A 55,849-nucleotide genomic window follows, 5' to 3' on the forward strand; every position below is an offset into this window, starting at 1 on the left:
GTGTGTGCCCGCATCGCGGACACCACCACCCACACCAACAATGGGTCCGCACCCAGGGAGTGCAAAACTCGACAACACCACCACCAGCCCCACACACCGACCAGCACAAACACACCCCGGTCCGACGACTTCTACACAACACACCCGCACATACGGAGGAAACAACGGGACTCGGACGCACACCAACTCCGCATTGCGGACAACCAGGCCTGCACCAACAATGGGTCCGCACCCACGAATTGTACGAATCAACACAACATTCCCACCGATGCAAGACCCACCTGGGGAAACGCGAACACGCCGTCGATTCGTGCACAATCGGCACCGAAACAGGGTGGTTGATCGCAGTTCTTCACGCAGTGAGCTCGGGCAGATCGGAGGAAGCTGCAGGTGGCGGGAGCCAGATGTGCCCGAGTGCTTGGCTTTCCTATAATGGTCGAGATTAGAAACGGAGGTCCCCAATGGCAGATGTGGACGAAGGAAAAGCGCAGGAGCGCTCTTCCGGCAATAACGGTCGCAAGGACAACCCGCGCGGGGAGCGCGGTGGCCGTGATGCCCGCAACCGTGATGGTCAGGGCGGGTCTCGCAGAAATGGCGGGGGTCGTGGTGAAGGTCGCGGTTGGGATGGGGGCCGTCGTCGGGGCGAAGGCCGCGGACGAGGTGAGGGCCGGGGCGAGCGCCGAGGAGACGGTCGTCGTGGCGAGGGACGGGCCGGAGGAGACGGTGATCGTCGCCGGGGCCGTGGGGGCGTCCGCCACGACCGGTCTAACCCGCGTCGTGAGGGCTTCCGCGAGGACCGCATGGCGCAAAAGGAGCTGGAGCCAGATCTGCCCCAGGGCCTCGAAATCTCTGACCTGGATCCTTCAGTTCTGCAGGATTTGAAGGTGCTGTCGAAGGATAATGCGGAGCGCGTCGCAAAGCATATGCTCATGGCGACCGACCTGCTGTACGACGACCCGCAGCTGGCACTGCAGCACGCGCGTGCGGCGAAGAACCGCGCTGGCCGTGTGGGTGTCGTGCGCGAGACCAATGGTGTGGTTGCGTACCACGCCGGGGAATGGAAGGAAGCGCTGTCTGAGCTGCGCGCCGCCCGCCGTATCTCCGGCGGGCCGGGCCTGCTGGCTGTGATGGCCGATGCCGAGCGCGGCCTTGGGCGCCCGGAGAAGGCACTGGAGCTTGGCCGTAGTCCAGAGGCGCGTGAGCTTGACGAGGACGGCCAGATTGAGCTGGCGATCGTGCTGGCTGGTGCTCGTCATGATCTTGGCCAGCACGACTCTGCGGTCGCCCAGTTGCAGCGGTTGAACCCGTCGCTGGATTCCCAGGGTCTTGAGCAGGCCCGCCTGAGCTACGCCTACGCGGACGCCCTTTTGGCTACCGGTGAGAAAGCTGAGGCGAAGCGGTGGTTCGAGCACGTGGCCAAGATTGACGTGGACGGCATGACCGACGCGTCCGAGCGTGTGTCGGAGCTGAGCTAGAGCGATGACGCTTGCGGCGAACCATGACGGCTTGCTGCTGGACCTCGACGGCACTGTCTGGTCTGGCGGTGTGGCGATTGAGCACGCTGTCGAGGCAATTCGCGCCTCCGGGCTGCCGGCGATGTACGTGACCAACAACGCCTCGCGTAGCGCCACGGATGTCGCGGAGATGCTTCGCGCCATTGACCTTGATGCGGCGGAGGAGGACGTGCTCACGTCCGCGATGGCGGCGGTGACTATGGCGGAGCGTTACTTGGAGAAGGGGGATGCGGTCTACGTCGTGGGGGCTCCGTCGTTGCGACAGCTCGTCCAGGAGGCCGGCTACTGGGTCGTGGACAGTGCCGACGATGCGCCCAAGGTGGTGCTGCACGGCCACAACCCAGACACCGGGTGGCACGAGCTGTCGGAGGCTGCGCTGAGCTTGCAACGCGGGGCGAAGTACCTGGCCACAAACTTGGACACGTCGTTGCCGATGGAGCGCGGCTTCATGGTGGGCAACGGGTCCATGGTCGCGGCTGTCATCTCGGCGACCGGGGTTGTGCCGGAGGCGGCGGGCAAGCCGGAGCCGGCGATGTTCATCCAGGCGGCGGATTCGCGTGGCATGCACAAGCCGCTCGCCGTGGGCGACAGGCTGGACACGGACATCGCTGGCGGTGTCGCCGCTGGCATGCCCGCGCTGCATGTGCTCACTGGCGTTTCCGGCCCGCGCGCGCTGTTGCAGGCACCGCCGGAGCACCGCCCGACGTATATCGCCGCGGACATGCGCGGGCTCAGCGAGCGGCCAGAAGCACTCGCCCCGGGGGCTCAGGAGGGCTTTGCGGCGCGTATCGACGGCTCCGCCATGGTCCTTTCCGGCGGCAACACTGGCGCCTCGAGCCTGGCCGCCCTTCGCACCGCGCTGGATGTGGCGTGGCAACAGCCAGAGCCGCCGGCCGAGGTGCGCGCTGAGTCCGACGCTGCTGAGGCGGCGCTCGCCGAGTGGTGGTGACCAAGATGAGCCCCGCTCCGATTCCCCGCGACCCACGGGCACCGAAGGTCAGCGCCGACGAGGTCACCGAGCGTGTTGAGACGATTCTCGCGGAGCCGACGGACGGACTCGCGGATGAGGTGGACGCGCTGACTCGAGCGCACGCGGTGCTGCACGAGGCGCTGTCCGACAATTAAGCCCGACAGGTAAGCAACGAAAGGGGGCCGCTACCGTGGCACCGAAACGCACCCGGCTCGACGCGGAGCTGGTCCGCCGCAAGATTGCGCGATCGCGCGAGCAGGCGCAGACCTGGATCAAGGAAGGCCGCGTCCAGGTCGGCGGCTTCACCGCCACCAAGCCGGCGACGGTGGTGGAGCCGGAGGCGTCGATCAAAGTCAACACCGAGGACGTGGACGATTGGGCGTCGCGCGGTGCGCACAAGCTGCTTGGCGCGCTTGAGGTGTTTGGCGGGGGCGGGCTTGTCGTCGAGAAGCGAAAGGCGTTGGACGCTGGTGCCTCCACCGGCGGGTTTACCGATGTGCTGCTCGCGCGCGGCGCGAGCGAGGTCGTCGCAGTGGACGTGGGTTACGGGCAGTTGGTGTGGCGGCTGCAGAACGACGAGCGCGTGCGCGTGCTGGACCGCACCAACATCCGCAACCTCACCCCAGAGATGATGGGCGGGCCGGCGGATCTGATGGTCGGAGACCTGTCGTTTATCTCGCTGAAACTGGTGCTGCCAGCGCTGGTGGAGTGCATGGTCGACGGCGCGGATATGCTCCCCATGGTCAAGCCGCAATTCGAGGTGGGCAAGGACCGCCTCGGCAGCGGCGGCGTGGTGCGCTCCTCAGAGCTGCGCGCGGAGGTCACCCTGGACGTCGCGCGTTTTGCGCAGTCGCTGGGCCTGTCCGTGCGCGGGGCGACGGCGTCCCCGCTGCCGGGGCCGAGCGGCAACGTGGAATACTTCCTGTGGCTGGTCAAAGACGGGGGCGAGCAACAGCTTGACGACGACGCACTGGCCGAGCTGGTCAACCGCGCGATCAAGGAAGGACCGAAGTAGATGGGTGATGCAACACGCCGCGAGATCCTGCTGGTGCCGCACTTGTTCAGGGCCTCCAACATTGATTCGGCAGCCCGGGCGGCGCAGCTTCTGCAGCAGGCGGGCATTGAGGTCCGCTTGCTCGAGCAGGAGCAGATGGACGTTATCGAGACCAACCCGGTGCTGTGTGGACTGACCCGCGCGAAAGCGGACGACACCGCGGCCGCGGGGTGCGAGCTGGTGCTAGTGCTCGGCGGCGACGGGACGTTTCTGCGGGCGGCGAGCTACGCGCGTGCGCAGGACATCCCGGTGCTGGGCATCAATTTGGGCCACGTGGGCTTCCTCGCGGAAGGGGAAGCATCGAGCCTGGAAAAAGTCATCGGCCAGGTGATTGACCGTTCCTACCGCGTGGTTGAGCGCATGACGCTGGACGTGTCCGTCATCGGCGAGGGCGGGGAAGTGCTTGGCCGCAGCTGGGCGCTCAACGAGTGCAGCATTGAAAACTCCGACCGCACCCGCGTGCTGGACGCGACGCTGGAGGTGGACTTCCGCCCTGTGTCCTCTTTCGGCTGCGACGGCGTGCTCATCTCCACCCCGACGGGCTCGACCGCGTACGCGTTTTCGGCCGGCGGGCCAGTGATGTGGCCGCAGCTGGAGGCAATCCTGGTGGTGCCGAACAACGCGCACGCGCTGTTTGCCAAGCCGCTGGTGGTGGCACCGACGTCGACTGTGGCTGTGGAATCGGAGCGGCAGACTACGCAGGCCACTGCGGTGATGGACGGCCAGCGCCGTCTCACGGTGCCGGCTGGCTCGCGCGTGGAAGTGGCGCGAGGCGAGCGCGGGGTGCGCTGGGTACGCTTGGACGGCAGACCGTTCACGGACAGGCTCGTGGATAAGTTCCAGCTCCCGGTTTCCGGGTGGCGCGGCCCGCGCGGGGCGTAAATCTAACAGGCCTTAAAGGCACCGATAGGGAGGCACGTTTTTGCTCGCTGAGATCGCTATCTCCAACCTTGGTGTGATTAGCTACGCCTCGTCTGAGCTGTCGCCGGGGTTGAACGTGCTCACGGGCGAGACGGGCGCGGGTAAGACGATGGTGGTCACGGGCCTGCGCCTGCTCACCGGCGGGCGTGCGGACGCCTCCCGCGTGCGCACCGGCGCTGATGGTGCGGTGGTGGAGGGCGCCTTTGGCACGCAAGGGCTGCCAGAGGAGGTGCGTCAGGCTGTCGACGCCATCGCGTCCGGTGCCGGAGCCGAACCGGACGAAAACGGCGAGTACCTGGTGTCGCGCTCGGTGAAGGCCTCCGGCCGCTCCAGTGCGCACCTCGGTGGCCGTAAGGTGCCTGCGGCGACGCTGAGTGAGCTGGCGGGCCACCTGCTGACCATCCACGGCCAGAACGACCAGCTGCGGCTGATGGCGCCGGAACAGCAGTTGGCCGCGCTCGACCGCTTCGACCCGGCTATCCAGGCCAAGCTGGAGGCGTACCGTGAGGCGTACACCGCTTGGCGTACGGCTGCGAAGGATTTGAAGGAGCGCACCGAAAAGCGCCTGGAGCTGGCGCAAGAGGTGGACCGCCTGCAGTTCGCCATCGACGAGATCGACGCGGTGGCCCCGCAGGCAGGTGAGGACGAGGAGCTGGTGGCCACCATCAACCGTCTCCAGGATGTGGACGCGTTGCGCGAGGCCGCCGAGACCGCGCTTGTGGCTATCGACGGCGCGGACGCCGTCGGCGGTGTCGGCGGGGAAGAAGAGCCCGCCTCCGACCTGATCGGGCGCGCGCAGGCGGCGCTCGACGGCGCCAGCGACCAGGAGCTGCGCGACATGGGAGCCCGGTTGGCCGAGGTCGCCGGCGTGCTTTCAGATGTCTCCGCGGAGCTGGGCAGCTACACCGGCAGCCTGCCGTCCGACCCGGAGGAGCTGGAGCGGCTCCTGCAGCGCCAGCAAGAGATCAAAGGACTGACCCGCAAGTACGCCCCGGACGCGGCCGGTGTGGTGGCGTGGCGGGACAAGGCTGGGGCACGGCTGGCCAAGATTGATACGTCGGAGGGCGCCGTTGAGAAGCTCAAGGCGAAGGTGGCCGAGCTCGAGCAGGCGATGATAAAACGCGCTGCCGCGCTGACGAAGGCGCGCACTAAGGCGGCGGGCAAGCTGGGCGAGGCGGTGACCGAGGAGCTGCACGGACTGGCGATGCCGAAGGCGCAGCTCACCGTTAACGTGACGCAAGCGCAGTTTGGCCGCGACGGGGCTGATGCGGTGGAGATCCTGCTCGCGCCGAATAGCGCGCTCGAGCCGAAGCCGCTGGCCACGAGTGCGTCCGGTGGCGAGCTGTCACGTGTGATGCTCGCGCTCGAGGTGATCCTGTCCGAATCCTCCAGCGGCGCGACGCTGGTGTTCGATGAGGTAGACGCGGGCGTGGGCGGGCGCGCGGCGGTGGAGATCGGCCGGCGCCTCGCACGACTGGCGCGCGGCAACCAGGTCATTGTGGTCACGCACCTCCCGCAGGTCGCGGCCTATGCCGATACGCATCTGCACGTGTCCAAGGACATCGGTGACGTGGCCGTGACCTCCGGTGTTGCGGCGCTGCAACCGGAGGAGCGCATCGAGGAGCTGGCCCGCATGATGGCGGGCATGGACGATTCGGACACCGGCCGCGCCCACGCGGCGGAGCTGTTCGAGCGCGCACAAGGAGAGGTGGCGCAGTTGCGCGGTTAGTTCCCCGCGCGCCTCCCCGGTTCAGGCAGGTCACCGTTGCACAATGGTGCGCATGACTGTTGCACCCTCCACCCAAGACCCCACCAAGGAACCGCCCGCAGCCGAGCTGCGCGGCACCTTGCGCGACTGCACCCCGCAGGGCAAGGGACTGGGCAAGCTCAACGAGGGCGACATCGTGTTCGTGGACGCCCCCGACATGCAGCGCCGTTTAGCGGAGCAGATCATCGCGCGCCGCCCTGCGGCGGTGGTCAACCTCGCGCCGTACTCCACAGGCACGCTGCCCACGTTCGGCCCGCATCTGCTTCTCGACGCTGGCGTTCCGTTGTTCGAGGCAGCAGGCTCAGACCTGCGCAGCAAGATTCGCGACGGCAAGAAGGCCGTGGTCTCGCCGACCGGCCAGATCACCGTGGGGCGCAAGGCCGCGGGCCAGGCGCAGCCGGTGACCCGCACAGAGGTGGACGCCACGTTCGCCCAGGCCCAGCGCGGCCTGGTGGAAAACATGGAGGCCTACTTCGGCAACACCATCGAGTTCATCCACTCGGAGGCGGCGCTGCTTATCGACGGCGTGGGCGCCCCGGAGCTCGGCGACATCATGGCCGACCGCAAGGTGCTGGTGGTTTCGCCGGCTCCCGACACCCGCCAGCGCATGGAAGAGCTGAAGAACTTCATGCAGGAGTACACGCCGGTGGTCATCGGTGTCGGCTCTGCTGCGGACACGCTCGCGTCCATGGGCTACGCGCCGGACGTCATCGTGGGCGACCCGAAGGATGTGGCGTCGGAGAATCTGCGCTCGGACGCGAAGGTCATTTTGCCCGCGGAGCCGGACGGCTACGCGCCCGGTTTAGAGCGCATCCAGGATCTTGGCGTGGGGGCGATGACGTTCCCAGCCGCGACGGATTCGCCGACGGACCTGGCAATTTTGCTTGCTACGTTCCACGACGCCGAGATGATCGTCACCGTCGGCCAGCCCGTGGAGCTGGACCGTATCTTCGCGGATTCGGCGACCACTGCGGGCACTCCCGGCACTGAGCCGGCGGCGTTGCTGGCGCGGCTGAAGGCGGGGCGCAAAATTGTGGATTCCACTGTGATTACCAACCTGTACGCCGTCGAGTCCGGCGCGGGTGTGGCATGGGCGTGGGCGATCCTTGGCGTGCTCGTTGCCGCCGCAGTGGTGATCCTCATCGCCGGTTTGGGCGGCGACGGAAGCTTCGCCGACAACCTCGTAGACACCTGGAACACCATCGCGCTGACCGTGCGCGGCTGGTTCGAAGGCCTGACCAACTAGGAGGGCAGTGGCAGATGGCGAAGACTAAAGGCAGGGTAGGCCTCATTACGGCTGGCCTGGGTTGGGGCGCAGCCCTCGGCATCGCTCTGGGCGCTCTCGTGTTGGCGCCGGCGATGCCCGGCAAGGTGGACCTCGGCTTCTCCCAGTACAAGGCGGACGCTCCCGCGAAGCCGTCTGTGGACGACGCGGACTTTGAAGCCGCAGAGGCCCGCGCGGAGGAAGCGAACGACCTGTTGGCGCAGGAGTCCGGCTCAATCGTCTCGGGCGCGCTGAAAGACGTTCCGGTGACCATCGTGCGCACGGCTGCGGCGAATTCAGAGGATGTGGAGTCCGTGCGGTGGTTGCTCAACGCCGCCGGAGCATCCGATTCCGGCGAGTTGACGTTGACGGAGCGTTTCACCGATCAGGCGGGTGCGGACGAGCTGTCCAGCATCGTCGCTAACACGCTGCCATCGGGGGCGCAGTTGTCGGTGGAGGACCGCTCCCCGGGCCTTCACGCAGGTCAATCGCTTGCGGCGGTGCTTTTCGACGACGGCACGTCCGGCGAATCCAAAACTCTCCCGGAAGACCGAACCCTGGTGCTGGAAACGCTGCAGCAGGCCGGGTTTATCGAGTTCAGCGGTTCCATCGTGCCGGCCGGCGCGGTGGTCATCGTGGACGGGCCGTCGCGCGGCAGCGACTTCGGTGCGAAAGTCGTCGGCGATTTTGCCAAGGCGCTCGGGGCCGAAGGCAAAACAGCGTTGGCGTCCCAGGGCGCTGAGCCCGACGCAATTAGCGGGGTGAAGACTGTCGGCGGCGTGGACTACGAGGCCGGGCGTATCAAGTCCGTGCTCGCGGTGTCCAGTGGTGGCGGCGAGGCCTAAGGCTCGTAGGCTTGGGCCCATGAGCCACGAATTCACTGTCACTGGATCCGAAGTCGTCCTTGACGCGCCGATCATCGCGGTGCGACGCGACCAGGTGGTCATGCCGGGAGGCACCGAGGCCGCCCGCGAGATCGTCGAGCACTTCGGCGCTGTCGCCGTGGTTGCGCTGGACGATCAGGGACGAGTGGCGCTGGTGGAGCAGTACCGTCACAGCGTGGGCGAGCGCCTGCTCGAGCTTCCCGCCGGGCTGTTGGACATGCACGCCGAGGACGAGCTGACCTGCGCAAAGCGTGAGCTGCAGGAAGAGGCAGGCCTGGCTGCCGACGAGTGGGGCGTGTTGGTGGATCTGGTCACCTCCCCGGGGTTCGCGGAGGAGGCGGTGCGGGTGTTTATCGCCCGCGACCTGCACGAAGTGGAACGTCCTGAGGCGGAGAACGAAGAGGCCGACATGGGCTTTTTGTGGGTGGACCTGGAGGAGGCCGCGGATATGGCGCTGCGTGGGAAGGTGGTCAACTCGATTGCGGTGTCCGGCATCCTCGCGGCCGCGCGCCTGGTGGCGCGGGGTGATGCGCCCCGGCCTAGCGACGAGCCGTTCCGCCTGCGCCCGACATCCTTGGCCAACCGCCGCGCGGAGCAGGGCGTCGTGCCCGACATGAAGCGGATCTAACAGGTGGAGGCGGAGGCGCTGGCGCAGCGTTGGCTGACCCATCTTGCCGTCGAGAGGGGAGTCTCACCCCACACGCTGAGCAACTACACCCGGGACGTGAACCGCTACACCGCGTGGCTGGCAGCGGCGGGCAAGACGGATTTGAAGCAGGTCACCGCCACCGACATCGAGGCGTACGTGGCGGACCTGCGCCGCGGCGTGGACGGGGCGAAGCCCCTGGCCGCGTCCTCAGCTGGGCGCGCGCTCACCGTCGCGCGCGGCCTGCACAAGTTCGGGGTGGAAGAAGGCGAGCTGCCTGCGGATGCGGCCGCGGAGGTCTCGCCGCCGCAGACCGGCGAGCGGCTGCCGGACACCTTGAGCATCGAGGAGGTGGCCAAGCTTCTCGACGCCTGCCCGACCGAGACCCCCTCCGGCCTGCGCGACAAAGCGCTGCTGGAAACGCTCTACGCCACCGGCGCCCGCGTCTCCGAGGTGCTGGGTTTGAGTGTCGACGACGCGAACGCCGCCCTGGACGGCGAGTACGGCGGAGTGCTGGCGGTAACTGGCAAGGGCAACAAACAACGTCTGGTGCCGCTGGGGTCCAAGGCACAAGAGGCGCTGGAGGCGTACTTGGTGCGCGGCCGCCCGGCGTTCGCCAACGGGACGTCTCACGCGCTGCTGCTGAACAAGCGCGGCGGGGCGCTGTCCCGCCAAAGCGCGTGGAACGCGATCAAGGCTGCAGCGGCCCGGGCGGGGATTGACAAGGACATCTCGCCGCACACCCTGCGGCACTCGTTTGCCACGCACCTGCTGGAAGGCGGGGCGGACGTGCGAAGCGTCCAGGAACTCCTCGGGCACGCCTCAGTGACCACAACGCAGATTTACACCCACATCACAGCCGATAACCTGCGCGAAGTTTGGCGCAGTACGCACCCGCGTGCGTAAACTCGGCTGCTTGATTGACGTACGCAATTAACGGGAGAACTATCCATGCGACCCGCATCCTCTACACCCCACAGCACGCGCCGCGCTGCGCTGCTCGCCGTGCCCGCCGCGCTGCTTCTCGCAATTCCGACCGTTCCGGTGGCTGACGCACAGCTTCCGGAAGGTATGAGCCCGGAGGAGGTGCAGTCCATGATCCCCGGCGAGATCTCCGTGCCCGCCGGTGAGAGCACGACAGTGGACGTGGGTGTTCCGGTGGACGTGAATTATTCCTCGGGCGGATGGACGGTGACCTCGTCGGGTACATCGGTGACCGTCAGCGCACCGGATCAGCCGGGGGCCACCGCAGCAGTGTCGGCCAGCGCCGGCGGTTACTCGGCGACGGTGAACCTCGTCGCCGTCGGTGATGGCTCCGCGGATGTCGGCGGGGACTCCGGCGAGTCCGCGCAATCCGGCAACTCTGGCAGGGGAGCAGGTGGTGCCGCTGTCGGCGGCGGGGATGCGAATGGTGCAACGGACGGTGGCTCGGACGCCCCCGGAGGTGCAGGTGCAGCCGGCAGCTCTGGTGGCGCCGGCGGGGAAGGCTCCAACAACCAGAGCGGCGAGGCTGGCAGCGCCCCGGCCGCGTCGCACCCGTCGCGCTCAAAGGCAGAGCCGGCTGACGATGCAGCTGCGACGAAGCTCTACTTCGACGGTGAGATCCAGGACAACACAATCGTGGTGAAGGTGCCGCTGAGCCGCGTCAAGGACCTGATGAAATACGCCAGCTACGACACCGAAGGTGCCACGCTGCGCTACCTGGATGTCAATGGTCAGGTCATCGAGGGCGTGGAGCGCCAGATCGATAAAGCCAGCCGCACGATCACTCTGACCTACCCGGAGGGTGAGACTCCGGATAACCCGTTCATCATGGAAATGGTCCGTGACGGCAAGGCGGATTTCGTCGCGGTGATCACCTCAACCAACGCGCCGGTGGAGCAGGCCGGCGACAGCAACGCAGACAACCAGTACGGCAACTACGCGAACCAGGATGGTCAAGGTCGTGGGGTTGACGGGAGTTCGTCGATAAGCGATGTGCTGCCGCTTGCAATCGCAGGAGCTGCATTGCTGGCTGCGATCGCGCTGCTGATCGTGTTCCTGCGCCGGAGGCGCGCGCAGGCGTAATGACAACGTTGTAAGATGGCGGAAGTCAAGGGTTTGGACGTGATTGAGGGAAGGACCGGCCATGGCGGACGAGGCGCTGTTTGACGCTGCGGACCAGAAGACGTTTCTGACCGGGCGGCCGTGGCGCGAGTTCGCCCAGCCGAAGGAGCTGGACAAGCACGGGCCCGCCACGGTGATCTCCATGGTCAACCAGAAAGGTGGCGTGGGCAAGACCACCTCCACCATCAACCTTGGCGCCTGCCTGGCAGAACAGGGGCGCAAGGTGCTGCTGGTGGATCTGGACCCGCAGGGCGCGCTTTCCGCAGGCCTGGGTGTGTCCTACGAGGAGGACCAGGTCACCGTCTACGACCTGCTGTTCGACAACACGGCCAGCATCCACGCCGCGATCAACACGACAAACGTCTCGGGGCTGGACGTGGTTCCCGCCAACATCGACCTATCGGCGGCGGAGATCCAGCTTGTCAACGAGGTCGGTCGCGAACACACCCTTGCCCGCGCGCTGCGTCCGGTGCGCAACGAGTACGACTTCATCATCCTGGACTGCGGGCCTTCCCTCGGACTGCTCACTGTCAACGCGCTGGCCTGCTCGCACGGCGTGATCATCCCGATGGAGTGCGAGTACTTCTCTCTGCGCGGCCTGGCGCTGCTCACAGACACTGTGGAGAAGGTGCGCGACCGCATCAACTTCGACCTGGACATCGTGGGCATCCTGGTGACGATGTTCGACCGCCGCACCACCCACGCCCGCGAAGTGATGGACCGAGTGGTGGAGGTCTTCGGCGAGCGCGTATTCGACACGGTGATCACCCGCACGGTCCGTTTCCCGGAGACGTCCGTGGCCGGCGAGCCGATTATCACCTGGGCGCCGAACTCGCAGGGCGCGGACCAGTACCGCAATCTGGCGCTTGAGGTGCTGGAGCGCACCAGCTAGTGGTGTCGGCCGCGCCCGAGCAGTATCCCCAGCCGGAGATCATCGGTTTCACCCTGGCTCTGCAGAACTTCGAGGGGCCGTTCGACCTACTGCTCACGCTGATCCAGTCGAAGAAGCTGGACGTGACAGAGGTGGCGTTGGCGGAGGTAACCGACGAGTTCATCGCCTACACGCGTGCATTGGGGGAGACCGAGGCTTTGGATGAGGTCACCGAGTTTCTCGTGGTGGCGGCCACCCTGCTGGACCTGAAAACTGCGCGCCTGCTGCCGGGCAACGACGGCGATAGCATCGAGGACCTCGAGTTACTGGAGGCGCGGGACCTGTTGTTCGCCCGCCTGCTGCAGTACCGCGCCTACCAGCGTGTGGCGGACCAGTTTGCGGAGTGGCAGAAGCATGCGCTGCGGCGTTATCCGCGCGCGGTGTCCATGGAGCCGCGGTTTGTGGACCTGCTACCACCGGTGGATCTGGGACATACCCCGGCTAGCTTTGCCGAGCTGGCGGCTAGCGTGTTCCGCCCCCGACCGCCGGAGGAGGTGCGCACCGATCACCTGCACGCGCAGGCGGTGTCCGTGCCGGAGCAAGCCGGCAAGATCCTGGACACGCTGAAGCTCGCCGGCACCGGGTCGTGGCTGACGTTCGCGGCGCTCACGCGCGACTGCACCCGCTCCATGGAAGTGGTAGGCCGCTTCCTGGCGCTGTTGGAACTGTACAAGGCCAAGGCCGTGGAAACCGAACAGCCAGAAGCACTCGGACGGCTGGACGTGTCATGGACCGGGCTCGAGGTGGACCCGGCGGTGGTCGCCGCCTCGAACTGGACGTAAGCGCCGGACCGGCACGCGGCACCCGATACACTGCCGAAGCATGGATAGCTTGCCCATGGTCTCCCAGCTGCGCTCGCGCATCGAGTCGGTGCTGCTGGTTATCGACGCGCCCGTCGCCGTGGAAGAACTGGCAAGTGCGCTCGGCGCGACCAGCGAAGAGGTGTCCGACCAGCTACGCGAGTTTGCCCGGGAGCTGGACGAACGCGGCTCCGGCATCGACCTGCGCGAAACGGCGGAGGGCTGGCGCCTGTACACCCGCACCGAAAACGCCGACGCGGTGGAGGCGTTCCTTCTGGACGGCACGCAGAAGAAGCTCTCACGCGCGGCGATGGAAACACTCGCAGTGGTGGCCTACCGCCAGCCGGTCACCCGCGCGCAGGTCGCGGGCGTGCGCGGAGTCAACGTCGACGGCGTGATGCGCACGCTCGCGCTTCGCGGTCTCATTGCGGAGGTGGACCCGGGCGAGGCCGGGGAAGACGTGCCTGATCATGGCGCGCACCGCTACGTCACCACCGAGCTGTTTTTGGAGCTGTTAGGCATCGATTCTCTCGAGCGGCTGCCGGAGCTTGCGCCGCTGCTTCCGGACGTCGATTCCATCGAGGATGCCTGGTAGAATCCCGGGGCATGACACCACCCGCTCGCCGAGATGGCACACCGGATAAGCGTGGGAAGGACGATACGTTCTACATCTCCTACGCCAAGCCGGCTAAGAAACAGAATGTCCGCCTGAACAAGAGGCGCCAAAACGCCGCGAAGAATCAACCGAACCCGCTGGACGATAACTGGTGGGACGACGACCCGGCCGCAGCGAAGGCGGCGTCTGAGGGCGTTCGACTGCAGAAGGTGCTCGCGCAAGCGGGCGTAGCTTCCCGTCGTCACGCGGAGGCGATGATCGAGCAAGGCCGCGTCGAGGTCAACGGCGAGATCGTGATGCGCCAGGGCATGCGTGTGAACCCGAACGTGGACATCATCCGCGTCGACGGCGCACGCATCAACGTCAACGAGGAGCACGAGTACTTCGTCTTCAACAAGCCGCGCGGCGTGCACTCGACCATGAAGGACGAAATGGACCGCATTTCCGTGGGTTCCTACCTGGCGGAGCGCACCGCGTCCGGCCAGCGTCTCTTCCACGTCGGCCGCCTGGACGCGGACACCGAGGGCCTGCTGCTGCTCACCAACGACGGCGAGATGGCCAACCGCCTGACCCACCCGAAGTACGAAGTGTCCAAGACCTACTTGGCCACGGTGCTCGGTGAGGCCAATAATGCTGTGGTCAAGCAGCTCAAAGAGGGCATCGAGCTTGACGACGGCCCCGCGAAGGTCGATTTCGCGCAAGTAGTGGACGTGCACAACGGCCAGTCCATCATCCGCGTGGAGCTGCACGAGGGCCGCAAGCACATCGTGCGCCGCATGCTGAAGCAGGCCGGGTACCCGGTGCAACGCCTGGTGCGCACGAAGTTCCACACGGTCCAGCTCGGCGACATGAAGCCGGGTTCTATGCGCGCGCTGAACTCCTCCGAGCTGGCGTCGCTGTACAAGGCGGTGGGGATGTAAATGGCTGACACACTGTCCAACATGGAAAACGGCGGGCTCATTGTGGCTGTGGACGGGCCTTCGGGCACCGGTAAATCCACCATGTGCCGCGCGTTGGCGAAGCGCCTGGACGCAAAATACGTGGACACCGGTGCGATGTACCGCGTGGCCACGCTGGCTGTGCTGCGCGCGGGCGTGGACCCGGCGGACACGGCGAAGGTGATCGAGGCGACCGCGGACCTGCCGCTTGAGGTCTCCGACGACCCGGATTCCACCGACGTGCTTTTCGCCGGCGAGGACGTCAAGGGTGAAATCCGCGGTGCCGAGGTGACCAAGCACGTCTCTGCCGTTTCCGCCATCCCCGAGGTGCGCGTGAACTTGGTGGAGCTGCAGCGCAAGCTCGCCCGCGAGGCCGGGCGCGCGATCGTGGAAGGCCGCGACATCGGCACGGTCGTGCTGCCGGACGCACCCGCGAAGGTGTTCATGACCGCAAGCGCCGAGGTGCGAGCGAAGCGCCGTTACGACCAGGACGTCGCGGCGGGGCGCGAGGCGGACTTTGACGTGGTGCTTGCGGACGTGCAGCGCCGCGACGAAGCAGATTCCTCCCGCGCGACCAGCCCGCTCAAGCCCGCCGACGACGCGGTGCTGGTGGACACCTCCCAGATGACGCCGGACGAGGTCCTGGCGGCACTGACTGAGGTCGTGGAAAGGAGCGCGCGATGAGCGAGCGCAACAACAACGGTGAGCACCTCGAGCCGGAAACGCAGTTCATCCAACCCGGCACCGACCGGTCCGGCTACACCGACATGGATGCCTACGTGGTCGGCGCTGATAGCGCCGAGTACTACGAGAACAAGGACTTTAACGCCGAAGAAGACCTGCAGGGCTTTGAAGAGGCCGGCATCGACGAGTCCGAGTTCGGTGAGGCCGACTTCGGCGAGGGCTACGACTCCGATGACGAGCTGACCGAAGAGGAGTGGGCTGAGGTCGAGGCCGAGTACGGCATTGCCCAGCCCGACGTGGTCACCGAGGCGTTACCGACGGTGTCCATCGTGGGTCGCCCGAACGTGGGCAAGTCCTCCCTGGTGAACCGCTTCATCGGACGCCGCGAGGCAGTGGTGGAGGACCACCCGGGTGTCACGCGCGACCGCGTGAGTTACATCACGGACTGGGGCGGGCGCCGATTCTGGGTGCAGGACACCGGCGGCTGGGACCCGGACGCGAAGGGCATCCACGCAGCGATTGCCCGCCAGGCGGAAGCCGCGATGGCCACCTCCGACGTGATCGTCATGGTCGTGGACGCCAAGACTGCGGTGACAGAGACGGACGCGGTGATGGCCCGCAACCTGCAGCGCTCCGAGGTTCCCGTGATCCTGGTGGCGAACAAGTTCGAGTCCGACAGCCAGTGGGGCGACGTGGCCGAGTTCTACGCGCTCGGCCTTGGCGACCCGTGGCCGGTTTCTGCACTGCACGGCCGCGGCGGCGCGGATGTGCTCGACGAGATCTTGCGACTGTTCCCAGACGAGCCGCGCGTGAAGGAATCCATCACCGGCGGCCCACGCCGCGTGGCGCTGGTGGGCCGGCCGAACGTGGGCAAGTCCAGCCTGCTGAACAAGCTGACCAGGTCCGACCGCTCGGTGGTGGACAACGTTGCTGGCACCACCGTGGACCCGGTGGATGAGCTCGTGCAGCTGGATGAGGACCTGTGGACCTTCATCGACACCGCTGGCCTGCGCAAGAAGGTGAAGAACGCCCAGGGCCACGAGTATTACGCGTCGCTGCGCACCCGCGGCACCATCGAGGCCGCCGAGGTGTGCGTCGTGCTCATCGACGCCTCGGAGGAGATCTCCGAGCAGGACCAGCGCGTGATCTCCATGGTGCTGGAAGCAGGTAAGGCGATGGTCATCTGCTTTAACAAGTGGGACCTGATGGACGAGGACCGCCGTTACGACTTCGACCGCGAATTCGACGAGACGATGGGCCAGCTCAAGTGGGTGACCAAGCTGAACATCTCCGCCGACACCGGCCGCGGGCTGCACCGCCTTGAGCCGGCGATGAAGGAGGCGTTGGAGAACTGGGATAAGCGCATCTCCACCGGCCAGCTGAACAACTGGCTGCGCGAGGCGATCGCGGCGAACCCGCCGCCGATGAAGAACAACCGTCTGCCCAAGCTGCTGTTCGCCACCATGGCCAGCACTCGTCCGCCGACAATCGTGCTGTTCACCACCGGCTTCCTCGACGCCGGCTACCGCCGCTACCTGGAGCGCAAGTTCCGCGAGCAGTTCGGCTACCACGGCACCCCGGTGCGCATCGCGGTGCGCGTGCGCGAGCGCCGCGGCAGGAAGGGCTAGGCCTTTGCGGCAGCGCACAGTGGAAATCGGTGGCGTTCAGCGCGCCTACCACGTCTGCGTACCTGCAGGTCACACTGGCGCGCTGCCGGTGATCGTCGCGCTGCATGGTAAGGGCGACAACGGCCGCGACTTCCTTGCCGGCACCGGCTTGCACCGGGCGCGCGCCATCGTCGCCGCGCCCACGGGTGCGGGCCTTGCCTGGTCGCCCGCGCCGTACGCGCGCACCACGTTCGAGGAGGATGCGGCGTTTGTGCGTGCGCTTATCGACGACCTCCGGTCCACCTTCGCCACCACCAACACCTACCTGGCAGGTTTTTCCAACGGCGGGGGACTGGCAGTGCACCTGAGCCTGAGCGGCCTCGAGCTCGCAGGCGTGGCCACCGTCGCCGCCGCGGTGCGAGCCACCCCGGACGATCTCACAGCAGCGAAACAGCCCCTGGATTACCTGAACATCCACGGCACCTTCGATGACGTGGTGCCGTTTGCCGGCGAGCAGCGCTCCCCGTACAGCGGGGCTCAGGACGATACCACCTATGGCGCACCAGACGTGGTGGCGGCGTTTGAGCGTCGCAACGGCGACCGCGCCCGTGCCACGCTGACCGCGGTGGAGGGGATGGGCCACGAATGGCCCACCGGACCGTGGGCTGCCCGGCGCGGCGTGGACGCCACTGAAGCGATCCTGGAGTTCTTCGGGGTCGAGCACAACCCCGCCGACTAGGCGCGCTCGTAGACGAACGCGTCGGTGCGGTACGGCAGCGGGATCGTGTCGCCGGGGTCGAAGCCGAGACGCTCGAAGAGGTACCAGCTCAGATTCGCCTCCATCTTGGCGCGGGTGCGTTCGTTCGCTTTCAGCCAGTAGGAGCGGGTTGCCATGAGCTCGAAGCAGTCCTCCACAGCGATCGGGTGCAGCCACTCTTGGCGCAACTCGTTCTGCAGCAGCCAGGGGGCGGCGACCTCCGGGTAGAAGCCCTCGCGCTGCACATCGCCGGAGTGCATGATGCGGCTGAGTCTGAGCACCCAGGGGTGGCGCACGGCCAGCGTGTTCCAGCACAGCACGAGGCGGCCGCCGGGACGGATCACGCGGTCCGCTTCTCGGCTTGCGGCGGGCACATCCACCCAGTGCCAGGTCTGCGCGCACGTCAGCGCATCGACGGAGTCGTCTGCGAGTCCGGTCGCTTCGGCGGTGGCGCGCCACACGGGCACCTCGGGCAGCACTGTGTGGAAAACCCGGGTCATGTCGCCGCTGGGGTCGCAGGCGAGCACGGAACGTGAATCGTCGCAAAGCAATTGTGTGAACTTACCGGTGCCTGCACCGACGTCGCAGACGGTGCCGGGGCCGACCAGCTCGCTGAGCGCGGCGGGGTAGGTGGGGCGGGCGGCGTCGTAGCGGGTTGCGTCGCGGTCAAATGCCTCGGCTGCGCCGCTGCGGTGCGCGGAGTCCCTGAACCTCGGTCCAGCTTTCTTGCTGGGTCCTGGCTGTGTTCCGCTCGCGTGCACAATGGTCTAATCTACCTTGCGTGTTTTACCGCCCAGTGATCCGCGCCGCGGCCGCAATCAGCTTGGCCGCAACCTGCTTGAGCGTCGCAGGGTGCGCGGGTGACACGGCGCGGCTGCGCACCGCGATCACCACGCAGCCGGACGCGCCCGAGGACATCGTCCGGGAGGTGGAGCCGTGGTCGGATCCGGCGATTGAGCGCAGGCAGATGACCTCTGCCGGGCTGAAACGCGACTACATCCTGTCGGTGCCGAGGGGCGCGAAGCAGCGCGACCGGCTGCCACTGATCCTGGTGTTCCACGGCTACAAGGAGGACGCGGAACGGCTCAGGAAACACTCGCAGCTGGATAAAGCGGACGCCGTGGTCGCGTTCATGAACGGCGTCGGCGAAGCCTGGGCGCCTGCCCCGTACGCGGAGACGACAGGGGAGCAGGACCTCGCGTTCGTGGACGATGTGCTCGATCAGCTGGAGGGGGAATTCTCCATCGACCGCACCCGGATCTTCGCCGCAGGGTTTTCCAACGGCGGCGGATTCGCGGCGTTCGTGGGCTGCCAGCGCCCGCAGGAGTTCAGCGGCGTGGCCACCGTGGCCGGCGCGTTTTACCAGCGCGTCGCGGAAGGGTGCTCCAGCATCCCCATGAAGCACGTCGACTTCCACGGCACCGCGGATCCGATCATCTCCTACGACGGCGGCGAGCGGCACGAGACGGTGTACAACTCCACACCCGAGATGCTCGAGGAAGCCGCGGTGCGCAACCACTGCGCGGGACGCAGGGAAGACGTCGAGTTGTCGCATACGGTGACGAAGCTGAGTTGGGACGACTGCGACGCCGCGCTGTCGCACTACCGCATCGAGGGCGGGCCGCACGTGTGGCCCGGCGGCACCTCCGACAACACAGGCCTGGTGTCGAAAGGGTTTGCCACCCGCACGCTGCTGGAGTTCCTTGGCGTCGGCATGTCCTAGCCGCGCGGTGCGACGCGGTACGGGCCTGGCACGGCTACCATGAGGCGCGTGAATGTCGCGTCTAGTCCCCGGGTGACGGTGGTGTACAACCCCGTGAAAGTCCACCTGGAACGCCTGCGCCGCGCCGTGGAGCGCTACGCCTGGGAGGGCACGGACATCGAGTGGGCGGCAACGACCACCGAAGGGCCCGGGTTTTCCCAGGCTGTCCGCGCGCTCGAGCAGGGCGCGGACTTGATCATCGCCGCCGGCGGCGACGGCACGGTGCGCATGGTCGCGCTGGCCGTGTCCGGTTCGAAGACACCTATGGCGATTGTGCCGGCGGGCACCGGCAACATGCTCGCGCGCAACCTCGGCGTGCCGCTGTTACTGGAATCGGCGGTGCACCGTGCGTTTGCGGGCACCGACCGGCTCATCGACCTCTGCCGCGCCGAGATGGTCTACCCCGACGGCCGCACTGAGCACTCCGGCTTCGCGGTCATGGCCGGCGTCGGCGTGGATGCGGGCATGATCCACCGCACCCGCGACAGCCTCAAAGCCGCGGTTGGACCGCTCGCGTACGTGCCGGCCGTGTTCCAATCGCTCGGCGGCGGCAACAGCGTGGACGTGGGCATCACGCTTGATAGCGACCCATCGGTGACCACCTCGTTGCACACCTGCATCGTCGGCAACTGCAGCGACCTGGTGGGCGGGATCCCGCTGTTGCCGGACGCGCAGCCTGACGACGGGGTACTCGACGCCGTGGTGCTGCGCGCCGAGGACGTCACCGACTGGGCGGGCATCGGCGGCAAGCTCGCGCTGGACACCGTGCGCGGCGGCATCAATGCGCTGCTGCCCAGCGAGGTGCAGCCGCGCCCGCCGGCGTCCCTACCGCCGACTATGGAGTACCTCGAGGGCCGCCGCATCACGCTTGAGTTCGCCGAACCCGAGCAGCTTGAGCTCGACGGAGACGCCGCTGGCGCCGTCAGCGCCGTGACCTTCGACGTCATGCCGGGCACCCTGCGGGTGGTGTGCTGAGCACCCGGCTTGCTGCGTCGCAGGCACAATGGTGTGCATGATCTACAGCTTTGAAGGCGCAACCCCGCAGATCCACCCCTCGGCGTTTATCTCCGACGAGGCCACCATCATCGGCAACGTGACCATCGGCGAGGACGCGAACATCTGGCCCGGCGTGGTCATCCGCGGCGACGTGGGCGCAATCCGCATCGGCAACCGTGTCAATGTCCAGGACGGCTCGGTGCTGCACGTGGATACAGACGGGGAGACGGTGCTGGAAGACGACGTGACCATCGGCCACCTCGCCATGGTGCACGGCTGCCACATAGAGCCCGGCTGCCTGATCGGCATGAGCGCGACCGTGTTGTCGCGCTCGCGCGTGGGCAAAGGCAGCATCGTCGGCGGCGGGGCAGTGGTGCTCGAAGGCCAAGAGCTGCCGGAGTTCTCTCTGGCGGCCGGCGTGCCCGCCAAAGTGAAGCGCACGCTCGAGCCGGACACCTTCGAGGCCAGGTTGCGCCACGCGGCGTACTACGTGGAGCTGGGCCGGCGGGCGGCGACCGGTTTGGTGCCGGTGGAGCGAGACTCGCTCACGTAAAAGTTCACAGTGAAATCGTCGTCAAAGTCACGCAATGAGGCGTAATGTGACGAGTATGACATTCAATAACGTAACAGTACTTGGTGCAGGTGTCCTGGGCGCGCAGATCGCTTTTTGCTCCGCGTTCGCGGGTAAGAAGGTTGTGTCCTACGACATCAACGAGGAGGCCCTCGCGGCCGGCAAGAAGCGTTTCGACGCTATCGGCGAACAGATGAAGACGGAGCTCGAATCCGCCAACGACGAGACCGTCGCGGCAGCGCACGCGAACCTAACGCAGACTTCGGACCTGAAAGAAGCGGTAGCGAACGCGGACCTAGTTATCGAGGCGATCCCGGAGAACCTCGAGCTGAAGCGCAAGGTCTGGGCTGAGGTGGGGGAGTACGCCCCGGATACCGCGGTGTTCGCCACCAACACCTCCACGCTCATGCCGAGCAAGTTCGCAGACGCGACGGGCACGCCGGAGCGCTTCTTGGCGCTGCACTTTGCCAACCACATCTGGATCCAGAACACCGCCGAGATCATGCCGCACGAGGGCACTGACCCGAAGTATGTGGACCAGCTTGTGGAGTTTGCGGAGCAGATCAACATGGTGCCGGTCCCGCTCAAGCGCGAGCAGCCCGGCTACGTGCTGAACACCCTGCTGGTGCCGCTGCTCAGTGCCGGCATGTACCTGCTGCACCACGACATCGCTGACCCCGTCGACATCGACCGCGACTGGTGCAACTCCACCGGGTCCCCGCGCGGGCCGATTGAGATCATGGACCTCGTCGGCGTGCGCACCTTGGTCGCCGTGATCGAGTCCAACGACAACGCCCCGCAGTGGCAGAAGGACTTCGTTGAGACGACGCTGAAGCCGATGGTCGCAGAAGGTAGGACCGGCCTGGAAGCTGGGCAGGGCTTCTACACCTACGACGCGAACGGCAAGATCGTGTCCTAAGCGCGGCGCTCGCGGATAAGCTGTTGAGCTCGCTGCAGATGCTCTCCGTCAAAACCAGGCGCAACCTGTTTGTCCTCGGCGACGGCGATTTGGTTTCTGCGTGCGAGCTCTTTCCATTGCTTCACTGCGTCGACTGCGCGGCTGAGTCGCTCGATGGCTTGAGCGTCATTGAGACCAAACCAGCCCGCGGCACCCATGAGTGTGTCTACTGAATCGTCGCCGACAACGTCCACAGAAGTGGCAAAATTGGTTTTGGTGGTGGCGGGCGTGATATCGAAAACGGGGGAGAGCCGCCACGCGCCATCTACGCGAATGAATCCGTGGTTTCGCAGGTGGTTATCGGTGTTGCCCACCAGCAAGTTGATCGCTGACCTGCTGAAAAGCTCAGCCGCGGAATCGCCATTGATGCTCAGCAGCCGAAGCTCCTCAGCGATCTCGACCATGGATGCACGGTCGCCGTCCGTACGATTGAGCAGAGTCATTGCGGACATGTAGGGGATACGGGCTTCGCTTCCATCCTCACCGTAGGCTCGGTCGAACCTTTCCAGAAGCAATACGGACCGTCCGTTAACCTCCAAAAGTCTCGAACTCGGTGTGGAGATGCCCGCAAGTTCTGCGATATCCAAATAAACCTTTTCCCAGGCAACCGCGTCGATAGTGTCTGCGGATGAGGAGAACTTCGCCATCATCAGTTTGCCTTCGTCATCAATGACTGTGGCTTTCGGGCGGGCGCCACCCAGAGAGGATCCGGCAACGGCGATGCGTCTCAGGACATCCACTGCATCATCGCCCTCCTCAACGGCGCGCGAGGCACGCTCAATGCCAGCTAGGTTCACAAGTTTGGGCACCCGGCTGCTCGGCGATTGGGTCACCCCGTTCACTTCGAAACGCAACGCTCCTAGGCGAAGACGATCATCAACACCGAGGAGGTAGTCGACTTCTGTCGGCTGTTCACCCCGCCGCGCAAACTGCTTTTGAATGAGCATTCGCCCCAGCGATCCGGAGCAGAATCAGAAAAAGCGGTGGGCAGATGCCCGCGATCAGAGACGAGAGGTTGCTTTCCGCCTTGAAGGGGATGCGCAGGGCTGATCGCGTACGCGCCTGGAAGTTGTATCCACTCCTTTTCATACTCGAGCGTCCCACCGTGCTGGTGCGGAAAATAGGTTGCGACAGAGAGCTTGCGGTCTTCGACCTCCGTCCAGATGCGTATAGACGTGGGTGCCATCGCTAAATCATCTGCTCAATCAAAGCCCGACCGCGATCGTGCTCCATCGGATCAACCGCGTCTCTCACCCGGTCAAGCAGTTGAAACGCACGGCACACCCGGAGGAAGTTTTCCAGTGTTGCGCCGTGGCCTTGCTCTAAGCGGCGCAACGTGGACACACTCACGTCAGCGCGGTACGCAGCCTGCTCGATCGTGAGACGGTTGAGGCGGCGCCAGCGCTGCAGATCTTCGCCGATCTCTATGAGCCCACCTTCGACCGCGCGGGGGGTTCGGCGGCTACCCATTTGTGACGTACTCATGCCCATATTCTTTCATATTCGAGTAGTCTGTGGGATTACAGTTCATTCAGAAGGAGAAAGGTGCCCAAATGAACCGCGAAATCGTCTTCATCGTTTACGTGACCGACATTGATAGATCGGTCGAGTTCTACTCAGACCTCCTGGAGCTGGAAACCGACTTTGTTTCACCCCGCTATGTGACGTTCGCTTTGGCGGACGGTGTGGCTCTCGCACTGTGGACTGGGAACTCCGAAGTGCTCGCAGACGCTCCCGCACGCACCACCGAAGTGTGTCTCAACGTCAACGGGGAAGAAGTCATGGACGTGTTCCAGGCCTGGACTGGCAAGGGGGTCGACGTCATCAAAGAACCCCACCAGGACGTCTTCGGAACGACGTTCGTGATTGCCGATCCCGACGGGAACCAGATCCGAGTGGCACCTATCGACTAGCAACGTCGCCGAAAGAGAACCCCCGAACCCCCAGAAAAAACTTTGTCGGACTGACAGGATTTGAACCTGCGACCCCCACACCCCCAGTGTGGTGCGCTACCAAACTGCGCCACAGCCCGATCCGCTACCGAAACGGTAACTGCGCAAATATTACAGCACTGTCATACGGACCCAAAACCGGCAGGTCACCAGACAGTCACCGGTGACACCCCAGGGTTAGCGGACTACGCCGTCGACGTAGACCCACCGCCCGGCGCGGCGCTCGAAGCGGGAGCGCTCCCGCATGACGCCGCCGGGGTGGTGGGCGGCGAATTCGACGACGCCCTCGGCGTCGAAAGGCCCGCCGCCGGTGGTGTCCAGCACTTCCAGGCGGGTAAACGGTTCGCCGGACGGGTCCACGGTCAGATCCGCCGGCCGCGTCTCATCGGCCCAGGTTTCCGCCACATAGGAGCCCGCGCCGCGCACGTAGGCGGTGTAGCGCGAGCGCATCAGCGTCTCAGCGGTGGGCGCCGCGGCAGCGCCGTCGATGTAGCGCCCGCAGCACGCCTCGTACGGCAGGCCCTGCCCGCAGGGGCACAAGGCCCGCACGTCCGCCCACAGCCCGGATTTAGCCATTACTTACCCAGGCGCTCCGCGCGGTGGAGCTTGTTCTGGCGGCGTCGGCGCTCAAGCGAGGCGGTCTCCGCGGTCGTTTCGATCTCGCCCTTTTCCACGTATCCGTCCACGGTGGAGGAGGCGCCGGCGGCGCGCAGGGTCTCCACCTCATCGTCGGTCAGGTCGCCGTAGAGGGTGATCAGGCGGGTGAAGGTGCCGTCGCCGTTGTGGTTGACTTCCACGCGGACGTCGTCAAGCTGCATGCCCTTGGCCGCCTCGCGCACCGCCTGCGAGCAGCTGACCGCGAGCGCGGACATGTACAGGCCGGTGGAGGTGACACCCTGGCCCTTGCCGCCGGTGTTCTTGGAGCGGTCGGTGGTGATCGCGCGGTCGGAGGTGCGCACCACGTCGCCGTACTTCGTGCCACGCGCGGAGTAGGACACGGCGTTGGTGTCCGTGGTCTTCGCAGGGACGAACAGCGGCTGGATGTACTGCTGCGCCCAGGAGCCGATGATGTCCGCGGCGCGCTGCGCGGTGCCCTGGCGGGTGAGCAGGTGGTCCGCCTTGTCCAGCGCCATCAGGGACTTGGGGTAGCGCGCCAGTGAGAAAATGTTCTGGGCGTTATCGATGCCGACGGTGACGTCGATAGGAGAGTGCACGACAAGCAGCGGCTTGCGCAGCTTCGGCAGGTACTCCTCCGGGTTGGTCTCGGCGAGGTCTTCGAGGAACTCGCGCGAGATGGTCAGCTCGCGGCCGCCGAGCACCACGCCGACCGAGCCGTTCGCATCGGCCTCGCCGATGGCGTGGGCGTAGTGGAGCACCGAGTGCGCCGGGTCGAACGGCGCGCCGACGGTGGCCACAGCCTTGATCATCTTCTTCAGCTCCGGGCGGGTGGCGGCTTTCAGCGTGGCGGCGCCGCCGAGGGAGTGGCCCATGAGCAGCTGCGGGGCCTTGTAGTTCTCCTCCAGCCACAGCGCGGCGGCGACGATGTCGTCCACGTTCTCGGAAAACGAGGTGTCCTTGAACTCGCCCTCGGACTGGCCCAGTCCGGGGAAGTCGAAGCGCAGGGTGGCAATGCCGTGTTCCGTCAGCCGCTTGGAGATGCGCGAGGCGCCCGGGGTGTGGCGGGAGCCGGCGAAGCAGTGCGCGAAAATGGCGTAGGCCTGCGCGGGTCCGTCGGGGCGGTCGATGGTCGCAGCCATCATGTGGCCCTTGGACGACGGAACTTTCACGTTCATAGACAGCATGGGTAGCCGTTTCCTCCTGCGGCTCGGCGGTTCAACGCAACGGTTACTTTCGCTGCAAGACTAATCGTCGCACCAACGGTTTGGCACGTTGGCGTTATTCTTAGCCCTTATGGGCAAGTTTGACTGGTTCTGGAAGGCCATGGGCTCCACTACGGAGCGCAACAACAAGAAGTCGAAAGCCGTCGTCGCGGACGCGCACGGCTTAATCGAGGAGCTTTCGCTTCTCGACGATGCTTCGCTCGCCTCCGCAGTCGCCTCCACCGTGCGCGACGGGGCCATCGCCGACAAGCCGCGTTTTCTGGCCGGGCTGTCCGTCGCCTCCCAGCGCACCCTGGGCATGACGCCGTTTGAGGTGCAGAACCAGGCCGTGCTGCGACTGCTGGAGGGCGACGTGATCCAGATGGCCACCGGCGAGGGCAAAACGCTCGTCGGCGCGATGGCCGCCACCGGATTCGCGCTGCAGGGCAAGCGCGTCCACCTGATCACGGTGAACAACTACTTGGCCGCACGCGACGCGGAGTGGATGCGCCCGCTCGTGGAGTTTTTCGGGTTGACGGTGGCGGCGGTCACGGAGTCGTCGACACGCGACGAGCGCGTGAGCGCATACCGCAGCGACGTCATTTACGCGCCGGTGACCGAGATCGGCTTCGACCACCTGCGCGACAACCAGATCACGTCCCGTGAACAGACGGTGCAGCTGCCCGCCGACGTCGCGCTGGTCGACGAAGCGGACAGCGTGCTCGTGGACGAGGCGCTCGTGCCGCTCGTGCTCGCCGGCTCCGAGGGGTCCAAGCAGGCCACCGGCCAGATCACCGAGGCCGTGTCGAAGCTGGACGAGGACACCGACTACACCATCGACGCGGACGGGCGCAATGCCTTCCTCACCGACGACGGCGCGGCGAAGATCGAACGGATTTTGGGTATCGACTCGCTGTACTCGGACGAGCACATCGGCACGACGCTGGTGCGCGTGAACCTTGCGCTGCACGCGAAGGCACTGCTGATCCGGGACGTGCACTACATCGTGGACGACGGCAAGGTCGCGCTTGTGGACGCCTCCCGCGGACGCGTGGCTGAGCTGCAGCGCTGGCCCGACGGCCTGCAGGCCGCGGTGGAAGCCAAGGAGGGGCTGGACGTGTCCGAAGGCGGGCGCATCCTGGACTCCATCACCCTGCAGGCGCTCATGCGCCGCTACCCGCTGGTGTGCGGCATGACCGGCACCGCCGTGGAGGCGACCGACCAGCTGCGCAGCTTCTACGGCCTGCACGTGTCTGTGATCGACCGCGCCAACGAGCTGCAGCGTTTCGACGAAGCCGACCGAATTTACGCCACTATGGAGGAGAAGAACTCCGCGATCGTCGACGAGATCGCGCACATCAACTCCACCGGCCAGCCGGTGCTGGTGGGCACCCACGACGTGGCGGAATCCGAGGCGCTGGCGGAAGCGCTTGAGGCGCGCGGTATCGCTGTCAACGTGCTCAACGCGAAAAACGACGCGGAAGAAGCCCGTATCATCGCCGAGGCCGGCGACGTGGGGCGGGTGACCGTCTCCACGCAGATGGCGGGCCGTGGCACGGATATCCGTCTCGGCGGCGCGGACGAAAGCGACCACGACAAGGTCGCCTCGCTCGGCGGCCTAGCGGTAATCGGCACGGCCAGGCACCGCACCGCCCGCCTGGACAACCAGCTGCGCGGCCGCGCCGGCCGCCAGGGCGACCCGGGATTAAGCGTGTTCTTCGTCTCCCTCGACGACGACATTGTCACCTCCGGCGGAGACGGCGAGCAGTTCTCCGCTCAGCCTGAGCCGGACGGACGCATCACCGGCAACCGCGCCCAGAGCTTCATCGAGCACTGCCAGCGCGTCACCGAAGGCCAGCTGCTGGAGATCCACTCACAGACCTGGAAGTACAACAAGCTGCTGGCGGACCACCGAGACATCCTCGACGAGCGCCGCGCCGCTCTGCTGGACACGGACACCGCGTGGCGCGAGCTGTCCGAGCGTTCCCCGCAGCGCGCCGCAGAGCTCTCGCACCTGCCACAGGACGTGCTCGAGCAGGCGGCGAGGGAGATCATGCTCTTCCACCTCGATGCCGAGTGGTCCGAGCACCTGGCGCTCATGGACGACGTCCGTGAATCCATCCACCTGCGCGCCATCGCCCGCGAAACGCCGATCGACGAATACCACCGCATCGCCGTGCGCGAGTTCAAGGACTTGGCCAACCGGGCGGTCGCGGCCGCGGTAGAAACATTCAACTCTGTGGACATCGACTCCAGCGGAGCGCACTTGGCCGACGCGGGCTGGAAGCGCCCAAGCGCGACGTGGACATACATGGTCTCCGACAACCCACTGGCGGGATCCGGGAACTCAGTCATTTCCGGAATCGGCAACATTTTCCGCTAGGCATTATCCGGTAGCCGCCCCTTCGGGCGAACCGGACGCTATTATGGCGAGAGATCTCAACCACGACTCGAAAGTCAGGAGTTACCCATGAGCGACAACACGCCGCAGAACCAGGTCGAAACCACCTCGGTATTCCGCGCAGACCTGCTCAAGGAGATGGAGTCCGGAGCTGCGACATCTGCGGACTCCGCCGCCGGTGCGGACCAGCTGTCGGATGGGGAGGCCCTCCTCGTAGTCAAGCGTGGCCCGAACGCGGGTGCCCGCTTCCTGTTGGACCAGGATTCCACCACCGCAGGCCGCCACCCGGAGGCCGACATCTTCCTCGACGACGTGACCGTGTCGCGTCGTCACGCTGAGTTCCGCCGCAACGACGGCGGGTACGAAGTCGTTGATGTGGGCTCGCTCAACGGCACCTACGTCAACCGCGAGCCGCGCAACTCCCAGGAGCTGACCAACGGCGACGAAATCCAGATTGGTAAATTCCGTCTGGTCTTCATCACCGCCGGCAACTAGTTAGAGAAGAGTTCGATCACGTGAGCGCAATCCGTCAGACGGCACCAGCCGCTACCTCCGCGAAGCCGGCTAAGGGCGCCAAGGCAACCAAGACCGCGAAGACGATGTCCATCGGCGTGGTGCTTGAACGTCTGCGCACCGAGTTCCCGGACGTGACCGTCTCCAAGATCCGCTTCCTCGAGTCCGAAGGGCTGATCACCCCGCAGCGCACCGCTTCCGGTTACCGCCGCTTCACCGAGGAGGACGTGGAGCGCCTGCGCTACATCCTGGTCACCCAGCGCGACAACTACCTGCCGCTGAAGGTCATTCGCGAACAGCTCGAAGCAATGGATTCCGGTCACGTCACCGCGATCCTGTCCGCTGGCGAGTCCGAGCCGATGATCTCCCCGGAGAACTTCCGCGCGCCGGCGGCGACGCAGCTGACCGACACGGACGTTGCGGAGCAGGCGCAGGCGGATCCGTCTACGGTGGAGGAGTACATCAAGGTCGGCCTGATCACCCCGGATGCTGCTGGGCTGTTCACCGCCGACGATGTCCGTACAGTCACCACCGCGCTGTCGCTGTCCGAATTCGGCTTCGACGCCCGCCACCTGAAGACGCTGCGCACCGCGGCGGCCCGCCAGGCCGACATGATCAACCAGGTTGCGGAGCCGGTGTCGAAGTCCGGCAAGGTTACCGCGCAGCAGAAAGCCGAAGAGATCGGTCAGCAGATGTCCGCGCTTGTCGTGTCCCTGCACGCGTCGCTGGTGAAGAACGAGCTGCGCAAGCAGCTGGGGAGCTAATGGAGGCCGTCAACCTCATCGGTGTGTTTCCGGTTGGCCCGGAGGACTTCCTGTGCGCCCTGCTCCAACGGCCCACGAACGGCCGGTGCATTCCAGTGTGGCTGCCGCCGATGGAGGGCGCTGAGCTGGCCATGCGCCTGGACGGGTGGGCCCCGAACCGACCGCGTCCCGTCGACGCGATCGCGGAGCTTATCCGCACTTCCACTAACGGAGCGGACAGCCTTGAGCTGTCCAGTTACGTCGACGGCACCTTTATGGCCACCCTGACAATCTACGGCGGCACCGAGATTGACCTGCGGGCGTCCGACGCACTGTTGTTGGCCGAGGAGCTGGACATGGAGCTGACTGTCGACGACACGGTCGCCGCCCAGGCCTCGGTGTTCTTGTCGCAAGAGGATGCGGAGCGCTACTTGCAGGCGGAGATCAAAATCGAGGACTTCACGGATGGGGCTGTCTCCGCCAGCGGCGACGCCCAGGCCGACGCGGACTTCGAGGCGTTGATGCGCAGCCTCGGAGTGGAGGACTCGGATTTGGGGGAGGATAACCCCAAGGAGGGGTAAAACCCTCAAGTATTCCTTGAGAGTTTCGGCGTGTTACGCATGTGACTATTGACCAGCTCCGTATGCTTACTCTTTAATAGTCATTAGGCTTCGAGCTAACTTTCATGGGAGTAATTACGTGAGCATCACCGAGGAAAATCAGGACGGCCTGTTCGACGCTGTGCAGGAGTCGCTTTTCGACGTCGGCCCGTCCGACGAAGTCGGCTACCGCGTGCCGATCGCCTGCCAAGTCGCCGGCATCACCTACCGCCAGCTCGACTACTGGGCTCGCACCGGCTTGGTGCGTCCGTCTATCCGCGGCGCGAAGGGCTCCGGTTCCCAGCGCCTGTACTCCTTCAAGGACATCCTGGTCCTGAAGATTGTCAAGGGCCTGCTCGACACCGGCATCTCGCTGCAGAACATCCGCCTCGCCGTGGATAAGCTGCGCGACCGCGGTGTCTCCGACATCGCCGAGATCACCCTCGTCTCCGACGGCGTGACCGTCTACGAGTGCCGCTCTAACGAGGAGATCATCGACCTCCTCGGCGGCGGCCAGGGCGTGTTCGGCATCGCCGTGCCGCAGATTATGAAGGAGCTGACCGGCACCATCTCCGCGTTCCCGTCGGAGCGCGTGGTCGAGGACGGTACGGACAATGTCATCGGTTTCGACGAGCTGGCGGACCGCCGCCGTCGCAAGACCTCTTAAGCGCCACCAACGCCAAGGCCCGGGCTGGGTTCACTCCCACCAGCCCGGGCCTTCTTCTATGTTCTCGCCCCACAAACCCTGGGAGGCAGAACCTGGGTTCGGCTAGATTTCGCAGGATCCCAGGCTTTGGATCCCAGGGTCTGTGGCTGGATGGGTAGTCGGCCGGCACCTACAGCCCGGAAGCCTGCTTTACGGCATCTTCGATGGCGTCGGCCTGCTTCGCGTCCACGGTCTTGGCGGACAGCGCCTCGACCGCCTGGTCCGCCTCGCCCTCGCCGACGCGGACAACGGTGATCTCCACTTTGTCGCCGGCAGCGCCTCGCACAGCGTCTTCGAAGGCCTTGTCGTCGCCGGCATCAGCCGTGCCGGTGGTGACCAGGACGACGCGGGTTTTCGCGCCGCCCGCGCCGTAGGCGCCCGCGGCTGCCTCGACGGCCTGGCGGGTCTGGGGCACGCCGCCGGTGAGGAAGCGGCGTACGGCCACGGCAACGGAGTTGGCGTCGGGGGAGACCGTGATGTTCTGGCGGTAGCCAACCACGACACCCGGGTTCAGCGGGGAGGAGTAGTTCCACAGGCCAACCTGTTTGCCCTGGCTGCCGAGCTCGAGCGCGGTGTTCGCGATCGCGTCCTTAGCTGGCTGGAGGTACGGGCCCATCGCGTCGGAGGTGTCCAGGAGGAACAGGGTGTTCTCGGGCTGCAGGGCTGCGGCGGTATCGGCCTTAGCTTCGTCGTCCGCCTTGTCAGCCTCGGCGCCGTCTTGGGCGTCGCCGTCCTTCTTCGCGTCCGCAGTGATGGCCTCGCCGCCGGCTGGCAGGGCAGCGGCCCACACCAGATCGGAGACGGCCGGCTGGTCCTTTTCGGAGCCGTCGAAGTGCTCGGAGGCGAAACGGGCGAAGTCTTGGCCGGCGCGGGCCTGGTTCTCGTCCACCTTTTCGTTCTGATTCAGCGGGAACGCGGTGTAGACGGCGTCGGCGCCGACCGGGGTGAACTTCAGTCCCTCGGGGACGGCATCTTCGGCGGTGGCCAGGAACTCTCCGGCGTCCGCGTTAAGCTCGTCCGCACTGCCGATGCGCTGATCGGTCAGCGCCTGCACGGCGTCGGTGTCGTTGCCCGCCACCTTGGATGCAACCAGCGCGGAGGCAGCGGACTCGTCGGAGACCGGGAAGCGGACCTTGTCCACGGTCAGGTCTTCGAGCTTGACATCGTCCTTGCCGGCCACGCCGACGGCTTCGCTGTAGGCAGGCTGGGGGTCAGAAACCGCTGGGGTGCGGCCGGAGCTTTCCAGCGACTGGTGGGTCACCGTCGTATTCGGGGCGACAAAGACTGCGGCGTCGGCGACAGCATCCACAAGCTGGGGCTTCACGCAGTAGTCGCGGACGACGGGGGCGGAGTCACCGTAGGCGTCCACAAGCGACTGGCCCGCACCCTTGTCGGAGGCAGCAACAGGCAGGACGAGCTCACCCGCGACGCAGTCCTCCGCCTTCGCCTGCGCGCCGTCGGCGTCGTCCGCACCGTCTCCGCGGCTGGACAACCACCAGATCACGGCCGCTGCGATCAGGGCCAGTACCACCAGTAAGGCGATGAGCTCTCCGGACAGCCTGTAGTTGTTTTTACCGCTTGCGTGCTTCGCCACCGGAATCGCCGCCTTTATCGATCGAACGAGTGAAAACCGTCTTCGAGTCTAGCCGTCATAGGCGGCGTCGATGACCGCGACAAGCCGCTGGCGCAGGGGTTGTGCGCGGCGGCTCAGCTCGCGCTGGCGGGCGACGTACTCCGCCTTGCCCTCAGGCGTTTCCACGGCCACCACGCCGAAGCCTAGCCCCCGGCAGTCGTAGGGCGATGCCTCCATGTCCAGGCGGCGGGCATCGGCGGCCAGCTCGAAGCAGTCCATGAGCAGCTCGCCGGGCACGAGCGGGCCGAGCTTCATCGCCCACTTGTACAGGTCCATGCTCACGTGCACGCAGCCCGCCTGGTCGTTGTCCGCTTGCCCCTCGCGCGTGAGCACGGTGAGATTCAGCGGCCGCGCCGCCGGGGTGAAAAACCGGAAGGCGTCGAAGTGCGTGCACTTGACGTTGTGCGCCTCCACCACGGCGTTCGTGCCCTCAGGACCTAGGCGCAGCGGCAGGCTGTGGCGCGGGTTGTCGGTGCGGTACACCATCGCCCACTCGTGCATGCCGAAGCAGTCGAAGTGGGCTTCACGCCTATCGACGGACCGAAGGATCGCCTCCGCCTCCTCCACGTCGGCGTGGCGGTGGGAGAGGAACCTGTGGACGTCGAGAAGCACAGTGCCCTTGTCACAGACATAGTCGCGCCAGCCGGCGTGGGGGAGTGAGGCGGCGTCTTCGAGCGCGACGCCGGCACCCGGGTGCCACCGCTTCAGGTGTGCGGGGCGCTGCGGGTAGTAATCGAAGAGGAAGTCCCACACGGGGTGGTACTGGCCGCGCGCCCTGCGGGCCACTCTCGGCGCGGTCCAGCGCTCGGCGCGGGCGGCGTGCGCGTCCATGCGCGGCAGGTACTCCTCGGGCGTGAGCACCTGCATTATTCGCCCTCGTGCGTCCAGTCGGAGACCGTTCCCACGTACTCCTCGATGAGGTCTTCCAGGGCGACCACGCCGACGAGCTTGCCGTTGTCGTGCACCTCCGCCATGTGTGCGGAGCGGCGGTGCAGCTGGGCGAGCGCGTCGTCCATGGACTGATTAGCTTCGACGGTGCTTAACGGGCGGATGCGCTTGAGCGAGACGCGCGGGTCGCCCTGCGGGAACTCCATCAGGTCCAGGATGTCTTTGACGTGGACATAGCCGGCGAGCGAGCTGGCGTCGATGCGTACGGGGAAGCGGGAATATCCGGTGTCTTGCACCGCCTGCTCGATGACGGAGAGGCGGATGCCGCGCGGGTCGTACGGGATGGTGGTGACCTGCGCCAGCGGGATCATCGCTTCCTTGAGCTGGCGGGAATCCTGGCGCAGCGCCTTGGCCAGGCGCACCGTCTCCTCGGCGTCGAGCAGGCCTTCCTCGCGCGACTCCTGGATCATGCTGGCCAGCTGTTCCTGGTCCACGGTGGATTCCAGCTCGTCGCGCTGCTCGATGCCGAACAGCAGCAGCGTCTTACGCGCGACCCAGTTGAGGAACTCCAGCAGAGGGCGAGTGAGCTTCATCCACAGTGTCATCGCCGGCGTCAGCCACATGGCCATACTCTCCGGTCCCGCAATGGCCAGGTTCTTCGGCACCATTTCGCCGAAGAGGATGTGCAGAAACGAGATGATCAGCAGGGCGATGATGAACGCGACCGGGTGCAGCAGGTCCGCGGGCATGCCCAGGGCCATAAACGGCGCCTCGATGTACGAGGCGATTGCGGGCTCGGCCACCTTGCCCAGAATCAGCGACGCCACAGTGATGCCAAACTGCGCACCAGCGAGGTAGATAGAGAGGTGCTCGGTGGCGTAGAGCACGCCCTCGGCCTTGGTCTTGCCTTGTGCGAGCAGCGATTCCAGGCGGTCCTTGCGGGAGGAGACGAGGGCGAACTCGACCGCCACGAAAAACGCGTTGGCGCCGAGCAGCGCGACGATGAGCAGTACTGCGAGCCAGATACTCACTTGGCCTCTACCTCCTCTCCGGTCTCGTGTTCAGGGGGAATTGGTCGCAGCAGGGCGCGGTCGATGCGGCGGCCGTCCATCTCGGAGACCTGCGCCAGCCAGTTGCCGGCGCCGCCGGATTGGAACTCCTCCTGGAAATTCGCTGCGCTGGCGGTGCGCAGCACTACCTCGTCGCCAAGCTCGGGGATGCGCCCCAGCGTGGCCATGATCAGACCACCGAGGGTTTCGTAGGGACCGTCTACCGCGGCAAATCCGGTGCGTTCCTCCAACTCGTCCAGACGCACGAGGCCTGCGACCTCCCAGGATGTGCCGAAGCGTATGAAGTCCTTTTCGCTTTCCTCGTCGTCGTATTCGTCGTAGACCTCGCCCAAGATCTCCTCCACGAGGTCCTCGATTGTGACCAGGCCCTGGGTGCCGCCGTACTCGTCGGCCACTAACACCACCTGAGATCCGGCCGAGCGCACGCGGTTGAGCACAGAATCGCCGTCAAGCGTGCCCGGCACGAACGGCACACGTCGCGCCAATGAAGCCAGCTTCGTCGTGGAACGGAACTCGTGTGGCACCGAAAAGGCGTCCTTGATGTGGACCACGCCGAGGGTGTCGTCCAAGTCGCCGCGGCGCACGGGGAAGCGGGAGTGGCCCGTCTGGCGCGCGAGGGTGATCAGGTCAGCGACAGTGTCGTCGGCGTCCAGCGAGTCGATGGTCGAGCGCGGCGTCATCACTTCCTCAGCGGTAGTCTCGCCGAAGCGCAAGGAGCGGTCGATCACGGCCGCAGTTGCCGCATCCAGCCCGCCAGCCTCGGCGGAGTTGCGCACCATCGCGCCGAGTTCCTGGGAGGAACGGGCCGAGGCGAGCTCGTCGGCAGGCTCGATGCCCATCTTGCGCACCACCCAGTTCGCGGCGGTGTTGAGGAAGAGGATAAACGGCTTGGTCGCCGTGTTGAAGTAGTGCACCGGAGGCACCACGGCCCGTGCCGTGTTCAGCGGGTCAGTGATGGCGACGTTTTTCGGCACCAACTCGCCGAAGACCATGGACAAAAACGTCGCCACAATCAACGCGAGGATGAGCGCGACAGTGGTGGACGCGTTCGCCGAAAGGCCAACAAGTTCGAGCACCGGGGTGAAAAACTGGCCCAGTACCGGCTCTGCCAGGAAACCGGCGGCAAGGGTTGTCACCGTGATTCCCAGCTGGGCGCCGGAGAGCACGAACGAGAGGTTTGCGTGGTCGCGCGCAATCGCACGCGCCGTGCCGTCGCCGCGTTCTTTGACGTGGGCCTCAATGGTGGAGCGCTCCAAGCCCGTCATGGCGAATTCGATTGCGACGAAAAGCCCGGTCGACGCCGTGAGCAGCACGAACGCCAGTAGGGCGAAAATGGATAAGAGTATGTCCATGGATGGTGGTCTGTGCCTTAGCGGCCGTTACTCCTTCGATTTCGGTCGCCGCGGCGGGGGCCGCTGCGGTTGTTGTTCCTGCCGCGGCCGCCACCGCGGCTGGCATTCCGGGTGCGGTTGCCGCCCGCCTTGCGGTTGCCGGAGGCGGCCGCCTTCTTGGACCGCTGGGGTTGGCCCGGCGGAGGAAGCGGTGCGCCTTCCGGTTTGCGTGCACCGGTGATTGTAACCAAGGAATCCGACAGCGGAGCCACCTTGACCTCGGGCGCGTCCACGCCAGCCTTGCGCAGAAGCTGCGCGACTTCCTTGGTCTGGTCGTCCTTCACCAGCGTGACAACGGTGCCGGAAGTTCCTGCGCGCGCAGTGCGGCCGGCGCGGTGCAGGTACGCCTTGTGCTCCGCGGGCGGGTCCACGTGCACGACCAGAGAGACGTCGTCGACGTCGATGCCGCGGGCGGCGATGTCCGTGGCCACCAGCACCGGGGTAGAGCCGTCGGCGAAACCCTCCAGCGCGCGGGTGCGCGCGCCCTGCCCCTTGTCGCCGTGCAGGCCCTGGGCGTGGATTCCGGCGCGGCGCAGCTTCTTCACCTGGCGGTCCACGCCGTGCTTGGTGCGCATGAACATGATGGTCTTGCCCTCGCGCGCGGCGATCTGCAGGGCGATCTCGTTGCGCTGCTCGCGGCCGCCCACCATGAGGCGGTAGTGGTCCATCGTGTCCACCGCGGCCTGCACCGGGGCGGTGGAGTGGGTCACGGGATCGTGCATGTAGCGGTTGATCAGCTTTTCCACGTCCCCGTCGAGGGTGGCGGAAAACAGCAGCCGCTGTCCGTCTTTCGGGGTGCGGTCCAAGAGCTTGCGCACCTGCGGCAAAAAGCCCATGTCCGCCATTTGGTCCGCCTCATCCAGCGCGGCGATTTCCACTGAATCGAAGGACAGCTTCTTCTGGTTGATCAGGTCCTCTGCGCGCCCGGGGGTGGCCACCAGCAGGTCCACCGGAGACGCGAGGGAACGGATGTGGTGGTTGATGTTCACGCCGCCCACAACGTCGAGCACGCGCAGTCCGAGCGCGGCAGCGGGATCCTCGAGGCGTTCGCGGATCTGGGCGGCCAGCTCGCGCGTCGGTGCCAGCACGAGACCGCGCGGGTGGCCCGGGGTGCTCGGAGCGCCGGACAGTCGCGCCAGCATGGGCAGGCCGAACGTGAAGGTCTTGCCGGAGCCTGTCGGGCCGCGGCCCAGTACGTCCTTGCCGGCGAGCGCGTCCGGGATCGCCGCCTCCTGGATAGGGAAGGGCTCGGTGATGCCCTGCTTGCTCAGGACGTTGACAATGGCCCGGGGCAAACCGAGGTCGGCGAAAGTAGTCATTCGGTGCAGTTTACGCGTTCAGCAGTGCCGGGAAAAGCCGAGCTAGTAGCTCAGTTCTTCGCGCTCGCCGGACCAGGTGGTGTGGAACGTGCCCTCCATGTCCACGCGCTTGTACGTATGCGCGCCGAAGAAGTCGCGCTGGCCCTGAATCAGGGCCGCCGGCAGGCGCTGAGCGCGCAGCGAGTCGTAGTAGGACAGCGAGGAGGCGAATACCGGCACCGGCAGGCCCAGCTGGGTCGCGGTGATGACCACGCGGCGCCAGGAATCCACCAGGCCCTTGTCCAGCTCGCCCTTGAAGTACGGGTCCAACAGCAGCGACGGCAGCTCCGGGTCCTTCTCGTACGCCTCGGTGATGCGGTCCAAGAATTTCGCGCGGATGATGCAGCCGCCGCGCCAGATGCGCGCCAGATCGCCCGGCTTGATGTCCCAGTTGTGCTCCTGGGAGCCCGCGTTGATTTCGTCGAAGCCCTGCGCGTACGCCACCAGCTTGGAGGCGTAGAGCGCGCGCCGCACGTCTTCAATGAACGATTGCTTATCGACGCCTACGGTCTCCAACGTCGTCGTCTCACCCGCCGGCAACCCGACCTCCTGAGCCGCCTCGCGCTGCGCCAGGGCAGAAGACAGCGCACGTGCAAAGACGGCTTCGCCGATGGCGGTGGTGGGCACGCCGAGGTCCAGGGCCTCCTTGACCGTCCAGCGGCCGGTGCCCTTCTGGCCGGCTGCGTCCACGATGACGTCGATGAACGGCTTGCCGGTGCGAGCATCCACCTGGCGCAGCACCTCGGCGGTGATCTCGATGAGGTAGGAATCCAGGTCGCCCTTGTTCCACTCCGTGAAGATGTCCGCGATTTCCGCCGGTTCAAGGCCCGCCGCGTAGCGCAGCAGGTGATAGGCCTCGCCGATGACCTGCATGTCGGCGTACTCGATGCCGTTGTGCACCATCTTGACAAAGTGGCCGGCACCGTCCGGGCCGATGTGGGTCACGCACGGGGTGCCGTCCACCTTCGCGGAAATGTCCTCCAAAAGCGGCCCGAGGGTCTCCCAGGACTCCACCGGTCCGCCCGGCATGATGGACGGCCCGCGCAACGCGCCCTCCTCACCGCCGGAGATGCCGGCGCCGACGAAGTGGCGGCCGGCCGCGGCGACCTCGCGTTCGCGGCGGATGGTGTCCGTGAACAGGGCATTGCCGCCGTCGATAATGATGTCGCCCTCATCCATCGCCTCGATGAGCTGGGCGATCACCGCATCCGTCGCCGCGCCGGCCTGGACCATGATCACGGCCTTGCGGGGGCGCTCGAGCGATGCGACGAAGTCCTCGATCGTCTCAGAGGGGATGAAGTTGCCCTCGTGGCCAAACTCGTCCACAACCGCGCGGGTCTTCTCCGGGGAGCGGTTGAAAATGGCCACCGTGTGGCCCTTCGAGGCGAAGTTCCGGGCAAGGTTGGAGCCCATCACCGCCATGCCGACAACACCGATTTGAGCAAGCTGTTCACCGTCGCGTTTAGCAGTCATACGCCGAATTCTACGCGGGGTGCGCACGCCTACGCCCGTATGATTGGCCGGCATGGAAAAGGAGAAGAATCTGCGCCTGTACCAAGAGGTCATCGAGGTCCCGCTCACCGACGAAGAACTCGCGTTCATCAACTCCGTCGAGTTCGACTTCGCCCAAACCCTCGGGCTGAAGCTGACGTACTGCTCCAAGGACCGTCTAGAAGGAGAACTCCAGGTGGAACAACGGCACCTGCAGCCCACCGGCATCGTCAACGGCGGGCTGTATTGCGTGATCGGGGAGACGCTGGCCTCCATCGCCGCCGTGGCAGCGAGTGCAAAGCCCGCGGTGGGGATGAGCAACTACACGGACCTGCTCGGCAGCGTGCGGGAAGGCCAGACGATTCGTGCGGTGGCCGAACCCGTGCACGTCGGCAAGCGCACGCACCTGTGGCGCGTCGAGATGACCGCCGACGGCAAGCTCGCGGCCGTCACCAACCTGAAGCTGATGGTGCTGAACAGCTAGCTACAGCCAGTTGTTCTTACGGAACCACCACCACATCGCCGAGATAGCCAAGGCCATCACCAGAAGGGCGCCGGGGTAGCCGTAGCGCCAGCCCAGTTCCGGCATGACCTCGAAGTTCATGCCGTAAATACCGGCGACCAGCGTCGGCACCGCAGCCATGCCCACCACGGCGGAGATCGTGCGCATGTCCGAGTTCTGTTGCATGGTGATCTTGGCAACCGACGCATCGAGCAGCGACGTCAGACGCTCGTCGAAGCCAGACAGGCGGTCGCTGACGATAGTGGAGTTGTCCTGCACATCTCGGAAGTAGGTGCGCAGAACCTTCCGCATGAAGTCCTTGTTGTTGGTGAGGCCGTTGCGCAGGGCTGGTGCGAGCGGATCGATCGCGTGGCGCATCTCCAAGATCTCTCGTTTGTAGGTGTAGATCTTGTCGATGTTGATGTCCCGGCGCGGCGTAAACACCTCGTTTTCCAGCTCATCCACGTCGTTTTCTAGTAGATCGGTGACCTTGAGGTAGTTGTCCACCAAGTAGTCGGACACTGCCCACGCGACGGCGGTGGGGCCGAGCACAGCGAGATCCTCTTCGTCCTCGATCTTGGGCGTGAGATCCGGCAGGTGCGCGCCGTGGCGAATGGTGATGGCGAACTTCTCGCTGACAATCATCTGCACCTCGCCGGTGGAAATGATCTCGCGGGCGTCCGCGACCTCTTCATCGTCGCGGTAGGACACCGAGCGCACGACCATGAACAGCTGCTCGTCGTGTCGCTCGATTTTGGGGCGCTGGTGGGCGTCCACAACGTCATCAACCACGAGGTCCTCAATGTCGAAGATTTCCGCGATCTTTTCCATCTGCTCCGTGGACGGCTCTTTCAGGCTCAGCCACACGAAGGCGTTTTCGTAGCGCTCCACGACCTCGAGAGCGTGCGACATCCGCACATTGCCTGGCTGGCGTTTGCCGTCCACGAACACGCGGCAGAAGTCGATCTGGCGTTCAAGGGGGACCGGAATGCTGCGCGTGGGGGGCTGTACCTTCTTTGGACGTTGCCCCGGCATCGGGATACGAGGCGGCATAGCTTCAAGCCCCCTTTCACTGGTACGAGGGGCTCGAGGCTTGAAGCATTCGCCCCTGTGCGGCGGGAGAGCGCGCTGCGGGCGCGCCAGACAACTTAGGTGATATTACGCGCTAACGGGCGGTTGTCTAACGGGGGTGCAAAACTGCACAACCCCGTTTCCGACAACCGCCCTCAATGCGAGTTAGCGCCTGCTAAGGACCTGGCTAGAACACGTTCAGACCGCGACTGCGGAAGATCTCGCGGACGTGTTCCACGGACTCCGGCGACGGGGGAGTAACCCCTTTGAGCTCGTAGTCCATGCCAATGCGGTTCCATTTGTCCTCGCCCATGTTGTGGAAGGGGAGGACCTCAACGCGCTCCACGGTGCCTTTCCAGCGTGCGACGATGTCGGCCACGGCCTGCACATTGTCCTCGCTGTCCGTCAGGCCGGGCACGACCACGAATCGGATCCACACCGGTTTGCCCTTTTCGTGCAGCCGGTCGCCGAAGTCGATCGTCGGCTGCAGCTGGCGCGCGGTGACGTTTTCGTACGTGTCGGGCAGACCCGACTTCACGTCCAGCAAGAACAGGTCGATGTTGTCCAGGTCCTCGTCCGTCAGGCGGGAGCCGAGGAATCCGGAGGTGTCGATCGTGGTGTGCACACCAGCGTCGTGGACTGCCTTAAGCAGGCGACGAGTGAACGCGATCTGGAACAGCGGCTCACCGCCGGAGAGGGTCAGTCCGCCACCGGAGGCGTTGAACACCGGCTTGTAGCGAAGCACGCGGCGCACGACATCGTCGATCTGCTCGAGCGTGCCGTCCTTCATTTCCATCGTGTCCGGGTTGTGGCAGTACTTGCACCGCAGCGGGCAACCGGACAAGAAGATGGTCATCCGGGTGCCGGGGCCGTCGACAGCTGTGACCAGCTCCCACGAGTGGATGAGTCCGATTTCGCCTGTGCGGCGGGCCTCAAACAGCTCGGGGCGGGTGATCTCAAGGTCGTCGGTGGACAGTCCGCCTAAACCGGCAGCGACGCCGCGCACGCGCTCGCCCTGTTCGGGCGCAAGCGTGACGACGCCGCTAGTTCCGTCCTGCGCCATATATTAAGCGCCCTTGTGGAAGGTACGGGAGATGACGTCGCGCTGCTGCTCCTTCGTCAGCTTGACGAAGTTGACGGCGTAGCCGGAGACGCGAACGGTGAGGTTCGGGTAGTTCTCCGGGTGCTCCATGGCGTCCTCCAGCGTGGACTCGTCCAGCACGTTGATGTTGGCGTGGTACAGGCCGGAGTCCATGTTGTTAGCGGAGCGGGAAGCCTTCATGGAAGCGAGGCGCTCGTCGAAAGTAGGGGTGGTCATGATGTTTTCTCCTTCAGAGTGGAAAGGTGGATGGGAAGTCTGAGTTAGGCGGGGTTGATGACCGTGTCGGCGTTGTCCATGATGAAGCCAGCATCCAGGACACCGACCAGGTTGGTCACCTGCTCGTCCTTGTTGCGGCCCAAGCCCGTCGGAGTGATCGTGTTGGTCAGCGAGATGCCGTCCAGCGCGTCGTTGTAGTCGAGCTTGCCCACGGAGAGCATGGACGCGACCATGCCGTGGTTGTCCGCGCCGTTCTCCGGGTTAGCGCCCGGTGCGAACGGGGTACCAGCCTTGTGGCCGGAGGGGAACGAACCGGTTGCCTTGCCGTAGACCACGTTGGAGGTGATGGTCAGCACCGACTGGGTCGGGATGGCGTCGCGGTAGAGCGGGATCGCCTTGATCTTCTGCATCACCGTGTGCACCACCGTGGCGGCGATGTCGTCCGCGCGGTCATCGTCGTTGCCGTAGAACGGGAACTCGCCCTCGGTGACGTAGTCGACGATCAGGCCAGTCTCGTCGCGGACCGGGGTGACCTTCGCGTACTTAATCGCCGACAGGGAGTCGGCCACGATGGACAGGCCGGCAATGCCGCAGCCCATGGTGCGGACAATGTCGGAGTCGTGCAGCGCCATCTCGATGGACTCGTAGGCGTACCGGTCGTGGCAGTAGTGGATGATGTTCAAAGCCTCGACGTAGGTGCCGACAACCCAGTCGAGCATCTCCTCGTACTTCTGCCAGACCTCGTCGAAGTCCAGCGGACCGTCGCCCTCAATCGGGGTGTGGTCGCCGTCGGTGACCTGCTTGCCGGTGACCTCGTCGCGGCCGCCGTTCATGGCGTAGAGCAGGGCCTTGGCGGCGTTGACGCGGGCGCCGAAGAACTGCATCTGCTTGCCCACCTGCATCGGGGACACGCAGCAAGCGATGGCGGCATCGTCGCCCCACTTGTCGCGGATCTGCTTGTCGGACTCGTACTGCAGCGACGACGTCTCGATGGAGATCGCGGCGCAGAATTCCTTGTAGCCCGCCGGAAGTGCCGGATCCCAGAAGATGGTGATGTTTGGCTCCGGCGCCGGTCCCAGGTTGCGCAGCGTCTGCAGCAGACGGAACGAGGTCTTGGTCACCTGGTGGCGGCCGTCCTCGGAGAAGCCGGCGTCGGTCCAGGTTGCCCAGTACGGGTCGCCGGAGAAGATCTGGTCGTAGTCCTCGGTGCGCAGGAAGCGAACGATACGAAGCTTGATCACCAGTGCGTCGATGATCTCCTGAGCCTCGACCTCGGTCAGGGTGCCGTTGGCCAAGTCGCGCTCGAAGTACGCGTCCAGGAAGGGGGAGAGGCGGCCGATGGACATGGCGGCGCCGTCCTGGCTCTTCACGGAGGCGAGGTAGCCGAAGTAGGTCCACTGCACGGCTTCCTTGGCGTTGGTGGCCGGGCCGGAGATGTCGAAGCCGTAGTCCTCGGCCATCTTCTTCAGCTTCTTCAGCGCCTTGATCTGCTCGGCGTGCTCCTCACGGTAGCGGGCCCAGTGCTCGGAGAAGCCCTTCTCCAGGGAAGCGTCCTTCGCCTGCTGCTTCTCCTCGATGAGGAAATCCACACCGTAGAGAGCCACGCGGCGGTAGTCGCCGATGATGCGGCCACGGCCGTAGGCATCCGGCAGGCCCGTCACGATGTGAGAGGAGCGCGCCGCACGGATGCGCGGGGTGTAGATGTCAAAGACGGCATCGTTGTGGGTCTTGCGGTACTGCGTGAAGATCTTCTTCACGTCCGGGTTGACCTCTTTGCCGGCCTCCTTGATCGCCTGCTCAACCATGCGCCAGCCACCGTTCGGCATCATTGCGCGCTTGGTCGGCGTGTCCGTCTGCAGACCAACAACGACGTCGTCGTCCTCCGAGATGTATCCCGGCTTGAAGGCGTCGATGTCAGCGGGCGTTTCTGTGTCCACGTCGTAGACACGGCGCTCACGCTCGACGGCGAGGTAGTTCTTGTCGAGGTGATCCCAGAGGCGCAGGGTTTTTTCGGTGGCGCCTTCAAGGAACGATGCATCCCCGTCGTACGGGGTGTAGTTGCGCTGGACGAAATCGCGGACGTCGATGCGTTCCATCCACGGGCCCGGCTTGAAGCCGTCCCATGCGCGGTTTTCAATTTGCGGCTCTGTCGAAACAGTCACAGTTGCACAGTCCTTCGTTAAAGCATTTGAGGATCTCTCGCGGCTGCGCTTGCCCATTTACTTACCCATGTACTTTCAAAGCGCGGGCCGCTCAGAAACCATTGTAAGGGATGATTCGGGGCTAATAGTAATACGATTGGTGTGACGTTGCGCACAGGTGTCATGGGGTAAAAGGCACGAAAGAACCGGCCCGAAGCCTTTGTAGATAGGCTCTGGGCCGGCTCGGATCGGCGTCGGCGAAACGCCAGGGGAGGGCGAAGGGTTACTTTTCGTTCTCCAGCTCAGGTCCCTCGAGCTGCCCCTCGGTCACAGCCAGGTTGTGGCGGGTGCGCGAGAACGCGTTGATGGTCCACTCGCTGGCGGCCACAAGACGGTTGCGGGTGCCGGTGAGGAAGGACAGGTGCACGCCCAGCCACATCAGCCAGCCGATGAAGCCGGTGATTTCCACCTTGCCCATCTTCACAACCGCGTTGAAGCGGTTGATGATGGCCATCGAGCCCTTGTCGAAGTACTCGAACGGGTCGCGGTTTTCCGGAGCGACGTCGTGCTCGACCTGCTCCTTGATGATCTTGCCCACGTAGGCGCCGGACTGGATGGCCACCTGCGCAACGCCCGGGAGGCGGTCGCGGTTCATCATGTCGCCGATGATGAACAGGTTCGGCTCATCGCCCACGGACAGGTCGGCGTTGACCGCAACCTTGCCGGCACGGTCGGCCTCGACACCGAGCTGATCGGCGATCTGCTTGCCCAGCGGGGAAGCGGCAACACCGGCGGACCAGATCTTGGTCGGGGTGCTGATAGTGGTCTCCTGCTCGGTCTTCATGTCCTTGTAGGTCACGGAGTCCGCGTCCACGTTAGTCACCATCGCGTTGAGGATGACGGTCACGCCCGCCTTCTCTAGCTCGCGCTGTGCCTTCTTGCCCAGGCGCTTGCCAAACGGCGGCAGGACCTGCGGCGCGCCGTCCAGCAGGTAGATCTTGGCTTGCTCGGTGCTAAAGGAGTAGCGGCCGGAGGTGAATGCGCGGTGCGCCATCTCGGCCACCTGGCCAGCCAGCTCCACACCGGTCGGGCCTGCGCCGACGATGACGAAGGTCAGCTCACGCTCGCGCTCTTCCGGCGTCTGCGCCAGCTCAGCGCGCTCGAAGGCTGCGATGAGGCGGGCGCGGATCTCAAACGCGTGGTCCAACGTCTTCAGACCCGGAGCGTACTGCGCAAAGTGGTCGTTGCCGAAGTAGGACTGGCCGGCGCCTGCGGCGACGATGAGGGAGTCGTAGGAGAAGGTGGTCTCCTTGCCGCCCTCGACGGAGGTGACGGTCTTCGCCTGAGCGTCGACGGTCTCCACGGTGCCGCGAACGACGCGGACGTTCTGTTGGTCGCTGAACATCTGGCGTACATCGCCGGTGATCTCGCCGGAGGACATCAGGCCGGTTGCCACCTGGTAAAGCAGCGGCGGGAAGAGGTGGTGGTTGGTGTTGTTGATCAGCGTGATGTCGACATCTGCGTCTGCGAGCTCTTTCGCCGCATTCACGCCGCCAAAACCTGCGCCCACGATGACAACGTGGTGGCGACTACCTTCGGGGCGGTACACCTGAGAGGCCATGAGTGATATCTCCTCGGGTTAATGACGATATTAATTGGAACGGCATACATAGTACGCGCCCACCAATAAACTGCGCGGGCAGGCTCCGCCGTGGCACCTCATATCTCAGTGCTGCGCGCACTAGCATTCGAGAAATGGCCGAGAGCACTCCCGCGAACATCCCCGCGCACCTTCAACCAGTTGATGCAGACGCGTGGCCGGGGGTGGCCAATATTCCGAAGCCGAGCAGGTTGCGAACGAGGCTCGCAGAGGCCGGCTTCGCTCGTGCCTGTGCGAAAGCGGGCCTGTCGTTCGAAGGAGACGGCGCAGACATCGCGGTTGAGCGCGCTGAAGTGTTTCAGCGCGTCGCCGCGAGCGGGTGGGTTGGCCTCGCAGAGGGCTACATGGCAGGAGAGTGGTCGGCAGGGGGTTCGCAGCAGCTTGTCGACGTCCTCACGGCCCTCATACGCACCGGCTACTGCCCACGCACCCGCCGCGTGGACGCGGTGCGGCCCGCAACGCCAGGGGAGTTGCCGCCGGATCTGGTTGCTCACTTTTCGGGCGACGGACTCAGCGCGTTCCAGGGGCATTTCGCCACCGGAGTGGCCACCACGCAACGGGTGCGGATGAAGTCTCATACCAAAGGCGCCGGCAGAGGTCGCGAGCCCCGCGATCATTTCGTAGACGTGACGGAAATCGGGGCTCCTATGGAGTCTGACAGGGCGGATCTGCAGGACGCGCAAAACCGCAGCGTAGAATCCCTTTTGGAGAGTCTGAACGTGGTCTCCGGCACGCATCTGTTGGAGTATCCGTCCGGAGGCGGCGCATTAGCGTTCGAGGCCGCTGCGCGCGGGGCGACTGTCGACGCCGTGACTCGCGATTCGCGTATGTACGCCGCGATGCGCGAGCGGCTGATTCTCACGGGCACAGACGGATCCGTCACCGTGGACCGTATTGCGGAGGGCCCGGTTGCTGTGGCCAAGCAACGAAGCGGTGTCTACGACGCGGTCGCGAGCATGGAGGTGTTTGAAACCATGCCGCAACGCCAGCAGAGAAAGTATCTGCTGGCCGTGGACGCGCTGCTTAGTCAGGGCGGGCGAGCAGCCATGCAGACGGTGGTACGTACGCAGGCGTACAACCGCACGGCGGATCTCGCGCTGGAGTCGCTGCGAGCATATATCTGGCCGGGACTGTATTTCTCAAAGGTCACGGAGATTGGCAAGACAGTCGACCGCGAGACCGATCTGCGCGTCGTGGCGCAGACGTCGGCGCCGGAGCACCTCGCGGCGTCGTTGCGCCTGCAGCGCGTCACGTTCGACGGCAAGCTGCGCGATGCGGCCGCCGACGGCTACGACGCCGTGTTCCGCCGTCTGTGGGTGTGGCAGTTCGCGTTGCGTGAGGCGATGGCGCGGCTGGGGATGATCGATCTGGCGCAGATCACGTTCGCGCGGAGAAACAGGAGAGGACGCCGCTAGCGGGAGGCTTGGCCGCCAGAACGTTACTTGACATAATGTACATTATCGGACAGTTATATATGGTGGAACCGTAAAAGGCGCCGAGCGCTCTTCGCGTCCGACGCCCTTCCATATACCCCTATTATTGTAACGTTACGTAAACGAGCCTATCTACTTGGTCATGTTGATGCGGACGTTCACTTCGCCTTTTTCGGCGATTTTCGCCGCGACGAGCTCCGGGGTCTCCACGCCGTAGTCCAGACGGTTGATCGGAATGTCGCCGGCGACGATCAAACGGTCGCCCGAGCGCGCAACATCGAACGCCTGCGTGATGTCGTTAGTCTCGCCGTGGATGGTCAGCTCGCCGGTGAGCTCCACAGTGCCTACAGTGCCGTCATCCGGTACGGCGGACACGTCCGCCGGCTGGGTCACCGTGAACGTCGCCTCCGGATACTTGTCCGTGTGGAAGATACGGCGACGCACTGACGAGTCGCGCTTGTCGCTATCGGACGACAGGTGCTGCATGTCGACGGTGATCTCGCCCGCGGTCAGCGTGCCCTCGGCAATCGTCGCAAAGCCTGTGACCGCACGCGTGGACGCCGAGGTGCTACGGCGTTCGCCCGGCAGCACCTCTTCAAATGTGAACCCGGCGGACGTGACGTTGTCGCCCGGGCGGTTGGTTACCGTCCATTCGCCGTCAAGCTCCGTGGAGGCTGCGGATACTTTGTCGGCATCGATGCCTTCTGTCTTCACGCCGCCGCCCTTAAACAGGGTCATGAGCAGCGGAATCATTGCCACCAGCACCGCCGCGACGATGAAGATAGATACGACAACGATGAGGGTTGTGCGCATCTTTGCGCTGGTTGCCGCGCTTTTTTCCACCTGGATTTCACCTCAGCCTTTCAAGTTGCTGGGCTAATTCTACTAATTCGTCACAAAGCGGGGCCAAATCGTCAGGCTTCGCACCTTCGGCGGCTGCCGTGCGGATATCCTCCGCTGCGCACCGCAGCGCGTACAGGCGGTCGCGGTACTCTGCGACCTTGTTGCGGTTGAGGATCACCGCGTCCTCGTCAACCGACGTACCGGCCAGCATGGTGCGCTGTTCGTAGGCGCGCTGCTTGCAGGATGGTCCGCAGTACTTGCGTTTCCGGCCGCGGCCGCGGTTTACGGGAATTTCCTTCCCGCACCAGGCACATGTGGCAGTTTTCTTGGTAAGGGCACGTAATTTATCCGTCACGGTTATGTAGTCTATTACAACTGTCGATTACGCAAAAGTGCCCGGGAACAATTCGCAGAACTGCACCGTTATACTGGAGCGACTGAAAACAAACGGGTTGAAAAGGATGGTGAGTGCCATGGCTGATCGAGTTCTTCGCGGAAGCCGCATGGGCGCAGTCAGCTACGAAACGGACCGCGACCACGATCTCGCGCCGCGCCAGATGGCGAAGTACCGCACCCCCAACGGTGAGGTGTTCGAGGTGCCGTTCGCTGACGACGCCGAAATCCCCGAGGAGTGGATGTGCAAGAACGGCCAGGTCGGCACCCTCATGGAGGGCGAAGGCGTGGAGTCCAAGCCTGCCAAGCCGCCGCGCACCCACTGGGACATGCTGCGTGAGCGCCGCAGCATCGAGGAGCTCGACGTCCTGCTCGAGGAGCGCCTGGAGCAGCTTCGTAAGCGCCGCCGCACCGCCGCCCGCATTGCCAAGGAGCAGCAGCAGGCCAACGAGAGCTAGCTCGCTTTACGACGGCTCACGCAAGTGCCCGCCCCCGCGAAACCAATTCGCGGAGGCGGGCACTTCCCTATTGTCGGCTGCTACTTCTTGCGCTTGCCGTCGACACCGAGCGCGTGGACCGCCTGGCGGACGGTCTCCTCACCCAAGTAGATCGCGTCGTTCACGCGGCGGGCGGCGTTAGCCTGGATCTTGCCCAGGTTGGCGTGGTCGATCTCGTGCTTGGCCACCGAGCCGAACTCACCAATGGCGTTGATGATCTGCTCGGGAGCGTCGGCGGCCTTGCGGCGGACGTCGGAAAGCTTCGAGTGCTCCACGGCGTAGACGAACTGGCGGACAGTCTCAGAGGTCAGGTCCTTGACGAAGGTGGCCTTGTTCGCGGCGCCCCACTTGGTCACCTCGGCCAGCGAGGCGGTGGCGAAGCTGGCGTCCAGCTTGGACTCGCCGAGCTTGCGGTCCTCAAAGGTGATCGGCACCTCGCGGATGTCGAAGCCCAGCTTGTCCACCTTGTGCGCGATCTCCACCTGGAAGATGTAGCCCTTGGTGGACAGGGAATCCAGGTCCAACTCCTCCAGCACTTCGCGCTTGAAGGCGCGGTAGCCTGCTGTCATGTCCGCCACGTCGGTGCCGAGGGCGATGGAGACGTACTGGTTGCCCAGCTTGGACAGCAGGAAGCGGCTCTTCGGCCAGTTGACCACTTCCCCGCCTTCGATGTAGCGGGAGCCGATGGCCAGATCGGCGCCGTCATCCAGCGCGTCGAGAAGCCTGTGCAGCTCCTCCGGCGCGTGGGACCCGTCCGCATCCATCTGCACCAGCACCTGGTAGTCACGTTCCAGGCCCCAGTTGAAGCCGGCGCGGTAGGCGGCCAGCAGGCCGTCCTTGCCGGTGCGGTGCAGCACGTTGACCTCGTCGTGGGCGGCGGCGAGCTCGTCGGCCTTCGCGCCGGTGCCGTCCGGCGAGTTGTCGTCAACGACGAGGATGTCCACGGCATCCTTCGTAGCCAGCACGCGCTCGACGATAAGCGGGAGGTTCTCCACCTCGTTGTAGGTCGGAATGATCACCAGAGTCTGGTTGGCCACGGCGCTAATTCTCCTCGTATTTACGCTGTTGTTCTCCGGTAGGAGCATACCCCCGCCCACTTCGCCGTGAGGACACGGCTGCGGCAACCATGAGTGCCGCCCCGGCGGCGACGAGCAACCACTCCAGAATCTGCCCGAAACGCACCGCGGGCGTCGTGCCGGTGCGCAGCGGGAGTGTCTCCATCAAGTGCGCGGGCTCGAAGATCTCTGTCTGCTGTGACACGCGGCCGTCCGGGTGCACGATCGCCGAGACACCTGAGGTGGCGACCACGACCACTGCCCTGTCGGTTTCAATCGCGCGCATCCGGCTCATCGCTAGCTGCTGGTAGGTCATGTCCGTGAAACCGAAGGTTGCGTTGTTCGTCGGCGTGGACAAGATCTGCGCGCCGCCGCGCACTGCCATGCGGTAGGCCTCGTCTTCCGCCACCTCGTAGCAGGTGGCCACGCCAACCGGGATGCCGCCCATGTGGACCACGCCGTTGTCGTCGCCGGGCTTGAAGTCGCCAGCCAAGTCCACCAGGTCGGAGAAGTTGCGGAAGAAATCGCGCATGGGCATGTATTCACCGAACGGCTGCAGGAAGCGCTTGTCGTGGCGCTCCCCCGGCCCCGTTTCAGGGTCGAAGACCACCATGGTGTTGCGGGCGCCGACCTCGTCGCGGGTGAGCGTGCCAACAAGCAGGGGCGTATCGACGCCGCGTACCGCCGCACCCACCAGCGCCTCGGCCTCCGCGTCGACGAACGGGTTGACGTCGGAGGCGTTCTCCGGCCAGAACACCATGTCCAGCTTTTCCCCGGATTCCTTCGCTTCTTCGGCAAGCCGCAGGGTCTCGTTGACGTGGTTGCTCAGCACCGCCCGGCGCTGCTCGTTGAAGTCCAGGCCCATGCGCGGCACGTTGCCCTGCACGGCCCCCACGCCGGCCTCGCCGACGGTGGAGCTGTCCTTGCCGACGCCGAGGTTGGCGATCAGGCCGGCCGCCAGCGGCAGGATGATGGCGGCTGCGGCGGGGCGGCGCGACGTGGCGTCGAGAAGCGAAATGCACCCGACTGCGATGAACGCTGCGGCGACAGTGACCAGCGCGGGTCCGCCCCAGGCCGATAGTGCGGCGAGCGGGCCGTTGATCTGACCCCACGCCAGGCGCACCCACGCGAAGCCGCCGAAGGGCCACGAGGAGCGCACGAACTCGACAGCCAGGTAGACCAGCGGAAACGCGAACGCGCCGACGCGCCACCGCGCCACCAGCACACCGAACGCACCGGTGGCCAGCGCGTAGAGCGCCATGGTGATTGCTAGTGCGATATACGGCATGGCGCCGACGAACTCGCCCACCCACGGCAGGAGGAACAGGTAGCAAAACAGGCCGTGGGTGAACCCGATCAGAGCGCCGAAGCGTACGGACGGGCGCTCCTGCGTCTCCCCCGCCATGCCCAGCGCCTCGGTGGCGCGCCTGGGCCACGGGATGAGTGTGAGCCACAGCAGCGCGATGCCGAGGACTGCGGCCCACCAGTGGCCGATCGGTTCGTACGACAGGTAGACCAGCCAGCCGGAAACGGCCGCGAGTCCGAAACGGAGAAACGCCGGCACTTAACGCGCTCCGCCGGGGCTGCCGTTGCCGCCGGTGCTGTCGCCCGGATCCTGCGGGCGCTCGTGGCTGTCCATGCGGTACCACTGCTCCAGCTCGTCGGCGTCGATGACCGGCTTCTGCTGCTGCGCGTCGCCCGGCTGGTTGAAAGAGCCGTAGCTGGTTTGGAACTGCCCCATCGGGGTGGCGTCGTAGACGCGCACGCCGAGGTTCTCCACCGCGGCGCGGGCCCGCTTAGTCATGGTTTTGCGGATCAACGCGCGCGTCGGCCCGAACACCAGCGGCAAGCCAATCAACGATGTGACAAAGCCGGGGATGACGGAAAGCGTCCAGCCGCCGATGAGCAGCGCGGAGTCGCCCGCGAGCTTGCCGACGCTGGAGCGGCCACGCGCGGCCTGCAGCAGCGAGTTGCGCAGCGCCATGCTGGCAGCGGCGCCGCCGGCGATCATGAGCACGAAGATGGCCAAAAGCGCCCAGCCCACACCGATGGCCTTGGCCACCAGGAAAAACGCGAGCGCTTCGACGAGGAAGTATGCGAGAAGAGGAATCGGCATGGCCACGAGGGTACCTGGGCTCACCGCTACCTCGGCATGTGCCTCCACACTGGCCGCGGCACAGCGCGCATAATTGCGGCGAGGACAGCCAGGCGCCGCGGGATCCACACCGTGGCGCTTGTGCCGCGCGCGGCGGCGTCCACCACCGCGTCCGCGACCACATCCGGGGTCACCGACATCACCGCCGGTGTCATGCCTTGCGTCATCGAGCCGATGACAAAGCCCGGTCGCGCCAGGATGAGGCTGAGGCCTGTGCCGTGCAGCCGGTCCATCAGGCCCTGACAAAACGCGTCCAGGCCCGCCTTGGTGGAGCCGTAGACGTAGTTGGCGCGGCGTGCCCGCCACCCGGCGATGGAAGAGAAGGCGAAGATCTCCCCGCGTGCCATCTCGTCGGCAAGTACCGTCAACAAGCTCACCTGTGCGAGGTAGTCCACAGTGGCGATGCGCGCGGCCTCGTGCTCGTCGCGCTCTGCGAGCTCCTGGTCGCCGAGGATGCCGAATGCGACGATGGCGGTGGTCACCTCGCCCGCCTCGCGCACGACGCGCCGGTGCGAGTCCAGATCAGTGGCGTCGAAGTCGAGCGTGCGCACCGCTGTGGCACCCGCGGCGAGCATCCGCTTCTCGACGTCCGCCAGGCCCCGACTCCCCCTGGCGGCCAACACGACCTCACGGCCCTGGCAGACGCGTGCGGCGATCTCGCCGCCGATGTCGCTGCGCGCCCCGAGCAGCAGCACTGTGCCGCTAGCCATTGGCGCTGCCGAGGTCGCGGCGGGTGTGGTTGAGCGGTTCAATACCGTCAGCGGTCATGCGCACGATGTCCTCGATGCGCATGCCCCACTTGCCTGGCACGTAGATGCCGGGCTCGATGGAAAATGCCATGCCCTCGCGCAGCACGACGTCGGAGCCGGCGATGATGAACGGCTGCTCGTGGCCGGACAGGCCGATGCCGTGGCCCAGGCGGTGCGTGAAGTATTCGCCGTAGCCGGCGTCTGCGATGACCTCGCGCGCAGCGGCGTCGAGCTCGCCGGCAGTGATGCCGGGCTTGGCGGCAGCGCACGCGGCGTCGAACGCGCGCTCAAGCACCCCGTAGGCCTCCAGGAATTCTTTCGGCGCCTTGGCAGGCTCTCCCACTACGTGGGTGCGGGTGCAGTCGGACTGGTAGCCGGACGGCAGCGCGCCGCCCAGGTCCACCACCACAGGGTCCCCTTCCTCGAGGACACGGTCGGAGAAGTCGTGGTGGGGGTTGGAACCATTGGGCCCGGAGCCGACGATGACGAACTGCACGTTCGCGTGCTCTTGAAGAATCAGCGCGTGCAGCTCGTCCGCGATCTCGCGCTCCGTGCGTCCAGGCTGGAGCAGTTCGGCGGCGCGCTCGTGCACGCGGTCGATGGCGGCGCCGGCTTTCGCAAGCTCGGTGGCCTCATCGGCGTCTTTGACCATGAACAGTTCCGCCACCGCGTCGGAGGCAAGCTCGGTTGCAGGCAGTAACGCTTGCAGGGCGAAGACGTGGTCCGCGGTCAGCGACGACCCGAGACCCACGGTGCCGTCTTCAAGCGTGTCCGCCACCAGCTTGTAGGGGTTTTCCCCGTCGCGCCAGCCAATGACTTCGACGTCTGCGGCACCCTCCAGCCCCAGCGACTGGATGTCGGTCACCGGTGCCACCACCGTGGTGCCGCCAGGCGCGATCACCAGCGCGGTGAGCCGCTCGTGCGAGAAAGTCCAGGAACCGGTGAGGTAGGCGAATTCGGCGCCGGTGCCGATGACCAGCCCACCCAGACCGCGCTGTTTGACCAACTCGACGGCTTCCTGGCGGCGTGCGGTGTACGTATCAGAGTCGAATGCAGTCATGTGCGCCATGGTAGATCGCTAGCATCGTGGGAGTGTTGCCTGCCCTGAACCGCTCCGTCGCCCGCCTGAGCGCACCCGGCGGCGGCTACTGCTCGGGCGCACTCATCGCCCCAGACATCGTGCTCACCTGTGCGCACTTCTTCCGCGAGCGCTCGCATGCTGGGGCGCGGGTGCGTATCGACGGCTCCGTGTTCCCCGTCGACAGCCTCCAACTTCTGACCGGCACGGATGTCGCACTCGCCCGGCTGCCCAAGCGAGTCGATGCCACTCCCCTCGAACTCGGGCCGTCGCCGCGCCTGTTTGCCCGTACGCTCACTCTCGGCTACGGCGGCCAGGCGCGCAGCGTCCAGGCACGGCCGGGTGTCTACCTGGGCACGCTTCCGGTGTCCTGGTCCCGGAAGCGCGTGACGCGGGTGCGTCCGGCCGGAGTGGTCTACGCCAATCCGCCTGCGGTCAAGGGCGACTCCGGCGGCCCTGTGCTGGTCTGGGGAAAGGTCGTTGGCGTGCAATCCCTCATCCTGGATCCGGGCGGCACGAACCTGCGCATCGCCACCGTGTCGCTGTGGCCGCGGGGCCTGGCGCGGTCGCTGCGGGGGCTCTAGTTGCCGATCGCCACCACGCCGCGGCGGATTGCGTCCACAGCCCGGTTGGCGTTGTCCCGGATCTGGTCCGAATAACCGGTCTTTTTGATCTGCTCCAACAAATCGATCACCTGGCGGCACCAGCGCACGAAGTCGCCGGGAGTGAGCTCTGCGCCCGATTCCGCCGCCGCGGCCAGCGCGTAACCCAGTGGTGCTCCTGCGGTCCACTGGTGGATGGACAGGCAGAACCCGGGATCCGGCAGGCGGGTTGCGGGCAGATTGTGGCGCTGTTCGTCGGCAACCAGCTCGCCGTAGATGCGCATCGTCTCGTTCATCGCGTCGGCCATGGCGTCGGTGGCGGCTTCGGGGCTGCCGCCGGTGGCGCGCCGGTTTTCAAAGACCACCATGGAGGCCACACCGGCCAGTTCGGCCGGGTCCAGGTGGTCCCAGATGCCGCGCTTGAGGCACTGCGCGACCAAAAGATCGGAAACGTTGTGGATGCGGGAGAGGCGCTCGCCTTCGTCGGTGACCTGCGGTTCGCCGTCGATAAGCTCAACGTAATCCATCTCCGTGAGCAACCCGATGATGCGCTCAAACGTGCGGCCCAGCGAATCGGTGGAGGTATCCACGCGGCGCTCCAGCTTGGCAAGCGTGCGCTCCTCGCGCACGATTTCCTCGGCGGTGCGCGCCAGAATCTCCCTATCCGCCGCCGGCCAGTCGTGCACCGGGTGGTTGCGGATGGCCTCACGCAGCGCGGTGACCTTCTTGTTCGGCCGCACCCGGGACTTCTCGCGGAGGCGTTTCGGGGCGTTGAAGTGGCCGCGGTGCAGAAGTGACGCAACCTTGCGGGCGTGGCGGCGCGGCTGGTCCTGCATGTGACGCGGCACCTTGATGCGGCCCACAACCAACGGCGGGTTTTTGAACGCGGCGGCGTCGATGCGCCCGGACCAGCCGCGCTCCGTGGTCACCCAGGGGCGCGGGTCGTGCGGCTTGCCCGCGGGTTGCACCACGGCGGCAAGCTCTGGCTTGCGCTTGCTGGGCAGCGCAATGACCTGACCCACCTGCAGCGAGCCGAGGATCTTGATGGTTTCGGTGTGGCGGCTGTCCAGGTGGTCGCGGCGGGCCTGTTTCTCCTCTTCCGACAGATCCCGGCGCAGCTGGGAGTAGTCGACCAGCTCGGCGGCCGCGTCATCGCTCGGCGGAGCGAACGCGGAGATGTCGCGCTCGAGCTTTGAGCGCAGCGAGCGTACCTTCTGCTGTAACCGCTCGATGTCGCGCACCTCGCCGACGACGGAGCGGTCCGTCTGGAACTGGGCGAAGGACTGCTCGATCAGTCGGATGGAATCGTCGAAGCCATTCATGGCCAGCATGTTGATAGCCATGTTGTAGCCGGGCTGAAACTGGGAAATCAGCGGGTACGTGCGTGTGGACGCCAACCCCGCCACCTGGTGCGGGTCCATGGCGGGCGCCCACTGCACCACGGCGTTGCCGATGTGGTCGATGCCGCGGCGGCCAGCGCGCCCCGTGAGCTGGGTGTACTGGCCCGGGGTGAGGTCAACGTGCGCCTCGCCGTTGAACTTGACCATTTTCTCCAACACCACGGTGCGCGCCGGCATGTTGATGCCCAGCGCCAGGGTCTCGGTGGCGAAGACGACCTTGACTAAGCCGCGGACGAACAGTTGCTCCACGATGTGCTTGAACGCGGGCAACAGGCCAGCGTGGTGCGCGGCGAACCCCCGCATCCAGGCTGTGCGCACCTGGCGGAAGTTCAGCACCTCCAGGTCCTCTTCGGGGATGCCTTCCACGCCGTCGTCGATAATCTGCTCGATCTCCGCGCGCTCCTCAGGCGTGGTCAGCTCCTTGCGCGAGCGCAAACACTGGAACAGCGCTCCGTCGCAGCCCGCGCGGGAGAAAATGAACACGATTGCCGGCAGCATGTCCTGGCGCTGAAGCGCGGAGACGACCTCGGGCCGGCCGACGGGGCGCACTTTGTCCTGGCCGCGCGAGCGTCCGCTGCGCGAGCGGGAACGAAAGCCCCTCCCCTCCTCGAAGTCGCGGCGCCCCTCCTCGGAGGAGCCC

General features: G+C 65.6%; 57 protein-coding genes and 1 tRNA gene (1 of these 58 cut by a window edge). 33 read left to right on the top strand and 25 right to left on the bottom strand.

Features of this window, described 5'->3' with window-relative positions; all coding sequences use genetic code 11:
- The first annotated feature begins 549 nt into the window (after positions 1-549).
- From HMPREF3151_RS12265 to HMPREF3151_RS04230, 19 genes are all read left to right on the top strand, one after another.
- Positions 550-882, top strand: coding sequence for a hypothetical protein (locus HMPREF3151_RS12265; protein ID WP_210383713.1), 333 nt, complete (start codon positions 550-552; stop codon positions 880-882).
- A complete protein-coding gene (locus HMPREF3151_RS04145; RefSeq protein WP_070473772.1) occupies positions 801-1,475 on the top strand; it encodes a tetratricopeptide repeat protein in 675 nt (224 codons plus the stop codon). Before HMPREF3151_RS12265 ends, HMPREF3151_RS04145 begins: the two co-directional genes overlap by 82 nt.
- A gap of 4 nt (positions 1,476-1,479) precedes the next feature.
- Entirely contained in the window at positions 1,480-2,463 is a 984-nt protein-coding gene (locus HMPREF3151_RS04150; RefSeq protein ID WP_070473774.1) for an HAD-IIA family hydrolase, read from the top strand.
- 5 nt (positions 2,464-2,468) lie between these two features.
- Positions 2,469-2,639, top strand: a complete 171-nt coding sequence (locus tag HMPREF3151_RS12010) for a hypothetical protein (protein WP_168160598.1) — start codon at positions 2,469-2,471, stop codon at positions 2,637-2,639.
- A 35-nt stretch (positions 2,640-2,674) separates the two neighbouring features.
- Positions 2,675-3,499: a TlyA family RNA methyltransferase gene (locus HMPREF3151_RS04160; protein ID WP_070473778.1), complete on the top strand. Its 825-nt coding sequence runs from the start codon at positions 2,675-2,677 to the stop codon at positions 3,497-3,499.
- On the top strand, positions 3,500-4,420 hold the full coding sequence (locus HMPREF3151_RS04165) for an NAD kinase (RefSeq protein ID WP_070473780.1): 921 nt from the start codon (positions 3,500-3,502) through the stop codon (positions 4,418-4,420).
- A gap of 40 nt (positions 4,421-4,460) precedes the next feature.
- Positions 4,461-6,188, top strand: a complete 1,728-nt coding sequence (gene recN / locus HMPREF3151_RS04170; RefSeq protein ID WP_070473782.1) for a DNA repair protein RecN — start codon at positions 4,461-4,463, stop codon at positions 6,186-6,188.
- 52 nt (positions 6,189-6,240) lie between these two features.
- Positions 6,241-7,473 (top strand): putative cytokinetic ring protein SteA, encoded by a 1,233-nt coding sequence (gene steA / locus HMPREF3151_RS04175; RefSeq protein WP_070474038.1) that lies wholly within the window; start codon positions 6,241-6,243, stop codon positions 7,471-7,473.
- Between the two features lie 14 nt (positions 7,474-7,487).
- Entirely contained in the window at positions 7,488-8,336 is an 849-nt protein-coding gene (locus tag HMPREF3151_RS04180) for a copper transporter (RefSeq protein ID WP_070473784.1), read from the top strand.
- 19 nt (positions 8,337-8,355) lie between these two features.
- Complete coding sequence (locus tag HMPREF3151_RS04185) at positions 8,356-9,003, top strand: NUDIX domain-containing protein (protein ID WP_070473786.1); 648 nt, start codon at positions 8,356-8,358, stop codon at positions 9,001-9,003.
- Between the two features lie 3 nt (positions 9,004-9,006).
- Positions 9,007-9,927 carry a site-specific tyrosine recombinase XerD gene (gene xerD / locus HMPREF3151_RS04190; RefSeq protein WP_070473788.1) on the top strand — a complete coding sequence of 307 codons (921 nt, stop codon included), beginning with the start codon at positions 9,007-9,009 and terminating at the stop codon, positions 9,925-9,927.
- A 45-nt stretch (positions 9,928-9,972) separates the two neighbouring features.
- Positions 9,973-11,088 (top strand): hypothetical protein, encoded by a 1,116-nt coding sequence (locus HMPREF3151_RS04195; RefSeq protein ID WP_141741314.1) that lies wholly within the window; start codon positions 9,973-9,975, stop codon positions 11,086-11,088.
- Positions 11,089-11,149: 61 nt separating this feature from the next.
- Complete coding sequence (locus HMPREF3151_RS04200) at positions 11,150-12,019, top strand: ParA family protein (RefSeq protein WP_070473791.1); 870 nt, start codon at positions 11,150-11,152, stop codon at positions 12,017-12,019.
- On the top strand, positions 12,019-12,840 hold the full coding sequence (locus HMPREF3151_RS04205) for a segregation and condensation protein A (RefSeq protein WP_371441209.1): 822 nt from the start codon (positions 12,019-12,021) through the stop codon (positions 12,838-12,840). Before HMPREF3151_RS04200 ends, HMPREF3151_RS04205 begins: the two co-directional genes overlap by 1 nt.
- Positions 12,841-12,880: 40 nt before the next feature.
- Complete coding sequence (gene scpB, locus HMPREF3151_RS04210; protein WP_070473793.1) at positions 12,881-13,453, top strand: SMC-Scp complex subunit ScpB; 573 nt, start codon at positions 12,881-12,883, stop codon at positions 13,451-13,453.
- Positions 13,454-13,464: 11 nt separating this feature from the next.
- On the top strand, positions 13,465-14,394 hold the full coding sequence (locus tag HMPREF3151_RS04215) for a pseudouridine synthase (protein WP_070473795.1): 930 nt from the start codon (positions 13,465-13,467) through the stop codon (positions 14,392-14,394).
- Positions 14,395-15,096 carry a (d)CMP kinase gene (gene cmk, locus HMPREF3151_RS04220; protein WP_070473797.1) on the top strand — a complete coding sequence of 234 codons (702 nt, stop codon included), beginning with the start codon at positions 14,395-14,397 and terminating at the stop codon, positions 15,094-15,096.
- Positions 15,093-16,724: a ribosome biogenesis GTPase Der gene (gene der, locus HMPREF3151_RS04225; RefSeq protein WP_070473798.1), complete on the top strand. Its 1,632-nt coding sequence runs from the start codon at positions 15,093-15,095 to the stop codon at positions 16,722-16,724. Before cmk ends, der begins: the two co-directional genes overlap by 4 nt.
- Before the next feature lie 4 nt (positions 16,725-16,728).
- Positions 16,729-17,442, top strand: coding sequence for a CE1 family esterase (locus HMPREF3151_RS04230; RefSeq protein WP_141741315.1), 714 nt, complete (start codon positions 16,729-16,731; stop codon positions 17,440-17,442).
- Here HMPREF3151_RS04230 and HMPREF3151_RS04235 read toward each other — a convergent pair.
- Positions 17,439-18,221 carry a class I SAM-dependent methyltransferase gene (locus tag HMPREF3151_RS04235; RefSeq protein ID WP_070473802.1) on the bottom strand — a complete coding sequence of 261 codons (783 nt, stop codon included), beginning with the start codon at positions 18,219-18,221 and terminating at the stop codon, positions 17,439-17,441. The genes HMPREF3151_RS04230 and HMPREF3151_RS04235 overlap by 4 nt on opposite strands.
- Positions 18,222-18,241: 20 nt before the next feature.
- Here HMPREF3151_RS04235 and HMPREF3151_RS04240 point away from each other — a divergent pair, with 20 nt between their 5' ends.
- From HMPREF3151_RS04240 to HMPREF3151_RS04255, 4 genes are read left to right on the top strand one after another with little or no spacing between them, the layout of a single operon-like run.
- A complete protein-coding gene (locus HMPREF3151_RS04240) occupies positions 18,242-19,183 on the top strand; it encodes a CE1 family esterase (RefSeq protein ID WP_141741316.1) in 942 nt (313 codons plus the stop codon).
- Between the two features lie 48 nt (positions 19,184-19,231).
- Positions 19,232-20,197 (top strand): diacylglycerol/lipid kinase family protein, encoded by a 966-nt coding sequence (locus HMPREF3151_RS04245; RefSeq protein ID WP_168160599.1) that lies wholly within the window; start codon positions 19,232-19,234, stop codon positions 20,195-20,197.
- A 37-nt stretch (positions 20,198-20,234) separates the two neighbouring features.
- Positions 20,235-20,771 carry a gamma carbonic anhydrase family protein gene (locus tag HMPREF3151_RS04250; RefSeq protein WP_070474044.1) on the top strand — a complete coding sequence of 179 codons (537 nt, stop codon included), beginning with the start codon at positions 20,235-20,237 and terminating at the stop codon, positions 20,769-20,771.
- 55 nt (positions 20,772-20,826) lie between these two features.
- On the top strand, positions 20,827-21,708 hold the full coding sequence (locus tag HMPREF3151_RS04255) for a 3-hydroxyacyl-CoA dehydrogenase (RefSeq protein ID WP_070473805.1): 882 nt from the start codon (positions 20,827-20,829) through the stop codon (positions 21,706-21,708).
- Here HMPREF3151_RS04255 and HMPREF3151_RS04260 read toward each other — a convergent pair.
- Complete coding sequence (locus HMPREF3151_RS04260; protein WP_070473807.1) at positions 21,705-22,694, bottom strand: type II toxin-antitoxin system HipA family toxin; 990 nt, start codon at positions 22,692-22,694, stop codon at positions 21,705-21,707. The two genes, HMPREF3151_RS04255 and HMPREF3151_RS04260, sit on opposite strands and share 4 nt — an antisense overlap.
- A 241-nt stretch (positions 22,695-22,935) precedes the next feature.
- Positions 22,936-23,232 (bottom strand): helix-turn-helix domain-containing protein, encoded by a 297-nt coding sequence (locus HMPREF3151_RS04270; RefSeq protein ID WP_168160601.1) that lies wholly within the window; start codon positions 23,230-23,232, stop codon positions 22,936-22,938.
- A 68-nt stretch (positions 23,233-23,300) separates the two neighbouring features.
- Here HMPREF3151_RS04270 and HMPREF3151_RS04275 point away from each other — a divergent pair, with 68 nt between their 5' ends.
- Entirely contained in the window at positions 23,301-23,660 is a 360-nt protein-coding gene (locus tag HMPREF3151_RS04275; protein WP_070473811.1) for a VOC family protein, read from the top strand.
- A 45-nt stretch (positions 23,661-23,705) separates the two neighbouring features.
- On the opposite strand, the gene HMPREF3151_RS04280 is transcribed toward HMPREF3151_RS04275, so the two are convergent.
- The 3 genes from HMPREF3151_RS04280 to HMPREF3151_RS04290 all read right to left on the bottom strand — a co-directional run bounded on the left by HMPREF3151_RS04280 (position 23,706) and on the right by HMPREF3151_RS04290 (position 25,501).
- Positions 23,706-23,779: transfer RNA gene (locus HMPREF3151_RS04280), tRNA-Pro, on the bottom strand.
- 97 nt (positions 23,780-23,876) lie between these two features.
- Positions 23,877-24,275 (bottom strand): YchJ family protein, encoded by a 399-nt coding sequence (locus tag HMPREF3151_RS04285; RefSeq protein ID WP_070473813.1) that lies wholly within the window; start codon positions 24,273-24,275, stop codon positions 23,877-23,879.
- Complete coding sequence (locus HMPREF3151_RS04290; RefSeq protein WP_083290181.1) at positions 24,275-25,501, bottom strand: bifunctional alpha/beta hydrolase/OsmC family protein; 1,227 nt, start codon at positions 25,499-25,501, stop codon at positions 24,275-24,277. Before HMPREF3151_RS04290 ends, HMPREF3151_RS04285 begins: the two co-directional genes overlap by 1 nt.
- A 109-nt stretch (positions 25,502-25,610) precedes the next feature.
- On the opposite strand from HMPREF3151_RS04290, the gene secA2 reads away from it, so the two are divergent.
- From secA2 to HMPREF3151_RS04315, 5 genes are all read left to right on the top strand, one after another.
- Positions 25,611-27,902, top strand: coding sequence for an accessory Sec system translocase SecA2 (gene secA2, locus HMPREF3151_RS04295; protein WP_070473815.1), 2,292 nt, complete (start codon positions 25,611-25,613; stop codon positions 27,900-27,902).
- Between the two features lie 87 nt (positions 27,903-27,989).
- Positions 27,990-28,415: an oxoglutarate dehydrogenase inhibitor Odhl gene (gene odhI, locus HMPREF3151_RS04300; RefSeq protein ID WP_070473817.1), complete on the top strand. Its 426-nt coding sequence runs from the start codon at positions 27,990-27,992 to the stop codon at positions 28,413-28,415.
- A 20-nt stretch (positions 28,416-28,435) separates the two neighbouring features.
- Complete coding sequence (locus HMPREF3151_RS04305; RefSeq protein WP_070473819.1) at positions 28,436-29,197, top strand: transcriptional regulator FtsR; 762 nt, start codon at positions 28,436-28,438, stop codon at positions 29,195-29,197.
- Entirely contained in the window at positions 29,197-29,757 is a 561-nt protein-coding gene (locus HMPREF3151_RS04310) for a bifunctional nuclease domain-containing protein (RefSeq protein ID WP_070473821.1), read from the top strand. The genes HMPREF3151_RS04305 and HMPREF3151_RS04310 overlap by 1 nt, the downstream gene beginning before the upstream one ends.
- A gap of 118 nt (positions 29,758-29,875) precedes the next feature.
- Positions 29,876-30,442, top strand: coding sequence for a MerR family transcriptional regulator (locus HMPREF3151_RS04315; RefSeq protein ID WP_070473823.1), 567 nt, complete (start codon positions 29,876-29,878; stop codon positions 30,440-30,442).
- Between the two features lie 169 nt (positions 30,443-30,611).
- On the opposite strand, the gene HMPREF3151_RS04320 is transcribed toward HMPREF3151_RS04315, so the two are convergent.
- From HMPREF3151_RS04320 to gndA, 6 genes are read right to left on the bottom strand one after another with little or no spacing between them, the layout of a single operon-like run.
- Positions 30,612-32,075: a vWA domain-containing protein gene (locus HMPREF3151_RS04320; protein WP_070473825.1), complete on the bottom strand. Its 1,464-nt coding sequence runs from the start codon at positions 32,073-32,075 to the stop codon at positions 30,612-30,614.
- 48 nt (positions 32,076-32,123) lie between these two features.
- Positions 32,124-32,981 carry a 3-methyladenine DNA glycosylase gene (locus tag HMPREF3151_RS04325; protein WP_070473827.1) on the bottom strand — a complete coding sequence of 286 codons (858 nt, stop codon included), beginning with the start codon at positions 32,979-32,981 and terminating at the stop codon, positions 32,124-32,126.
- Complete coding sequence (locus tag HMPREF3151_RS04330) at positions 32,981-34,033, bottom strand: hemolysin family protein (RefSeq protein ID WP_070473829.1); 1,053 nt, start codon at positions 34,031-34,033, stop codon at positions 32,981-32,983. Before HMPREF3151_RS04330 ends, HMPREF3151_RS04325 begins: the two co-directional genes overlap by 1 nt.
- Positions 34,030-35,424, bottom strand: a complete 1,395-nt coding sequence (locus HMPREF3151_RS04335; RefSeq protein ID WP_070473831.1) for a hemolysin family protein — start codon at positions 35,422-35,424, stop codon at positions 34,030-34,032. Before HMPREF3151_RS04335 ends, HMPREF3151_RS04330 begins: the two co-directional genes overlap by 4 nt.
- A 17-nt stretch (positions 35,425-35,441) precedes the next feature.
- The gene (locus HMPREF3151_RS04340; RefSeq protein ID WP_070473833.1) at positions 35,442-36,782 is read right to left on the bottom strand and encodes a DEAD/DEAH box helicase; all 1,341 of its coding nucleotides are present in this window, start codon (positions 36,780-36,782) and stop codon (positions 35,442-35,444) included.
- Positions 36,783-36,824: 42 nt separating this feature from the next.
- On the bottom strand, positions 36,825-38,294 hold the full coding sequence (gene gndA, locus HMPREF3151_RS04345) for an NADP-dependent phosphogluconate dehydrogenase (protein WP_070473835.1): 1,470 nt from the start codon (positions 38,292-38,294) through the stop codon (positions 36,825-36,827).
- A gap of 52 nt (positions 38,295-38,346) precedes the next feature.
- Here gndA and HMPREF3151_RS04350 point away from each other — a divergent pair, with 52 nt between their 5' ends.
- The gene (locus HMPREF3151_RS04350; protein ID WP_070473837.1) at positions 38,347-38,796 is read left to right on the top strand and encodes a PaaI family thioesterase; all 450 of its coding nucleotides are present in this window, start codon (positions 38,347-38,349) and stop codon (positions 38,794-38,796) included.
- On the opposite strand, the gene HMPREF3151_RS04355 is transcribed toward HMPREF3151_RS04350, so the two are convergent.
- The 5 genes from HMPREF3151_RS04355 to HMPREF3151_RS04375 form a co-directional block, all read right to left on the bottom strand.
- A complete protein-coding gene (locus HMPREF3151_RS04355; protein WP_070473839.1) occupies positions 38,797-39,867 on the bottom strand; it encodes a magnesium and cobalt transport protein CorA in 1,071 nt (356 codons plus the stop codon). It abuts the gene before it with no gap.
- Positions 39,868-40,072: 205 nt separating this feature from the next.
- Entirely contained in the window at positions 40,073-40,948 is an 876-nt protein-coding gene (pflA, locus tag HMPREF3151_RS04360) for a pyruvate formate-lyase-activating protein (protein ID WP_070473840.1), read from the bottom strand.
- A 3-nt stretch (positions 40,949-40,951) separates the two neighbouring features.
- Entirely contained in the window at positions 40,952-41,203 is a 252-nt protein-coding gene (gene grcA2, locus HMPREF3151_RS04365) for an autonomous glycyl radical cofactor GrcA2 (protein WP_070473842.1), read from the bottom strand.
- Positions 41,204-41,247: 44 nt separating this feature from the next.
- Positions 41,248-43,299 carry a pyruvate formate lyase family protein gene (locus HMPREF3151_RS04370; RefSeq protein WP_246815204.1) on the bottom strand — a complete coding sequence of 684 codons (2,052 nt, stop codon included), beginning with the start codon at positions 43,297-43,299 and terminating at the stop codon, positions 41,248-41,250.
- 328 nt (positions 43,300-43,627) lie between these two features.
- Positions 43,628-44,965, bottom strand: coding sequence for an NAD(P)/FAD-dependent oxidoreductase (locus tag HMPREF3151_RS04375; RefSeq protein ID WP_070473846.1), 1,338 nt, complete (start codon positions 44,963-44,965; stop codon positions 43,628-43,630).
- 134 nt (positions 44,966-45,099) lie between these two features.
- Here HMPREF3151_RS04375 and HMPREF3151_RS04380 point away from each other — a divergent pair, with 134 nt between their 5' ends.
- Positions 45,100-46,419 carry an SAM-dependent methyltransferase gene (locus HMPREF3151_RS04380; protein WP_070473848.1) on the top strand — a complete coding sequence of 440 codons (1,320 nt, stop codon included), beginning with the start codon at positions 45,100-45,102 and terminating at the stop codon, positions 46,417-46,419.
- A 150-nt stretch (positions 46,420-46,569) separates the two neighbouring features.
- Here HMPREF3151_RS04380 and HMPREF3151_RS04385 read toward each other — a convergent pair whose 3' ends face one another.
- A complete protein-coding gene (locus HMPREF3151_RS04385; RefSeq protein WP_070474048.1) occupies positions 46,570-47,250 on the bottom strand; it encodes a YceI family protein in 681 nt (226 codons plus the stop codon).
- Between the two features lie 37 nt (positions 47,251-47,287).
- Positions 47,288-47,635, bottom strand: coding sequence for a hypothetical protein (locus HMPREF3151_RS04390; protein WP_070473850.1), 348 nt, complete (start codon positions 47,633-47,635; stop codon positions 47,288-47,290).
- Positions 47,636-47,753: 118 nt separating this feature from the next.
- Here HMPREF3151_RS04390 and HMPREF3151_RS04395 point away from each other — a divergent pair, with 118 nt between their 5' ends.
- A complete protein-coding gene (locus HMPREF3151_RS04395) occupies positions 47,754-48,131 on the top strand; it encodes an RNA polymerase-binding protein RbpA (protein WP_070473852.1) in 378 nt (125 codons plus the stop codon).
- 80 nt (positions 48,132-48,211) lie between these two features.
- On the opposite strand, the gene HMPREF3151_RS04400 is transcribed toward HMPREF3151_RS04395, so the two are convergent.
- From HMPREF3151_RS04400 to HMPREF3151_RS04420, 5 genes are read right to left on the bottom strand one after another with little or no spacing between them, the layout of a single operon-like run.
- The gene (locus tag HMPREF3151_RS04400) at positions 48,212-49,255 is read right to left on the bottom strand and encodes a polyprenol monophosphomannose synthase (protein ID WP_070473854.1); all 1,044 of its coding nucleotides are present in this window, start codon (positions 49,253-49,255) and stop codon (positions 48,212-48,214) included.
- Positions 49,212-50,789 carry an apolipoprotein N-acyltransferase gene (gene lnt, locus HMPREF3151_RS04405; RefSeq protein ID WP_070473856.1) on the bottom strand — a complete coding sequence of 526 codons (1,578 nt, stop codon included), beginning with the start codon at positions 50,787-50,789 and terminating at the stop codon, positions 49,212-49,214. Before lnt ends, HMPREF3151_RS04400 begins: the two co-directional genes overlap by 44 nt.
- Positions 50,790-51,341, bottom strand: coding sequence for an FxsA family protein (locus tag HMPREF3151_RS04410; RefSeq protein ID WP_070473858.1), 552 nt, complete (start codon positions 51,339-51,341; stop codon positions 50,790-50,792).
- 26 nt (positions 51,342-51,367) lie between these two features.
- Positions 51,368-52,090: an SDR family oxidoreductase gene (locus HMPREF3151_RS04415; protein WP_070473860.1), complete on the bottom strand. Its 723-nt coding sequence runs from the start codon at positions 52,088-52,090 to the stop codon at positions 51,368-51,370.
- A complete protein-coding gene (locus tag HMPREF3151_RS04420; protein WP_070473862.1) occupies positions 52,083-53,198 on the bottom strand; it encodes a M24 family metallopeptidase in 1,116 nt (371 codons plus the stop codon). The genes HMPREF3151_RS04415 and HMPREF3151_RS04420 overlap by 8 nt, the downstream gene beginning before the upstream one ends.
- Positions 53,199-53,221: 23 nt before the next feature.
- Here HMPREF3151_RS04420 and HMPREF3151_RS04425 point away from each other — a divergent pair, with 23 nt between their 5' ends.
- Positions 53,222-53,791, top strand: coding sequence for a trypsin-like serine peptidase (locus HMPREF3151_RS04425; RefSeq protein WP_070473863.1), 570 nt, complete (start codon positions 53,222-53,224; stop codon positions 53,789-53,791).
- Here the strand turns inward: HMPREF3151_RS04425 and HMPREF3151_RS04430 are convergent.
- Positions 53,788-55,849, bottom strand: the 3' portion of a protein-coding gene (locus HMPREF3151_RS04430; protein WP_070473865.1) for a DEAD/DEAH box helicase. 701 nt of this gene lie beyond the right edge of the window; 2,062 of the gene's 2,763 nt are visible here — the last part of the coding sequence; its start codon lies off the right edge, out of view; it ends in the stop codon at positions 53,788-53,790. The two genes, HMPREF3151_RS04425 and HMPREF3151_RS04430, sit on opposite strands and share 4 nt — an antisense overlap.

Source organism: Corynebacterium sp. HMSC05H05 (genome assembly GCF_001807265.1).
In the GTDB taxonomy this organism is placed as follows: Bacteria; Actinomycetota; Actinomycetes; order Mycobacteriales; family Mycobacteriaceae; genus Corynebacterium.

Bases quoted from the DNA above. Each gene is read 5' to 3' on its own strand.
- HMPREF3151_RS04290 (WP_083290181.1), bottom strand. From the start codon at position 25,501: ATGCTGTCTATGAACGTGAAAGTTCCGTCGTCCAAGGGCCACATGATG.
- HMPREF3151_RS12010 (WP_168160598.1), top strand. From the start codon at position 2,469: ATGAGCCCCGCTCCGATTCCCCGCGACCCACGGGCACCGAAGGTCAGC.
- HMPREF3151_RS04380 (WP_070473848.1), top strand. From the start codon at position 45,100: ATGGCCGAGAGCACTCCCGCGAACATCCCCGCGCACCTTCAACCAGTT.
- HMPREF3151_RS04185 (WP_070473786.1), top strand. From the start codon at position 8,356: ATGAGCCACGAATTCACTGTCACTGGATCCGAAGTCGTCCTTGACGCG.
- cmk (WP_070473797.1), top strand. From the start codon at position 14,395: ATGGCTGACACACTGTCCAACATGGAAAACGGCGGGCTCATTGTGGCT.
- gndA (WP_070473835.1), bottom strand. From the start codon at position 38,294: ATGACTGCTAAACGCGACGGTGAACAGCTTGCTCAAATCGGTGTTGTC.
- HMPREF3151_RS04165 (WP_070473780.1), top strand. From the start codon at position 3,500: ATGGGTGATGCAACACGCCGCGAGATCCTGCTGGTGCCGCACTTGTTC.
- HMPREF3151_RS04370 (WP_246815204.1), bottom strand. From the start codon at position 43,299: ATGGAACGCATCGACGTCCGCGATTTCGTCCAGCGCAACTACACCCCG.
- HMPREF3151_RS04150 (WP_070473774.1), top strand. From the start codon at position 1,480: ATGACGCTTGCGGCGAACCATGACGGCTTGCTGCTGGACCTCGACGGC.
- HMPREF3151_RS04350 (WP_070473837.1), top strand. From the start codon at position 38,347: ATGGAAAAGGAGAAGAATCTGCGCCTGTACCAAGAGGTCATCGAGGTC.
- grcA2 (WP_070473842.1), bottom strand. From the start codon at position 41,203: ATGACCACCCCTACTTTCGACGAGCGCCTCGCTTCCATGAAGGCTTCC.
- HMPREF3151_RS04400 (WP_070473854.1), bottom strand. From the start codon at position 49,255: ATGCTCCTACCGGAGAACAACAGCGTAAATACGAGGAGAATTAGCGCC.
- HMPREF3151_RS04335 (WP_070473831.1), bottom strand. From the start codon at position 35,424: ATGGACATACTCTTATCCATTTTCGCCCTACTGGCGTTCGTGCTGCTC.
- HMPREF3151_RS04270 (WP_168160601.1), bottom strand. From the start codon at position 23,232: ATGAGTACGTCACAAATGGGTAGCCGCCGAACCCCCCGCGCGGTCGAA.
- HMPREF3151_RS04420 (WP_070473862.1), bottom strand. From the start codon at position 53,198: ATGGCGCACATGACTGCATTCGACTCTGATACGTACACCGCACGCCGC.
- odhI (WP_070473817.1), top strand. From the start codon at position 27,990: ATGAGCGACAACACGCCGCAGAACCAGGTCGAAACCACCTCGGTATTC.
- HMPREF3151_RS04310 (WP_070473821.1), top strand. From the start codon at position 29,197: ATGGAGGCCGTCAACCTCATCGGTGTGTTTCCGGTTGGCCCGGAGGAC.
- der (WP_070473798.1), top strand. From the start codon at position 15,093: ATGAGCGAGCGCAACAACAACGGTGAGCACCTCGAGCCGGAAACGCAG.
- scpB (WP_070473793.1), top strand. From the start codon at position 12,881: ATGGATAGCTTGCCCATGGTCTCCCAGCTGCGCTCGCGCATCGAGTCG.
- HMPREF3151_RS04260 (WP_070473807.1), bottom strand. From the start codon at position 22,694: ATGCTCATTCAAAAGCAGTTTGCGCGGCGGGGTGAACAGCCGACAGAA.
- HMPREF3151_RS04275 (WP_070473811.1), top strand. From the start codon at position 23,301: ATGAACCGCGAAATCGTCTTCATCGTTTACGTGACCGACATTGATAGA.
- HMPREF3151_RS04215 (WP_070473795.1), top strand. From the start codon at position 13,465: ATGACACCACCCGCTCGCCGAGATGGCACACCGGATAAGCGTGGGAAG.
- HMPREF3151_RS04180 (WP_070473784.1), top strand. From the start codon at position 7,488: ATGGCGAAGACTAAAGGCAGGGTAGGCCTCATTACGGCTGGCCTGGGT.
- HMPREF3151_RS04325 (WP_070473827.1), bottom strand. From the start codon at position 32,981: ATGCAGGTGCTCACGCCCGAGGAGTACCTGCCGCGCATGGACGCGCAC.
- HMPREF3151_RS04355 (WP_070473839.1), bottom strand. From the start codon at position 39,867: ATGCCGCCTCGTATCCCGATGCCGGGGCAACGTCCAAAGAAGGTACAG.
- secA2 (WP_070473815.1), top strand. From the start codon at position 25,611: ATGGGCAAGTTTGACTGGTTCTGGAAGGCCATGGGCTCCACTACGGAG.
- HMPREF3151_RS04255 (WP_070473805.1), top strand. From the start codon at position 20,827: ATGACATTCAATAACGTAACAGTACTTGGTGCAGGTGTCCTGGGCGCG.
- HMPREF3151_RS04375 (WP_070473846.1), bottom strand. From the start codon at position 44,965: ATGGCCTCTCAGGTGTACCGCCCCGAAGGTAGTCGCCACCACGTTGTC.
- HMPREF3151_RS04145 (WP_070473772.1), top strand. From the start codon at position 801: ATGGCGCAAAAGGAGCTGGAGCCAGATCTGCCCCAGGGCCTCGAAATC.
- HMPREF3151_RS04340 (WP_070473833.1), bottom strand. From the start codon at position 36,782: ATGACTACTTTCGCCGACCTCGGTTTGCCCCGGGCCATTGTCAACGTC.
- HMPREF3151_RS04415 (WP_070473860.1), bottom strand. From the start codon at position 52,090: ATGGCTAGCGGCACAGTGCTGCTGCTCGGGGCGCGCAGCGACATCGGC.
- HMPREF3151_RS04200 (WP_070473791.1), top strand. From the start codon at position 11,150: ATGGCGGACGAGGCGCTGTTTGACGCTGCGGACCAGAAGACGTTTCTG.
- HMPREF3151_RS04410 (WP_070473858.1), bottom strand. From the start codon at position 51,341: ATGCCGATTCCTCTTCTCGCATACTTCCTCGTCGAAGCGCTCGCGTTT.
- HMPREF3151_RS04395 (WP_070473852.1), top strand. From the start codon at position 47,754: ATGGCTGATCGAGTTCTTCGCGGAAGCCGCATGGGCGCAGTCAGCTAC.
- HMPREF3151_RS04195 (WP_141741314.1), top strand. From the start codon at position 9,973: ATGCGACCCGCATCCTCTACACCCCACAGCACGCGCCGCGCTGCGCTG.
- steA (WP_070474038.1), top strand. From the start codon at position 6,241: ATGACTGTTGCACCCTCCACCCAAGACCCCACCAAGGAACCGCCCGCA.
- pflA (WP_070473840.1), bottom strand. From the start codon at position 40,948: ATGGCGCAGGACGGAACTAGCGGCGTCGTCACGCTTGCGCCCGAACAG.
- HMPREF3151_RS04285 (WP_070473813.1), bottom strand. From the start codon at position 24,275: ATGGCTAAATCCGGGCTGTGGGCGGACGTGCGGGCCTTGTGCCCCTGC.
- HMPREF3151_RS04385 (WP_070474048.1), bottom strand. From the start codon at position 47,250: ATGCGCACAACCCTCATCGTTGTCGTATCTATCTTCATCGTCGCGGCG.
- HMPREF3151_RS04250 (WP_070474044.1), top strand. From the start codon at position 20,235: ATGATCTACAGCTTTGAAGGCGCAACCCCGCAGATCCACCCCTCGGCG.